Raw genomic sequence first — 57,671 nt, forward strand, 5'->3', positions numbered from 1 at the left:
GTATCAGCTGCAGATGAAAAATCAAAGATTAATACTCTAAAAAGCAATGAATCTATTGCAGGTATTCTTATTCTGCCGGAATTAAAAAACAATAATTTTGATGAATTGGAAACGGGAGCAAGATTGGTAGTCAACAGTAAAATAGGACTTGATACAAAGCAGAAAATCGTTTCCGATATCAGTAATGTTATTAAAAAAGAAAAAATAAAGCACCTAGGTATCCAGGAAGCACAACTGATTGACCTTGATAAAGGGTTTAGCCTTAAGACTATTAATGTTTCTGATAATAATAAGGAGGATTCTGATCTTGCTTTTGGGGTAAAAACCGGGCTTAGTATGATTTTGATGTATGTGACCTTTATGTTTATCATCATTTACGGGGTCCGAGTTATGCGAAGCGTATTAGAGGAAAAAAACAACCGCGTGGTGGAGATCATTATTTCTTCTGTTAAGCCTTTTGAACTGATGATGGGGAAAATCCTGGGGGTAACACTGGTTGCCCTTACTCAGTTTGTCATTTGGATTACGATGTCTGTAATCGGAGCTATAGTTTTGAATACAGGTTTTTCTCCAGTACCGAAAAATATTCCGGGTGGAAATGAGCAGATGGCAAGTAAACTTGATGTTTCACAACTGGCTACTCAAATCTCTCACAGCTTACTGGAAATGAATTTCCCGTTAATTATTTTTGTATTCATCATTTTTTTCCTTTTGGGATATATTTTCTACAGCTCGATCTATGCTGCAATAGGCTCCGCAGTAGACAATGAGACAGAAACCCAGCAATTCACTTTATTTGCCGTTTTACCGCTGATGCTGGGGATGTATGGAAGTTTCTCATTAATGAACAATCCTGACGGTCCGTTGGGCTTCTGGCTATCGATTATCCCGTTTACTTCACCGGTTGCCATGATTGCAAGAATTCCTTTCGGAGTGCCGGCATGGCAGATTGCCTTATCAATAGTGCTGTTACTGGGAACAACGATCTTCATGATTTTCCTGGCAGGAAAAATCTATCGTGTGGGTATTCTGATGTATGGGAATAAAGCTACCTTAAAAGAAATCTGGAAGTGGATTAAAGGCTAGTGAAATACCAGAAAAATAATTGGTTACAGACTAAAATATAAAAATCCCGGAAATTACTTTCCGGGATTTTTTATATTCTTAATAAATGATTTATTTGAATATGTAGCTTAAAGAAAGGGCTAATACCTGCTCTGATTTTTTCTTATCAGTACCTCCTCTTTCTTTTGCAAGACCAGGATAGGTATCAGAAAGACCTAAATCATATTTAAGAGCGACTTCAAGCTGTCTTTTATAACTGTATCCGACACCCAGTGCAAGTCCCCAGTTAAAGTTTTTTGCTTTACCGTTTACTCCTGATGGTTGTGTAGGATCAGTAACATCCGGATCATAATAAGGTCTTCCTACAGGAGCATCTTTTACGTTCTGGTTTACCAGAAAGTTAAATCTCGGACCAATTAATCCAAAGAATTCTGATGCAGCTTCTGAAAAGTATCCTTTAAAATAAAGAGGGACGCTTAGGTAGTTATTTGCATATACTGCATCATAACCATCTTTTCCTTTAGCATCTTTATCTTTACCCGTTTCTCCGGCACCGTAGTATAAAACTTCGGGTTGTATAAAGAACTGATTGCTTTTTCCTACGGGAATTAAAGCCAAAGCTCCACCTTGAAAAGCGTATCTTGGGCCTGAAGGATTATGGGCATTGGCTACTCTGGAGTAGTTCAAGCCTGCCGTAACCCCGAATCTTGTGCTTTTCCATTGAACTTGCGCAAATGACAAAGCAGAAAGAGTTAAGGCTGAGGCTAATAAAAGTTTTTTCATATGTTTTGTTTTATATTATCCTAGAACTTTCGCTACAGTAGCACCGATATCAGCAGGAGAATCAACAACGTTGATGCCGTTTTCTCTCATGATTTCCATTTTTGCCTGAGCTGTATCTTCTGCACCACCTACGATAGCACCAGCGTGTCCCATTGTTCTTCCTTTCGGAGCTGTTTGTCCAGCGATGAAACCAACAACCGGCTTAGTAGATCCGCTTGCTTTGTACCATCTTGCTGCTTCAGCTTCCAGACCTCCACCGATCTCACCGATCATTACAACCGCTTCAGTTTCCGGGTCATTGATGAATAATTCTAAAGCTTCTCTTGTGGTTGTACCAATGATTGGGTCACCACCGATACCGATTGCTGTAGAAATACCGTAACCTGCTCTTACTACCTGATCAGCTGCTTCGTAAGTAAGGGTTCCTGATTTTGAAACGATTCCAACTTTTCCTTTTTTGAAAACGAATCCAGGCATAATACCAATTTTAGCTTCTTCAGAAGTAATGATTCCAGGGCAGTTTGGTCCGATTAATCTGCAGTCTCTGTCAGCAATATAAGATTTTACTTTAACCATATCAGCTACAGGAATACCTTCAGTAATACATACAATTACTTTGATACCTGCTTCAGCAGCTTCCATAATAGCGTCTGCTGCGAATGCCGGTGGTACAAAGATGATACTTACGTTTGCTCCTGCTTTTTCAACGGCATCAGCTACTGTATTAAATACCGGTTTTCCTAAGTGCTCGCTTCCCCCTTTTCCAGGAGTAACACCACCTACTACGTTTGTTCCGTATTCAATCATCTGACCTGCATGGAAAGTACCTTCGTTTCCAGTAAATCCTTGTACAATTACTTTAGAATCTTTGTTTACTAAAATTGACATTTTATTGTTGTTTTAATTTATTTATTTTCAGTTTATACGTCAGACAAAAATAATGATTATTTGTCGTTAAAAAAATTTTTGAATCTGATTTTATTCATCATATTTTTTCAACAGATTGATCAAATCTTCATCCTTCAGTCTGTTATAATTTATATTTTCAATAAGCGGCTCCAGCTCCGGTTTATCCGCCATTAATTCTTTTAATTTCTTTCTGTTATTGACAAAAAGATTTAAAGGTTGTCTTATATCTCCTTTGAATAAAACGTCTGAAGTGAGGGTTGAACCATCATAACCGTGACGTCTATATGCCCTCACCCATTTTATTTTTTGACCGTCGTATAGAAGTTCAACCAAAGTTTTTGAGGATTCTGCCGGAAAATAAATGAAAGTTCTCGGTTTATTTTTAAGATCCGTAAATTCTATTTTTTGAATTTCAGAAGCGGGATATTTAATTGTTTTCCCATTTTCCAAGATTTTAATTTTCCTGTCTGCTACGGCTATCTCATCAATCAGATCACTCTCAAAAAGATTGGTTCTGAAAGGAATTTCAGCTTCTACAATTCTATTATCATTAAATAAAATTTTAGATTTGATATCTGATCTCTGTGCAAAACTTACGGCATAAATAAAAAGAAATAGTACTGTTAACTTCTTCATTACAAATTTCTCAGTTTTACTTCTTTTTTCAGATAAGTTTTGAAATCTTCAGCAAACATCCCGATGTAGGTGCCTTTTTCCAGGTCTCTGTTGACTCCTGTTTTTCCTAAAAGTACGGATCCTGCTTCTACTTTCTTACCGGAAGCAATACCGACCTGCCCCCATAATGTGACTTCGTCACCAATGATACAACATCCCGCAATTCCTACCTGTGAGGCAATAAGACATTTTTTTCCGATCACGGTATCGTGTCCGATCTGAATCTGGTTGTCCAGTACAGAACCTTCTCCGATTACTGTAGAATCAGTAACTCCTCTATCAATTGTACAGTTGTTTCCAATTTCAACATTATTCTCAATGACAACATTTCCTACGGAGATCAGACGGTCAAAGTTGCCATCCAGTTTTCTATAGTAAAAAGCATCGCCACCAAGCACAGTTCCGGACTGAATGATCACGTTGTCTCCTATTTCAGTTCTGTCACCGATGACAACATTAGGAAAGATCAGGCAGTTTTTTCCGATCTTCACATTATTTCCGATCACTGCAGAAGGGTGTATTTTTGTTCCGTCCCCGATTTCTGCATCATGAAGTTCTTCTGTGAAATTATATATTCTTGTAAAATGAGTATTGATCTTATTAAAATCTCTGAATGGGTCATCAGAGACAAGAAGAGCTTTTCCTTCAGGACATTCAACTTCTTTATCAATTAAAATAATGGTAGCTGCGGAATTTAATGCTTTGTCGTAATATTTAGGATGGTTGACAAAAACAATCTCTCCCGGTTTCACCATATGAATTTCGTTGGAGCCCAATACTTCAAAGTCTTCCGGACCAACAAATTTTGAGCCTATTAAATCAGCAATCGTTTTAAGCTTTTGCGGAGAATGGAATCTCATAACAATAGATTTTCTTATAAAACAAAATTCGGAATGCCAATGCAAACCGAATTTATGTAAATTGTATTATTCTTTTACTCTTTCTAAGTAGCTACCGTCTTCGGTGCTTACTTTAATTCTGTCACCAGGTTCAATAAATAAAGGAACCATCACTCTTGCTCCTGTTTCAACGATCGCATTTTTAAGAGCATTGGTTGCTGTATTTCCTTTCACTCCCGGATCAGCCTCGATTACATCAAGGTAAACTGATTGTGGAAGTTCAGCAGAAAGAGGAGTTTCATCAACTTCTTTCAGAATGATTGTTACTTCTTCCCCAGCTTTCATAAACTGAGAGTTCTCAATCATTTCTTTATTTAAATATAATTGAGAGAAGTCATCATTATTCATGAAGTGGAATCCGTTCTCGTCATCATAAAGATACTGGAACTTTCTTGTGATTACTTTTACTTCTTCAATTTTGTGTCCTGCAGAGAAAGTATTATCAATTACTTTACCGTTTGTTACAGATTTTAATTTAGTTCTTACGAAAGCTGGTCCTTTTCCAGGTTTTACGTGAAGGAACTCGATTACTTTAAAAATATCATTGCTGTACTCGATGCAAAGCCCTTTTCTGATATCGTTACTTGTTGCCATTAGTATATATTATCTTTTTTCTTAATTTTTTATTGGGCCATCAGCAGATTGCGTATTGCCATTCAGCCTGTGAGCAATTTTGTTGTTACTGGTTGCTTTCTTTGCTTGTTCCGTATCCTTTTACAATACCTCTTGGAGAGTTTTGAATAAATTGTAGAATTTCGTCTCTCTCAGCTGTTGGCAGCATTTCTTTTTCAATATGCGCCATTGCCTGAGAAACATTCATTTTCATTTGGAAAATCGTTCTGTAGATTTTTTGAATTTCAAAAATCTTTTCATTGGTAAATCCTCTTCTTCTTAATCCAACAGAATTGATTCCTGCATAAGACATTGGCTCTCTCGCTACTTTCACATAAGGCGGAATATCTTTTCTTACCAGAGTACCTCCGGAAATCATTACATGTTTCCCTATTTTACCAAATTGGTGAACAGCTGATAAACCTCCCATTACAGTATAGTCTCCAATCTCAACATGTCCTGCAATACCGCAGCCATTTACAATGATAACATGATCTCCAATCACGCAGTCATGTGCAATGTGTGAGGTTGCCATAATAAGACAGTTTGCTCCTATTTTGGTATGTCCTAAGGCTTTTGTACCTCTGTTTACCGTAACACATTCTCTGATGGTCGTATCATCACCGATAATTACCTGAGTATCTTCACCATCAAACTTCAGATCCTGAGGAATTGCAGAGATTACAGTACCGGGAAAAATCCTGCAGTTTTTTCCTATTCTTGCTCCATCCATGATGGTAACATTCGGACCGATCCAGGTTCCTTCTCCAATTTCTACGTCCCCAGCAATTGTAGTAAAAGGTTCTACAATTACATTTTTGCTGATTTTCGCGCGTTTATCTACGGCTGCTAATTGATGGATCATTTAATCAACTTTATTTTTTGCAACTTGAGCCATAAGCTCTGCTTCTACTGCCACTGTATCTCCTACATATCCATATCCTTGCATGTGAACGATACCTCTTCTGATAGGTTCTATCAATTCAATTTTGAAAATAAGAGTATCTCCGGGAATTACTTTTCTCTTGAATTTCACTTTATCAATTTTAATGAAATACGTAGAATAGTTTTCAGGATCCGGAACGCTTGCTAACACAAGAATACCTCCTGTCTGAGCTAACGCTTCTACCTGAAGAACTCCCGGCATCACAGGTTCTTTTGGAAAATGTCCAACGAAGAAGGGCTCATTCATGGTTACATTTTTCAATCCTACCACATGGGAGTCTGAAAGTTCAAGAACTTTATCGATCAATAAGAACGGTGGTCTGTGAGGCATAAGCTTCATAATTCCGTTAATATCGAATACCGGCTCTTTTGTAAGATCAAAATCCGGAACGTTTTTCTTTTTCTGCAATTTCCACTGACGGTTTAATTTTTTAGCAAACTGAGTATTCACATAGTGCCCCGGTTTGTTGGCAATAACTTTTCCTTTTATTTTCACTCCTGCTAAAGCCAGATCACCTATTACATCTAATAATTTGTGTCTTGCAGCTTCGTTCGGATAGTTTAGGTTCAGGTTGTCAAGAATTCCGTTGGGTCTGATAGAAACATTATCTTTACCAAAGGCTTTTTTCAGTTTTTCTGTAGTTTCAGGGGTAAGATCTTTATCTACATATACAATAGCATTAGAGATATCACCTCCTTTGATTAATCCGTGATCCAAGAGCATTTCCAATTCGTGCAGGAAGCTAAATGTTCTTGCCGAGGAAATTTCGTCTTTAAATTCGGAAATATTTTTAAGAGTGGCATTTTGGGTTCCTAACACTTTAGTCCCAAAATCAACCATTGTTGTTACTTCGTAAGTATCTGACGGGATAATGGTAATCTCCGAACCGGTAGCCGGATCACTGTAAGTAAGAACTTCTTTTACCACCAGATATTCTCTGGCTACATTTTGATCTACCACACCAACGCTTTCGATAGCTTCTACAAAGAATTTTGAAGATCCATCCAGAATCGGAGGTTCAGAAGCATCCATTTCTAAAACCGCGTTATCAATATCACAACCTACCAAAGCTGCTAAAAGATGTTCGCACGTGGTAATTTTCACCCCTAGTTTTTCTAATGTCGTTCCTCTTTCTGTCGCTACAACATAATTTACATCTGCCTCAACCTGAGGATGCCCCTCAAGGTCTGTTCTTACAAATACGAAACCTGTATTTTCTTTTGCAGGTTTAATGGTAAGTTTTACTTCTCTACCAGTATGAAGACCAATTCCAGAAAGAGTAACCTCTTCCTGAAGTGTTTTTTGCATATCACTCATTAGTATTATCTTTTGAGGTATTCTCAAGATTATTTATTCTGCTTACAATTTCAGTAAAGTTTCTGAAATGAACATAGTTTCTCAAATAGTCATTATAGCTGATCGCCGGTGAACCATACAGTGTTTCTTTATCATTTACACTGGAATTCACGCCACTCTGAGCCTGAATTTTCACCTGATTACCTATTTTGATATGTCCTACGATGCCTACCTGACCTCCAATCTGGTTCCAGTCTCCGATAACGGTTGAACCTGCGATGCCGGCTTGTGCCGCAATGACGTTATTCTGTCCTATTTTTACATTATGGGCAATCTGGATAAGATTATCGATTTTGGTTCCTTTTCCGATAATGGTAGAACCTATGGTTGCTCTGTCTATACTACAGTTGGAGCCGATTTCAACATCATCTTCAATAATGACATTCCCCAGTTGTGGTATTTTCTTAAATCCTTCTGCCGTTGGCTGAAAACCAAAACCATCACCACCTATGACGGTATTGGAGTGAATAACACAATTATCTCCTATGATGCAATAGTCGTAGATCCTGGCTCCGCTGTCTATTTTACAGTTTTTGCCGATTTTCACTCCTTTTCCTATATAAACGTGAGGATAGATCTGTGATCCGTCACCGATTTTAGCTTTCTCCGAAACGTAGGTAAACGCTCCGATGTAGGCTTTTTCACCTATCACGGCTGTATCATGAATAGAAGAACCGTTCTCGATGCCTTCTTTTCGTCCTTTCATTTCCTGATATAAATTCATCAGAATCTGAAAAGAAAGATACGCATCCTTTACAACGATTACGGTAGGGGTATAATTATTTTTAGCTAAAAGCTTTTCCGAGACGATAATTACGGAACATTTTGAGGTATCAAGATAATGTGAGAATCGATCTTGTGCTATAAAAGAAAGATGCCCTGATTCGCCATTTTCAATTGGTGAAACCCCAGTAATAAGTGCATTCTCGTCACCTATTATTTTTCCGTCGATAAAACTTGCAATTTGCGAAGCTGTAAATTCCATATTCTGCAAAGATAAGAAATTCTATAATTTGCAAACATTTTTTGATTTGAGATCGTGAATTTTAATATTCTTTAAGAATCTATGCGCGAAATATCTCTCGGAAACATAAGGATGTAGCGTGTGGTCTTATTGACCATTAAGCCTGATAAAAGCTGGTCTTCCGACTCATGCAGCTTCATTTTCTTACCGTTTTTCTGTAATAAATAGATGGGCTGTTTTTCTGTATCGTATGGTAAAAGTTTTCTTTTTATCTCATGAACAAGTTCAGCTGCGTTATCTATTCCGAAAAATTCATTTGTTTTCTTTATTTTTTCTTCAATGTTTTCTGCAGTAAACGGATGTGAAGAAATAATTGTTTTCGGCAAATTTCTCTGAATCACACATTTACACCAATAAGACAAAACAAAGTCTTCAGAATTCTGCCATTCTTTCATAGCCTGAATAACATCGTTATCATCAAGCTGCGTAAATCTTTGTACATCTTCGTCCGTAGCTGCACCCTTGTTTCGGTATAAAAAATATTTGAGATGATCTGTCGCCGGAAGCTCAACTCCCTGAGAGATCAGATACTTAGCCCGCTCAAGAATCTTAACCAAAAGAAACTCAGCCAAAGCAGAGGTCTTATGATAATAGACCTGCCAGTACATGAACATTCTGGCTGTCAGGAAATTTTCAATGGAATAAATTCCTTTGGCGTCAATCACCAGTTCTCCTTCTTCACACACATTCATCATAGAAACGATGCGCTGGGTATTAATATTCCCTTCGGAAACACCGGTAAAGAAACTGTCTCTTTTAAGATAATCAAGCCGATCCACATCCAACTGGGAAGAAATCAGCTGGTTGAAAAATTTCCTGTGGTATTTTCCCTGGAACATTTCAATAGCCATTGACAGCTGACCATCAAATTCATCATTAAGCTTATTCATCAATAGCAATGAAAGGTTTTCGTGATGCCAGTCGTCCATCAGCATACTTTCAAGTGCATGGGAAAAGGGACCATGACCAATATCATGCATTAAAATAGCCAGCATTGCCCCTTTTTCCTCTTCTTCGGATATTGTAACGCCCTTTTGCTTTAATGTTTCCAATGCTGTAAACATCAGGTGCATTGCTCCCAGGGCATGATGAAATCTGGTATGGGTAGCTCCGGGAAAAATCAGGTTCAGCAGCCCCGTCTGCCCGATTCTTCGCAGCCTCTGAAAATAAGGATGTTCAATGATATCAAATAAAATTTCGTGAGGTATTTTGATAAATCCGTGAACGGGATCGTTGATGATTTTTAGCTTGTTCTGCATTGAAAGGTCAATATTAGTAAACAAAGTTAGGAATTTTAAATTTGAAGGATGATTAAATTGATATTAAAAGGAGCGCAGTCAAAGAAAGAGCGCTGAAACATACTTCCTTCAACTTACAATGATCAATAATGGATCTTAACGACAGCTGATTTCCAGACATTAGCAATTATACTTTGCTCTCCCTTCGAGTGCCCTGCTTCCAATCTCTTTTGGTTGTTTCAATTATTCATCAAAAAACCCTTGTGGTTATTGCATTAATCACCTATCTTTGAGAAAACTCAATTCTTTTGATGAGAAAATATTCTCTTTTCATTTTTTTATTTTTTTGTCTTCATTTTTCCGCACAAGCAGTATCAGAAACCCAGAAACTGGAATCTCTATGCAGAATTTGGGGATTTCTGAAATATTATCATCCCAAAGTAGCTCAAGGGCGTTTTAACTGGGATCAGCAACTCTTCCAGAAAATAGATGAGCTTAAAAGCATTGATGATAAAAAAGAGCTGAATACTTTATATGCCGAGTGGATCGACAGTCTTGGAAAGATAGAAACCTGCTCAGAATGTTCAAAAAAAATGATAAAGTATATTTTCTCAAAAATTTCGATCTGAGCTGGATTGAAAATAACGACCTGTTCAGTAAAAATGTAACCAAAAAACTTCATTACATAGAAAACAACAGAAATCTCGGAGAGTCTCTTTATCTAGGGAAAGGCGGCCGAAAGATATATTTCAGAAATGAAAATTCATACGGTTCAAGATTCACATCTCAATCGATCAGCTTGCTGGAGCTGTTCCGGTATTGGAATTATGTAGAATATTTTTTCCCTTACAAATATGAAACCGACCAAAACTGGAATAGTGTTTTGACAGAGATGATTCCAAAGTTTCTTAATAGTGACAGTGATGAAACTTATCATTTGACATTGGCGGAACTGGTCACAAAAACTGACGACTCCCATGCCTATCTTTTTTCAAAAGAGATCAGTCTTAACCAATATGGTAACAGAAGGGTTCCTGTAGAATATTCGTATGCGGAAGGAAAATTGGTAGTTACAAAAATTAATTCCACTGCGTTTGAAGAGAAAACACCTTTACTTGTGGGAGATGTCATTTACGATGTTAATGGTAAAACAATTCCTCAATTGGTTAATAGTTTTGGGAAATATGTTCCGGCTTCGAATTCCTGGGGAAAAATAGAGAAAGTAAAAAGCCATTTCCTTTCAACCAACAGAGACTCCATTTCTATGAAAATTGAAAGGGGCGGTCACAATTTATCCATTACCTCCCGAACATATTTTGCAAAAGATATTATCCGTACCCAAAATAAAAGTCCCGAAAACTGGAAACTTTTAGAAAAGCAGATCGGCTATGTGAATATGGGAATTCTCAAAAAGGAGGACCTGGATATGATGTACAAAAACCTGCAATCGACCAGGGCTATTATCTTTGACCTCAGAAATTATCCCAACCAAACGATTGAACCTTTAAGCCAACTTATACTCCCGGAAATAGCGACTTACTATCTGTTCACATTTCCGGAAACCGATTACCCAGGAAAATTTTACAGCAGGAAAAATATTATTGGCCGAAGAAATAAGGAATACTACAAGGGTGATGTTGTCGTATTAGTCAACGAAAGTACACAAAGCCAGGCTGAGACCACAGCAATGATGCTAAGGCAACATCCGAAAGCTAAATTGATCGGGAGCAATACCTCGGGAGCAAATGGAGATGTCATCACTTTCAAAATTGCCGGCCTCGATACACGCTTTACGGGGCTTGGCGCGTACTATCCTGATGGCAGAGAAACACAAAGAATCGGGATTATTCCTGATATCATTGTGAAGCCTACTATACAAGGGATCCGGGAAGGAAAGGATGAAGTATTGGAAAGAGCTTTGCTCTATATAAAAACGAATAATTGACCGTAGCCAAAAATGAAATACCTAATCGCATTTTCATTTAACTATTATTTAACTTTTAAACATCCTAATTTGTGAGATTTTAAAAGGAATTGGTCAACATTTTGATAGAATAATCATGTAAAAAATAAATTATGTCAGAAAAGATATTATGGATCGATGATGAAATAGATTTACTTAAACCTCATATCGTATTTTTAGAAAAAAAGGGCTACAATGTAACTCCTGTTAATAATGTAAATGAGGCTTTGGAACTTATGGATTCAGAGAAATTTGCCTTAACATTAATTGATGAAAATATGCCTGGGATCTCCGGGCTTGAAGCTATTCCTATGATCAAGGAAAAAGACAATTCCTTAAAAATAGTTATGGTGACCAAAAGTGAAGAAGAACATATCATGGAAGAAGCCATAGGTTCCCAAATCGCTGATTACATCCTGAAACCGGTAAATCCTAACCAGATTTTACTTTCATTAAAGAAAAATCTTCAGCAGGATAATCTGGTAGAACAAAAAACTATCTTACAGTACCAGCAGGAGTTCAGAAACCTTTCTATGGAACTTTCTTATCTGAGAACGTATCAGGAATGGGCTGAGTATTATAAAAAGATCCTAAGCTGGGAGATTAAGTTTGATAAAGTAGCAGATAATGAGTTTGCCGACCTTTTACAATCGCAAAAGGAAGAAGCTAATATTCAGTTTGCCAAGTTTATTGAAAAAAACTACGCTGACTGGCTTACCGACTCAGATAAACCTCTTATGAGCCACACGCTTTTCAAGGAAAAAGTAAAACCGGAAGTTGAAAAAGAGAAGGTGCTTTTGCTGATGGTCGACAACCTCCGTTATGATCAATGGAAGGTAATCGAGCCGTTATTTACAAAATATTACAATAAAATATCTGAAGATTATTACTACAGTATTCTTCCTACCGCGACACAGTATGCAAGAAATTCTTTCTTTGCCGGTTTAATGCCCTCGGAAATCGAAAAACGTTTCCCTGATAAATGGTTCAATGATAATGAGGAGGGAAATAAAAATGAATATGAGCGTGATTTCCTGGAGGACCAAATGAAAAGAATCGGTCTTGGATCAAAATCCATGAAATATTTAAAGGTTTTGAATGCTGATTTTGAAAGAAAAATCTATGACGATTTCAACCAGCATAAAAACAATGACCTTCTGGTTATCGTCTACAACTTTATCGACATTTTATCCCACGCCAAAACAGATAATCATATCGTAGATCAGCTCATCCGTGATGATAAAACTTTCCGTTCTCTGACTTTTAACTGGTTTGAAAATTCTTCATTATTGAAAATCATCAAAACGGCAGCAGAAAACGGTTACAAGCTGGTTATTACTACCGATCACGGAACGGTATATGTGAAAAAGCCAAGCAAAGTGGTGGGTGACAGAGAGACCTCTACCAATATCAGATATAAAACCGGTAAAAGTCTGACCTATGACGACAGCGATGTATGGGCAATCACCAACCCTGAAAAACTCTTCCTTCCCAAAGGAAATTTAAGCTCGAAATATATTTTTGCCAAAAACAATATATTCCTGGCTTATCCTAAAAATTATAATCATTTTGTAAATTACTATAAAGAGACCTATCAACATGGTGGAATCTCACTGGAAGAATGTATCATTCCTATCAGTGTTTTAGAACCCAAGTAGTTTTTTCATAGTTTATTTAATTTTGGGTATAAAGCGGAAAAAATCGAATGATTTTTTCCGCCTTTTTATAACGGCCTCTATAATACGGTTTGCCAGATCCCCTACTCTTTTAGTATTTCTTAAACCTAGTTCTCTATCGTCCTTTCTTTTACCGGAAAATCAATCCGGCAATTTTCCCCCTCCACCATTAACTGAAAAAGAACTACCTAATGGAACGGCAATCCCATAAGCAGTACTGCTTATGGTAAAGGTAAGTTTACCATTGCCAACAGCCATTTAAGAATAGTTATTTTGACATCAACCGTATTGAAACCATACATTTTAATCCATTGATCAGAAGGACAATCGTAATAATAATTTCCACGGGCATTGATATCAATGGTCTGCCCCACCCTTTATATGTGGGGTGGGAGCAGCTTTCACAAAAACCATCTCTTCATCCTGATTCTGACCATACACTCCATTTTGGTAGGCATCATAGATTTACCATTATTTTAAGGCACTCATTTTGCATACTAGAAGACAACTTTAATAAATATAATTTTATGAAAAAACACATTTTTATTGCGACAGCATTTGCTGCCTTATTTTTAACCTCATGTAATAAAGAAAAGCAAGCAACAGATTCTGCTTCTACTCCTGTAGACAGTGTTGCTGCTAAGCCGTCAGATTCAGCAGCTGTTTCAGGAGCTCAGGATGAAATTGTAAAAAGTACTTCGAAAGACAGCAGTGGAAAAACATTGGATATGACTTTCAATAATACCAAAAATACAGCTACAGTAGTTTTCAATAATGAATCAATTGAACTGCAGGGACAAAAACCTGCATCAGGAATATGGTATAAAAATGATCATTATGAGCTGAGAGGTAAGGGTGAAGAAATAGAACTTACAAAAGACGGTAAAACAGTTTTTAAAAAATAAAATCACTTACTTAAACTATAAAAAGTCGGCTTTGAAATTCAAAACCGGCTTTTTTATTTCCGCCTCTTTTTTATAGTTCATATTTTTGTAAAAAATAAATCATGTTTATTATCTCGCTTACCTATAAGAGTTCTATTGAAAATATAGAAAAACTTATTCCCGAACATACTATTTTCCTCCACAAACATTATGACTCTGGACAGTTCATTGCCTCAGGAAGAAAAGAACCAAGAACAGGAGGGATCATTATTGCTAAAGCAGCCTCTAAAAAGGAGATTGAACAGATCATCACTGAAGATCCTTTTTATATTCAAGAGGTTGCAGATTATGCGATCACCGAATTTATTCCATCCAAATACGACGAAAATTTTAAAACATTTATAAAAGACTAATGAGATTAATTACATACAATGTTAATGGAATCAGGGCCGCATTTACAAAAGATTTTTTAGGCTGGTTAAAAACTGCTGATCCGGATATTATCTGCATCCAGGAAAGTAAAGCGGGAAATGACCAGATTGATATTGAAAGTCTTGAAAAATTAGGATACCACAGTTACTGGCATTCTGCCGTAAGAAAAGGCTACAGTGGAGTCGGTATAGCGTCAAAAATAAAGCCCAGGCATGTAGAGTATGGTTGCGGTATTGAAAGCTACGATAATGAAGGAAGAATCATTCGTGCTGATTTTGACGGATATTCTGTAATTTCTGTATATGTACCTTCTGCGTCCAATATAGAGCGGCTGGATTTTAAAATGCAATTCTGCCATGATTTCTTAGCGTATATTAAAAATTTAAAAAAGGAGATCCCTAACCTAATTATTTCGGGTGATTTTAATATATGTCACGAAGCAATCGATATTCACGATCCTGTTCGCTTAAAAAATGTTTCCGGGTTTCTTCCTATGGAAAGAGAGTGGATGACTAATTTCATCGATGAGTGCGAACTGATTGATGGTTTCAGGTTCTTTAATAATGAACCGGAAAATTATACCTGGTGGAGCTACCGTCAGAACTCAAGGGCTAAAAATAAGGGTTGGAGATTAGATTATACTTTTGCTTCTTATAATTTAAAGGAAAAGCTCAGCAGGGCGGTTATTTTGAAAGAAGCTGTTCATTCCGACCATTGTCCTTCTTTACTGGAATTGGATGTGTAAAATATCGTAATATACCATAACACAAAAGCCAGCTGGAATCAGCTGGCTTTTTTAATTTAAATCATAAAATTAATCGACAATTTCATATTCGACCGGAATTGTACCATGACTGATATCTCCGATCTCGTCGAACGCTGCTTTAGACATATCTAAAGATCTTGATGAATGGAAAGGCCCTCTGTCATTAATTCTTACTATTACCTCTTTTCCATTTTTAAGGTTGGTTACCTTAACGTTTGTTCCAAACGGAAGCGTTCTGTTTGCTGCAGTAAACTTTGAGTTATCAAAGATTTCTCCGCTAGCGGTTTTTCTACCGTTAAATTTATCGTGGTAGTACGATGCATAACTTGTTTTTTTCGCATCTAAGGCATTATTCGTGAAAGAATAAATACCCAGGGTTGAAATCATCATTATGATTACGAGAATGAATCTTTTCATCATGTTGAACTTTTATTGGTTTTGACGGAGCAAATGTATCAGGAATCTCCTTAACTCCCTATTTAATTTGTTAAAAAAAGTTAATAAAACCATAAATAAATGTTAACAACCCTTGTAACCCCCTATGGATAGGGATTTTAGACCACACTGTTAAAAAGTGTTAAAAAAACAGCTAAAAAGTTAACAGAATTAACTACTTTGCGCATAATTTAAAAAAATAAATTTTATAAAATATTAATAATCAATAGTTTACGTAAATTGATATTTTTCTAAAAAAGTTATGTTTTATTTTAATGCAAAAACCGGTCCTTTTTACCGCTGTTATTTTGCACTACAGACTATGAATGTAAACCACAATATAAACTTCATAAACTCCATGAACATTGAAAGACTGTTTTATCCCGTTCAATATAGTAGATCACATACTATATTAATAAATACAATACCGCCAGATTTTATTACCCAGTAATAAAAACAAAAAACCAATGAGAGGGAACTCATTGGTTTTTATATGTAATTAATTAAATTTATTATTTAAGGTATTCTAATACATAATCATATGTACCAGATGGATACACTACCGACATACTTGGAGAACCAGTAACTGCGTTACCTGCAGTAGTCGCAATAGTATAAGAATATAAACTTCTGTCATAAACCGTGTTGGTACCCGCTTTATAAATAGTGATGCCATACATAGCACTCATTCCTGCAGGTGCCGGAATATTTACAGCAGTAGAAGTACCACTAGCTGTGAAAGTTCCTTTGATTGCATATACCTGAGCATTATTTACCTGAGTATTTGTAATGGTTTCAGTAGGAAGGATATTCACTTTTCCAGCATTCGCATTACCACCAAGCGGTCTCCATACCCCTGGCTGTACTGAACTTGTAGTAGAACCTGTTGGGTTATAATAATAGTAGAATCCCGGAGTTACAGCAGTAGCAGTTGAAGATCTTTGTCCTGTGGTTAAAGTAGTACCTGTTGCATTGTTATAAACAACCATACCATCAAACCAAGTAGGGAAAGTACTTCCATCAGCAAGAGAAGTATCAAATTGGAAATTGACCAAGTCTACACTTGGCACAACAATTCCTTTTCCTACGTTTGCACCAGCACCAGCTTCTGTACTAAAAGCAGAACTAAGGTCGATTGCAACGTTAGAGTTATTAATAGCAGCATTTTGTGCTCCGTTATTAAGGCTTACCTGCGCATTTACTAGAGAACCAAAAGCAACAATAGCTAAAAAATTAAATATATTTTTCATCTTATTCTTAAGTTTTAAAAGGGTTATTTCTGAGGTGAAGACCAAGTAGTTCCTGTCCAAACGAATTCAATACCTCTGTTTTGGTTAACAATTAAGTTTCCTAATATGGTAGGAGGTGTATCTCCTGCTCCGTTAGTAAACGTTAATGCTGTTGCTGTTGTATTGTTATTAATTACTTTAATAATACGCCCGATATCTGCAGGAGTATTTGTAAGGGAAGGAAGTGTAATAGCAACACCCGTAGTAGCTCTGGTAACGATAACGTTATCTGTAGACTGAAGAGTATACGTAGGGTTGGTTACAATAGTAGCATTTCCTCTGATACCTTCGTATCTGGAAACACCTCCGCCTCCACCTACAGCTACCCAAACGGTATTGGGAGCATCATAGTAATAAAACCCAGTTGCGGTAACATTTGCTGTTTTTCCAGCTGCAGTACCGTCTAAGCGTCGTCACGAATGTAAGCGCACCATTTTGTGCAGTTACATAAGCGCCATCTTTAGCTGCTAATTGAGCTCTTGTTAAACGAGGGACTAGCAAGGCATCAGGTCTTGTATTATCTGTAGTATTCGCTACTACATCTAAAGTTGCGGCTGGTGTGGTCGTGTTAATCCCCACACGCCCCTGCTGAGCCTGGGAAAGTGCCGAAAGGCAAACCAGCATAGTTGCTGTTAATAAAAATTTTTTCATAAGTTTTTAAAGATTTTAATTACATTATTTTTCATCAATATTTTCACAAGGAAAAAACAAATCAATGAGTGATTAACATCATAAAGCTAATATAAATAAAAATATATTTGGATCAAATATAAGCTTCATTTTGGTAAATAACTTATTGAAAGCACATGATTTAAAAACATTGCTTAGTGCAAATTTAAGACATAATTTTCTAATTTGAATACTTTATGAAAGAAAATTAAATTTTCTTAACATCAGCAAGCATCAATTCATTGAAAACCAGCAATATAAAAAATACACCAGAAAATATTTAAGTTAATTTTGTTTAATAATTCTACTTATTTTATTCTTACAGCGATTTGCGTATGATTTGATTCATAGCACATTAGCTTTATATCAATTCGCCGTATAAGTCAAATTCTTCAGCTGATGTAATTTTAACTTCTGCAAACTCTCCTATAGAAATATAAGTATCTTCAGCTGAAACCAATACTGTATTATCTACATCCGGTGAATCGTACTCAGTTCGACCGATAAAATAATTTCCTTCTTTACGATCAAAAATACATCTGAATATTTTACCAATTTTCTCCTGATTTTTTTCCCAGGAAATCTGAGATTGTACTTCCATGATCTCTTCTACTCTTGCTTCTTTTACTTCCTGAGGGATATCGTCTTCCAAAACATAGGCTGTCGTATTTTCTTCATGTGAGTAGGTAAAACATCCCAGTCTGTCAAATTTTTGTTCTCTCACCCAGTCTTTCAGTTCCTGGAATCTTTCCTCTGTTTCTCCAGGATAGCCTACAATTAAAGTTGTTCTGATAGCCATATCAGGAACTTTTTCTCTGAATTTTCCCAGAAGGGCATCTGTCTTCTCGTGGGTGGTTCCTCTCTTCATTGATTTCAACAAATCGGAATTGATATGCTGAAGAGGGATGTCAATATAATTACAAACTTTAGGTTCTTCACGGATAATGTCCAGAACATCTTCAGGGAAACCGCTTGGGAAAGCATAGTGAAGACGGATCCATTCTACTCCATCTACTTTTACCAGTTCTTTTAATAAATCGCCTAATGCACGTTTTTTATAGATATCTAAACCATAGTAGGTAAGATCCTGAGCAATAAGAATCAATTCTTTTGTCCCTTTTTTAGCCAATTTTTGTGCTTCGGAGACCAGTTTTTCAATAGGTGTGGAAACGTGTCCTCCCCTCATCAGAGGGATCGCACAGAAAGAGCATGGTCTGTCACAACCTTCAGAGATTTTAAGGTAAGCGTAATGTTTCGGAGTGGTTGTCAGTCTCTCTCCTACGAGCTCGTGTTTATAGTCTGCCCCCAGGTGTTTTAAAAGAACAGGAAGATCTCTTGTACCAAAATATTGGTCTACATCCGGGATTTCTTTGATCAGATCCGGCTTATATCTTTCAGACAGACATCCTGTAACAAATACTTTTTCAACCTCACCTCTATTTTTTGCTTCTACATAATCAAGAATAGTGTTGATCGATTCTTCTTTAGCATTATCAATAAATCCACAGGTATTAATTACAACGATATCACCACGGTCTTCGTGAACCACTTCTTTGCCGTTGGCTTTCAGCTGGCTCATTAATACTTCTGAATCATAAACATTCTTGGAACATCCAAGAGTGACCACATTGATTTTCTTCTTCCCTACCGATTTTGTACGCATCTTTTTGATTTTGAGTCTGCAAAGATACAAAATATTGAAGAGTTAATAATTAAAAAATAAAAACCACCTTACAAAAGTGGTTTTCAGATATATATTTAAAAGTTTTTTTCTTTGAAGCGCGGGGCGTTCTTATCTTTCTCTGATAGTATGGCATCTTTTTCATCAACTTTCCAGTCGATTGCAAGGTCCGGGTCATTAAACTTTACACTACCTTCAGATTCTTTGTTATAAAAATTATCACATTTATAAGAAAATACTGCGTCGGTACTTAAAACAGAAAAGCCATGCCCAAATCCTCTCGGGATGTAAAGCTGCATTTTATTTTCTGCTGTAAGTTCTATACCGAACCACTTTCCGAATGTTGGCGAATCCTCACGAAGATCTACAGCCACATCCCAAACACTTCCTTCAAGGCATGATACCAGTTTTGCCTGGGCATGTTCTCCCTTTTGAAGATGCAACCCTCTTAGTATGCCGTACGAAGATTTGGAAATATTATCCTGTACAAAATGGCCGTTCATTCCGGTCAGCTCTTCAAATTTTTTCTCATTGAATTTTTCAAAGAAATAGCCTCTTTCATCTTCAAAGATGGTAGGTTCTATAATGTAACAATCTTTTAAGGGGGTTTCTTTTATTTTCATGTTAAAGTTTTGTTCTGTTTTATAATCCGTACTGCTTTTTCAGACTTACTTTTAAACCTACATACAGAATTCCTAACGGAATAAAAATAATCAGGACGATAGCCCACACCGGAAGATCGGAATATATCAGAAAGATATTCACAATTACCTGTATGATAGCATAAACACCACTAATCACCAAATGTGAGACTTTTTTTTCATTCGCGAAAAGCTGATATAAATGTCTTCTGTGTGCCTCAAAAATATTTTCTTTTAGGGATAGTCTTTCCATAATGGTCAGAACGACCTCCATTCCGTAGACAGAAAGTAATAATATATATTTATACTCACCGGTTTTCATGATGAGAAGGGTAATTAATCCTATGATCCAAAATCCGATTCCCATACTTCCTACGTCACCGGCAAAACATTTTGCTTTTTTTCTAAAATTAAAAAACAGAAAAACAAGTGATGCCAATATCGGATAATAAATAAAGTTTTGATCTGTGAATTCTACGATATCTTTATTGATATAAGCCAACGAGCCTAAAGTAATAAGACTGTATACTCCTGTCATCCCATTAATTCCATCCATAAAATTATAGGCATTCAGCGTTCCGATGATGATGACAAAAAGCATTGGCCATGCCCAGAAAGGCATAAGCTCAAAAGCTCCCGTAAAATATAAAAGAAGAATTACGGCTAATAAGTGCACGGAAAGTCTGATTTTGTTTGACAATGTTTTAACATCATCAATAAAACTAATCCCACAAATGGCTAACAATCCTAATCCAAAAGACCAGTAATTCTGAATGGCCTCATTATAATTGAATATACAAAAAATGATAAAAGCGATAGGAAAAATAATACCTCCCCCTCTCAGGGTGATCTGAGTATGGGCACTTCTGTGATTGGGTTTGTCGATAATATTGTATTTGTCAGCAATTCTGAAATAAATTAATATCGAAATAAATAATATAAGTGTTACAAGAAAATATTCCATTATTTTGTTTTAAAACTTTTTATAGTTTTCATCAATCCTTCATCTGCTGAAACCGGCAGCTTTGCAAGTCTTAGAGCTTTTTTAATTTTACTGTTAGAGACAGCATAACTTTCGGTAAGTTTTTTCAATCTCTCAGAGTTTAGCGGTAACTTGATTTTATCTCCCAATTTTGCAAGAGTTATAATTAATTCTTTGGAAATCTTCCATAATCTTGGTTTTCTACCGGATGCATTGCTTATAATTTCTATAAGTTTATTGGTAGAAATGAAATCATCATCTGCAAAATTATAAATTCCGGAACGAACATCTTTAGTTCTAAGAATTTGTACTATTAAAAAATTGAGATTCTCAATGCTTAAAAAAGACCTTTGATTTTCAAAAGCAGCAAGTGGCCAAGGAATTCCTTTTTCTACCACCTGGTACAATAAGTTCAAATTTCCTTTATTACCTGGACCATGAATCATACATGGCCGAATAATAAAAAGTCTTTTCCCTTCCGGAAGCTCTTTGGATAACAGGTACTGTTCGGCTAAAAGCTTGGATTTTCCGTAAGGAGTTTTCGGGTCCGGATGATGACTTTCATCTAAAATTCCATCCACTGTATCTGCAGTAGCTTTTACACTGCTGAAATAAAAAAAATCAGAGATATCTGAATCCAGAAACTCATTAAAAAGTTTTTTGGTAAGGTCGGTATTAATCTTAAAATATTCTTCATCAGCAGAAGTATTGGCAGTATCATGGGCTTTTCCCGCAAGATGAATTAAAGCATCACAATTTACGGGTAAGTTCCAGTCATTTCTTAAAGACAGCCCAGCAACATTATACTGATTATCCTCAAGATATTTAAGCAGGTTCTGCCCGACAAATCCGGATGCTCCGGTAATGACGATGTTCATTTTAGTAATTTAATTTTTCATGTATGATATCCCAAATCTTCCTTTCTTCAAAGTTTTGTCTTACAAATGTTCTTCCATTCCTTCCATGTTGCTTTTTCATATTAGGGTTTTCAATATATAACTCTATTTTATTTATAATATCTTCAGGTTCATTTTTTATAAAAAGTCCAGTGTGACCTTCAATAATAGATTCTGTACAGCCTGTAGCTTTAGTAATCAATACAGGAAGATTCATTGATGAGGCTTCTAAAGATACTGTAGGAAACCCTTCACGATAAGTAGGAAGTACAAATACATCCATTACATTAAAATAAGGAGCAGCATTTAATACAAATCCTGTGTTTATGATATTTGGGTCGTTCTCTATAATCTTCTTTGACTCTTCACTAATAGCATCTCTTTCTTCAATTGGGCCTACTAAAAGAAGTTTAAGATTCTTATGTTTCTTTTGAAGCACTCTCCAAGCATTTATAAGCTCATTTATCCCCTTATCTTTAACTAACCTTCCAACATACCCTATTACAAAATCTCCCTTATTAATTTTTAGTTCTTTACGAATATCTGTGATTAAAGTAACATCTTGTTGTTCTGGATTAAATTTATTTTCAGTATCAATACCGTTACATGTGCCTAGACCTAATATAATGTTCTTAGATGAAGCATTCAAATGATCGTCTTCACTAATCTTTTGCACAGAATGACTTACACAAACAACTTTTGTAGCTAGTGTTCCCGAAAGCCTATCAATATTTTTAAGAAGTAATTTCTTAAGCCCTTTACTTGTCTCATATATAATGCCATGTCGGAAGTATATCCTATCATTAACTCCAGCAAGAGAAGCTGCTATCATTGTTACCATCCCTCCTTTAGGAGTATGTCCTACAGCCGTGTCTATTTTATTTTTTTTAATGAATTTATAAATTTTATAAATTGCGACCAAATCTGTAAATGGACTGATGTTTCTGGTAACGTCAACTGAAAAGGGAGTGTATTCTAAGGAATCAGCTAATTGAAAAAACTCTTCTGAAGGAGTACATCCCAAATAATAATCATTGTTGGTTTTTGCACGTAAATATTTAAATTGTTTTCCAAAAAAATGATTGATTACAAAAGATATGGTTATAATGTGAAGAACTTTTTTATTTTGCATCAATAATAAGATTTAGTTTTTTTTCCCAGTCTTCCTTGTTGGTTGGATTTTGTACATTTCTTCCTGAGATCAGGAGCTGATCTTGGTGTATTTTTGATAAGAGAGTTGCTAGAAACATTTTCAAATTATTTACAATAATAAGCTTTTGTTTTAAAATGAAATGGCTTTTCAAATATTCATTACTTCTAAAGAGTTTATTTTTCTTAGTCAACCTACTTTTATAGGTCTTTAATTTAAATACTAAAGGATCTCTATAAAATAAGAGCGGTTCTTTTATAATGTCAAAATTACTAGATGGGAAACTTCTTATCCATAAATCAGCATCTTCAACCCCTGCAAGATCTTCTGAATACAAAAATTTTTTAAAAAACTCTATCCTACCAGCAACAGTAGGATGATTGAATAGTATCTTATTAAACAAATCCGTATACTCATTTAATAAAATAGCTTCTCGATATCCTATTATATGGTCTTCATCATCTAGTACAACAACTGAAGTACCTACAACATCTATCTTTTTATTATTTTCCAAAAATTTCACCTGTTTTTCAATACGATCAGGGAACATAATATCATCCGCATCCATTCTTACAAAGTACTTACCTTGTGCTAAATTAATTTGCTGATTAAGCCTAAAAGAGATACCTCTATTCATACCATCTGCAATTACCTTAATTCTACTATCCTTAAAAAATTCTATTATTTTAAGCGTTTTATCTGTACTTCCATCATCAGTAATGATCAATTCAAAATTTTGATATGTTTGATTTAATATTGACTGAATACTTTTGAAGATAAACTTTTCAGCGTTAAATACTGGAATTCCAATTGTTACTAAACTCATAAATTATTTTCAAATACAAAATTAATTATTTTACTCATCATTTCCTTTAACCTATAATATTGAATTGGTCCCTTTGGGAAACCATAACTTATTATATATATCCAAATTTGTATATTCTAATTTTTATATAAAAGATTCTCAGAATTATTTACTGTATTAAAAAAGGATTTGCTTTTTAATTGACTATCAATCTTAATATTCTTAAAATTAAGTTTTATTGCTTGCTTAGTTTCCGATTTCCAATAACTATCATTTTTATTATTGATCCATGTCGTATTAGATATATTAATAACGCCACTAGGATCAAAAATACTATTCTCTGTATTTAAAGATGTTAGCAGAGCATATGAAGACCTATTATCGGTATGATTATTAATATTTATTGAAACATTTTTAACTTTATCCTTTGACTTCTGATTTAAGGCATTCATATTTATTGCTATACCAGACAAAGCATTATTAAATGTATATACTTTATTTAAATTAACATTTTTTATAAAATCTTCTGGTAAGCTCGGTTCTACATCAATCCCACACTGCGGGTTTGTACCATTTACATTAGAAATAAGAATATTCTTAATAAAAACATCTTTAGCAGAAGTTATTGATATACCATTTCTCCTTACATTATCTATCCAGCCACCCTCTATTATCACATCTTCACTAAAACTTGCTGTTTCTGAACCTATAAAAATCCCATCACCCCATGTGTTTTTTACCATAGGATTGTAAATCCTAATTTTCCTTGAATTTTGTATTGATATTCCAGCATTCCATTCTCCCTTATGTAGTAATTTAGCATTTCTGTTACCAATTATATTGGGGTTATATAAGTTTACATTTTCTACATTTTCGATTTTTATGATATCATAGTGTCTGCCTTTTACTTCTCCGGTATAAATAATCTTAGAGTTCTTTGAAAAAAAAACATTTGTATTGGATGTTATAACCAGAGCGTTACTTATAAATATAGGATAGTCAGGAAGAATTACATTTTTATGTGAGTTAAAAAAGGTTTGTATCTCCTTTGTGTAATCTTTATTTATATTTTTATAATTGAGAGGAAGAATCCTCTCTAATTTGTCCCAATTACTCAAATTTACTTTTTGAAAAGGATATGGCTGCGTATACTCATTGATCACACGACTATCTGGTAACGAGTAGGTAAAATCAATTGTTTGGCAAGAAAAAAGAGTACTAAACAAAACAACCATTAATAATTTGTACTTCATAACTCATTTTTAAATGTTATTAAAAAATATAAATATTCCCACTAACCCCAAAATTATAAAACCAAAAGGTAAATTATTAACTTTTTTATTAAAATAAGGTACCATTAAGAAAGGAATTAAAATCCACGATATCACCCCCCATCTATCAGAATAAGGAATATGAAAAAATAAAAAGAATATACAACTTAAAAGAATATATGATTTTAAAATCACAAGATACATGGTATCATTAATATTATTCATTCGATTTTTCATATAAATGAAGACTAATAAAAAAAATGAATTAAAAACAACAAACTGTGGTTTAAATCCAATCATGTACAAACCATCATAACTACTCGCATCCAAATAGCTACTTCTTCTTTCGTCAACATTTGAAACAAGACCGCTATCAATTATTTTATTAAATCCGAGATCAAAATAAGACAAAATAATACTTAAAACATATAAGATATAAAAATATTTCAGAGTGATTTTTTTATTACTGTAGCTTATTAAAAATAGTAATATAATAGGTATAATACTTGTAAAGTGAAATAATATACTTAAAATAAAACATCCAACAACAGATATTGTATATTTTTGTTTATAAAAAAATAAAACAACCCCAAGAATAAAAAAGCCCAAAGATACTCCTTGCCTTATAATATTAGTACCTAATGTTTTATAAAAGAACAAACTAAAAAAAATAAATAATACAAATATGATATTAACTGAATAAATTTTTGAAAGATAATAGGCCGTTAAAAATATGGAAGCATTGAATATACATGCCATAAACATAAAAAAGTTAACGGGATCGTTATTTAAAAACAATTTAAGAGTTGAAAAAATAATTTTAATAAAGAAATCTGTGCCCCAATTTTCAAGATATTCAGAATTAATATATTGCCAACTATACATTCCAGTATCTGAACCTACATCTAAATCTCTAAAGCCAAATAATAACGAAAATAATACTACGTATAATAAGCATAGTTTTATAAAGTTATTTGATTGAAAATTATGTTTATCAAGCATATATGCTAGTATAAAAGCGATCAATCCACAGCTTCCATACAAGATATAGTATATATTATTAAAACTCTCCATTAAAAAAATAAAAAAATGTTGAAACCCTACACAATTCGGGAATTTATTTTAAGTATTCTCCCCTGGGCATTAATTTTTATGATTAATAAATTTATTTGTGCATCAGCCGTGGGGGAAAGCAACACTATAATGAATATATCTTTAAAACTATTATTAAGACCAATTTTAAATTATAGATTTATATAAGACAGATTGAGTTACTACCTTTACACGGTCTTATGTAATACAAATTTACATATAAATAGCAATGATATGTTACTAAAATAATCCTTTTAAAACAATTTCGTTTATATTCATGAATTGCTTCCACGAATACTGTTCCAAAGCAAGTTTTCTACAATTTAACTTTACTTGATCCAAATTATTATTTAAAAGATCTTCTACTGTTGCAGCTATAGTTTTAGGTTCCGTACTCGATATTCCTCCTACGTTTTGACCACAGTAAGTATCTTCAATCATATATTTTTCTTCATCATTATCCGCCAACATTATTACTGGAACTCCACAACTAAAAGCTTCTAAAGTAACTAAGCCTAAATTAGGCCCGCTGACTGTCTGTAAATAAATATCAAATAAAGGAATAACTTCGTTAACATTATCAATAAAAGGGCGTAACAAAACTTTATCTTTCAAATTATACTTGCCGATTAATTCAACTAATTTATCATACTCTTCCCCTTCCCCATAAATTACACCTATTACATTCTTATCTTCTAAAAATCTAAATGTTTCTATAAATAAGTGTACCCTCTTTTGAGGATGTAATCTACAACAGATACCGAGTATTTTTTTATCTTCCGGTAAATCTATATCAATTCTTTTTAGTTTAGTGTCAGGAGAAAATTTTTGTGTATCTACAGGCAGCCTATTTGTAAGCACTTTTTCTTTATTTGCTTTATTCTTATTAATTAATTGCTGAGATAAATAATCACTTAATCCAAAAAATTTATCGGTGCTTTTATTCGGCAACCCAGTTTTCCATAAAGCTTTTTCATTTTTCACCGCATTTTCATACACATGCATCGTAATATAGATGATCTTAAATTTATTATAAAATAACTTAATAATCCAAAATACTAATGCTGATGGCGGCATAGAACAATAAACCACATCTATCTTCTTATGTTTAATGTAATTGTATACCTTAAAAATCTGAGATAACATCGACAAAAATCCTTTTGATCCTTTATTTGTAGAGAATATTTCGCTAGCATTAGTATCCTGAAACCTTTCTAATATTTTTGTATCATCAGAAAATATTAGATAGCTCGTATTATATGATTGCTTTAATTTTTCATACAATTGTATAGAGAAGCTTTCTGCTCCTCCATAACATAAAGAATTGGTACATATTAGAATGTTCATTGTCAAATTTTATTTAATTTTTTAGAATATAGGGATATAGCACCCACTAAAATTATATACCAACTATAGGTATACAAAATCAGTGAAAATATAGCTCCTTTTAATTGCATAAAGTATGAAAAACCTATATAAACCAAAAGTGCATATATAAATAATGAAATTGAAAAAATAAGTGCCAGTTTATTTTTATTAATTACAGTAAAATAATAATTTACAGGAACTTGTAAAAAAAGAGGAACAACGGAAATTAAGGCCAATTTAAGAAACCCAATATAATCGTTATCAAAATTTTTAAATACAAATGCTATATAATCACTCAAAATAAATGAAATACCATAAAATAATATCCCGATAAAAAGGAAAACTATTGATTGTTTCTTTACCAGATTAAGATAGTCACGGTGTGAATTTTTGAATACAATTATTTGATTGTTGAGTATAAAACTACTCATGGCTGTAGCTAAAATTGAAAATATACCAATAATACTAATTATAATACTAAAAATACCATATTCATCAGCTGTACAATATTGCTTGATCACCAACACGTTGATTCTAGTACTTAATATATAAACAAACGTACTTAGTAAAAGGGGAAACATTCTATTTAAAAAGCTTTTTAAATATGCACTTTTCCAATGTATATACCTGCTTATTTTTTTTGCGAATAAACCATTGATAAATTCAATATTAACCAAAAAATACTGTTAGCAACAAATATATATCCAACAATATTTATAGAGGAAAATCCTACTAATTTCGCGACAATAAAAAGTAATAGTAATAAGCAGATATAATGGCTGCTTTTTATGATCGAAAATCCTTTAAATTTATTTTTAGAAAGCAGATAATAATAATGTGTTTCACTTAATGAATCTATAAGCCTTGCCAAAATCATTAAAAAAGAAAGGTAATTTATTCCCTTTATATAATATGAAAGAATAAGAATTACTGCAGTACATAAAAACAATACTATTCTTGCAAAAAAAACTGTAAGAAGATATTTATCACTTATAGCATCTGAAAAAGCAAAATCTCTTCTCAATACAGTCAATATCGCAGCGCCAAAGATAGCAGCAGCTGTCTGTCCTAATGTATTTGCATATGTAAATTCTCCAATATCAGCCAGACTTACATTGCGGGATAAGAAGATAAGGATAATAAAAACAGAAAAACCTGCAATATATTCTGGTAAAGAAATATAAATCAGGTTCAAAATAGATTTTAATTTTTGCACCATTTCAAATGGAATTATTTAGCAGGATTTCCCTTAACAATAATACCGGATATTAAATTTTTAACAACATTACTTCCTGCCCCCAGTAAAACTTGATCTCCAATACAGACCCCATTTCTAATTGTTGAACTTGCTCCTAAATAACAGTTTTCACCTATAACCACATCTCCACAAATCGTATTATTTGCTGCAACAAGGGTATAATCTCCTACCCTAGAGTCATGATGAATAACTGTATTAGGAAGAATACAGATATGATTTCCTATCTCAGCATTAGCTGTAGCTACCACTCCTGCCATTATAAGAACATTACTCCCAACCTTTACATTATTCCCAATAATAGCCTTGGGATGTATGAGTGTCGTAAATCTATTAATTTCAAGTTCAAGACTATCAATAATCTGTTTTCTTTTTTTAAAAGAAACGGGACTGCCATTGACAGCCAAAATCTTAGCACCTGGAAACTTTTGGAAAGCTTCTCTACTATATATTGTAATGCCATACTGTTCTGTTCCGATAATTGAAATATCATCGGAAATAAAACCTATACAACATTGATCATCAGAAAGACAATCTAATGCTTCAATGCCAGTCCCGCTATAAGGAAATATTAATATTTCTTCTTTAGTTTTCAATAGACTTAAAGTATTCTGCTGTTCTCAAGATACCTTCTTCAAGATCTACCTTAGCTTCAAAACCTAAAATCTCTCTAGTTTTTGTCACGCTTGGAATTCTCATTTCAATATCTGCACTTAACGCTTCTTTAAACATAATTTTACTGCTACTCTTCAATACTCGGCAAACAGATTCAGCCAATCCAAGAGTAGTGATTACAGTTCTCTGGTTACCAAGGTTGAAACTTTCCCCGATTGCTTTAGGATCTTCGATACATCTAATCAGACAGTCTACGAAATCATCAACAAAGCACCAGGCTCTGATTGCTGTACCATCTCCATAAATATAGATATCTTCATTTTTAAGAGCCTTTTTTATAAAAATTTGTAATGCACCTTCTCCTGTTTGTCCAGGTCCATACACATTGAAAGGTCTTACAGTTACTACAGGAAGTTCGTGTTGCTTATAGTATGCATGAGCTAAGTGCTCTCCTGCAAGTTTACTAACCGCATATACCCATCTTGCTTCCCCTACACTTCCTGCAACTGCAGTATCTTCTTCTCTACTTTTGAAGGCGTGACTACCGAAAATTTCGGAAGTACTGAAATCTATAAATCTGTCTTTTACTCCGTTTACTTTTGCAGCTTCTAAAGCATTGGCAGTTCCGATCATGTTTACGCTCATTGTTCTTACAGGATCTTTGATTACGGTATCAATACCCGCAATACCTGCAGCATGGACTACGATATCAGCATCTTTCATACTTTCAGTCAAAAATGGTAAATCAAGTACATCACCTTTGATGATTGTTAAATTTGCGTGGTTAGCAACATCACTTGAGCTCAAAGTATCTCTGTGGAAGTTATCATAAACAACAATTTTATTGTTTTCTACGTAATGCTTAATCAGAGTATTTGCAATAAATCCCGCCCCGCCGGTAATAAAAATCGTTTTGTTAGTTATCATTTGAAATAATTTATTTTAGAATTAGTTATATTGTATTTATTATTTGTGATATCTTATAGACTGTATCTTCTGTAAGCTTTTCATACAATGGTACAGCGACTCCCTTGGAATATGCTTTATAAGCATTAGGAAAGTTTGCTTTATAGTCCAAATTATATTTATTTGCATAGTACTTCATTGCAGGAATACATTGTGCACCATAGTTAGCACCAATTTTATTATTTCTTAAAAAACCAAGTACTTCACTTTGTTGTAAGCTGTCATCAATTAATACATGGAATGTCTGCCATGTATGATTTCTGTCTACTGGAACTACAGGTAATATAATTTTTGGATTTTTAATTTCTGACAAATATATATCTGCAAGATTTTGCTTAAGCTTCAGGATATTATTAAGTCTCTGGATTTGACTATGAGCTAATGCCGCCTGAAAATCAGTCATTCTATAGTTATAACCGGCCTCTACAAACTCCATTCTGCCATCCTGCATTTCAATACCATGGTTTCTAAGGATTTTTACTTTTGTATCATAATCAACATTATTTGTTGTCAGAACTCCTCCTTCTCCACTGGTAACACTTTTACGCGGATGTAATGAGAATGAACCAAAATCTCCAAATGTTCCAACTTTTTTATTATTCTGAGTCGCTCCCAAAGCACAAGCAGCATCTTCAATAACATATAGATTGTATTCTTTAGCAATATTCATTACAGCTTCTATATCGCAGGCCAAACCAAATTCATGAACAGGAATAATAGCTTTAGTATTATGAGTAATAGCCTTCTTTATTTTATTAACATCAATATTAAATGTATTATTATCAATATCTACAAAAATACATTTAGCGCCTACCAGCTCTACCACATTGGCTGTAGCGACGTAACTGAATGCGGGTATAATCACTTCGTCACCTGGACCGATCCCCAAAGTGATCAGGGCAAGATGTAAGGTAGAAGTACCATTACTTAAGGCAGAAGAACGTGCTGCTCCAAGATAATCAGAGAAAAAGTTTTCTAATAAACCTACATTCTCTCCCTGAACCAACATCCCTGATTTTAAAACATTAACAACATTGTTGATATCTGCATCATTAATATCAGGACTTGCCAACGGAACAAAATTTGATAACATAATTAGTTTTTTAATTGATAAATTCTTTCTATAATATCCACTACCTTCAAGCCTTCCAGCGCATTGGTAGTTATTGTATTTCTTCCTTTTAACACATCTACAACATTTTCAATAATATAGTGGTGATTAGCTGCAGAACCTTTATATGCCCCGTAATCATTACCTGGATTTGTAGGTGGTAATTGAGGCATTATATAATCTTTTATAATACAAACTTCTACTTTATCCATATACTGGCCACCGATTTTTACGGCTCCATGTTCAGCAATAATAGTCATAGAACTTTCAAGATTCTGGTTCCACACTGAAGTTGAGTAATTTAAAGACCCCATTCCTCCGTTCACAAAATCAAAACTTACAAATCCTGAATCATCAAAATCGGTAAGATTTTCATGATTGAAATCTGCAAATTTTGCTTGGATATTGGTGATATCCCCAAATAACCAGTACATAATGTCAATAAAATGTGAAAATTGCGTAAACAATGTTCCTCCATCCAGATCTTTTTTACCATGCCAAGATTCAGGTTTGTAATATCTGTCATCACGATTCCAGTAACAATTAAGCTGAACCATGTATATTTCACCAAGCTTTCCGCTTTCTACCATTTCTTTGATCCATGCTGAAGGCGGAGAGTAGCGGTTTTGCATTACGGCAAATACTTGCCTATGCTTGTGAAGAGCCTGGAAAATAAGCTTTTCAGCATCTTGTTTATTAAGAGCCATTGGTTTCTCCACAACAACGTGCTTTCCGGAGTCAATTACTTTGTAAGCCTGCTCAAAATGGAATCCATTCGGAGAAGCTATATTTACAACATCTGCTTCTATCCCGGAGTTTAAAAAATCTTCCAGTGATGAGAAAAACGGAACATCATAGCTTTCTATTCCTAAAACAGATTTATCTTTTACATCAATTAATGCTACTAACTCACATTCAGAATTTCTTGACACCATTTCTGCGTGTCTTTTTCCGATATGTCCACATCCTACAACTGCAAATTTTATTTTATTTTCCATATTTTATTTTAATTTTCGATTTTTCCAAATAGTTTCCAGGTTGTCCCAGTACTTACCCATCCAATAAAGCCGCCAGGAATAGGATTAGAATTAATAATTATTGTTCCTTTCTTATAATTCCCTGGTGAACTTGGAGGAGCTATCTTACTAAAATACATATCCTGATTTCCAAGTTGCGGGCTATTAAATAACTGTGAATTATTTGGCAGGGCAATCTCAGTATTTCCTGCTTTGTTTTTTAAAATATTTTCACCAAAGTATCTGAAGTTTTGAGAGTTTACATTGGCAATAATTCTTATGCTATTATATTCAGAATTAAGAAAAGAATTATTTCTTATTTCCCAGGTTTCCAATTCTCCACTTTCAATAGCCAAATTATGTGTTGATGATTTCTTTGCAACGTTGCCAACTACATATCTGTTTGATCCATTTATTAAAAACATATTTGACTTTTTGTCGTCTGTGGTATTTCCTTTCTTTCCGGAGTCATTTATATAATTATTGACATATAGAATTTCTTCTCCAGTCCCTTGGTCATATATTCCGTTTTCTTGGCTATCAGTAATTACATTATTATTGATAGTTGTAAATTTCACGTTATCAATATAAATCCCTACCAAATTTTGGTTGATAATATTATTCCCTACTGTACCATATTTAGCACATCGTACGTTTATACCATTGGCATTAACACCTGAAACATTATTTCCTGTTATTGATACATTCTGGGCGTAGATTCTGGGCGGATTTTCAGGGTAAGAGTTTAATACCAATATCCCATCAGCTTTTGCATTGGAAACAGAATTATTACTGATTGTAATATTTTTTGAATTTACATATGTGACATTGATTTCAGATTCAGTTCTATCATAATTCTGAACCTTAATTCCCGTATGCATTATATCACTAATAATATTATCTGATATCAATAAATCTGAAACACCTGAATCTGCGTATATTCCGTGTTCGTAAAGTGTTCTAGAAATAAAATTAGATCTTATTATAACCTTAGTACTTCCTAAAATCACAAAAATACCTTGACTAGTATTGCTAATTGTGTTATCCAGAATTTTAATATTGTTGCCCCCTATTGTAATTGCAGTATTGTCTCTTGGCTCAATATCATTAATTGAGGTATTCGGAGGTAACCAGTTATCCCAACTGTCAAATCCAAAGCAAACATTACTTGCAAATAAAAAGTTATCTACATCATTCGCCATTAAAGGAGAATACATAAAATTTTTAAAATTATTATCTCTTATTACTGTATTTCTAGCATAATCGCATTTAATAGCTTTAGCTTCGGAATTAGACTTTAATAATTTATTATATCTTTCATTTTGGCAGCCTATAAAAGTAAATCCTGTAATAGAAATATTTTTCTTTGCCAAACCAGCATCAGCAACCGAAAAATCAAAGATTGATTTTTGCAAAGCTTTTTGAATAATTGTTGCTCCTTGTGCTACTAATTGATGGTGATCGTTTAATTTTAAAGAGTCCGATACAAGAAATGTTTTATCACTGCTTCCAAAATATATGTCTTTTGCAGTATTTAAAGCAGCCTGAATTCCTGAAGTGTCGTCATGAACACCGTCTCCAAATACATTGGGAAAATTCATTATATCTTGCATGTCAATAAAATTTAAATTTTCGAAACTTTATTATTATCTATTTTGTATTTTTCTCCACTTTCACTGCAAACAGCCACTCCTTCTTCATTAAATTCAAGGCGTTGCCCATACTCACTCATCCAGCCTAAGTGTCTTGCAGGATTTCCTACCACTAAAGCATAATCAGGAACTTCCTTTGTAACAACGGCACCAGCTCCTATGAAAGCAAACTGTCCGATATTATGTCCGCAAACAATGGTTGCATTGGCACCAATAGAAGCTCCTTTCCCTACATGTGTTTTAAGATACTCATTCTTTCTGTTGACTGCACTTCTAGGGTTGATTACATTGGTAAAAACCATTGAAGGCCCCAGAAAAACGTCATCATCACATGTAACCCCTTCATAGATGGAAACATTATTTTGCACCTTAACATTCTTTCCTAAAACCACTTTAGGTGAGATGACAACATTTTGTCCAATATTGCATTGTTCTCCCAAAATACATCCAGGCATAAGATGTGAAAAGTGCCAAATTTTAGTCCCATTACCTATCTGACATCCATCGTCTATAACAGCTGTTTCGTGTGCAAAGAAATCCGACATAATATTCTGTTTAATGATTAGTTAAAAAAGTTTTTAATTTCAGATACAATGAAATCTGAAGCTTCCTTATCAAATTCCGTATGAATAGGAAGTGAAATGACTTCCGAGCAAAGTTTCTCAGTAACCGGTAGGGTAAAACCTTCTGTCACATATTGTTGAAAAGCTTCTTGCTTGTATAATGGAAGCGGATAATAAATCATACTTGGTATGTTCTTTTCACCAAGAAATTTTTGCAATTCGTCTCTTTTTCCATTTTTTACTTTGAGAGTATACTGGTGAAATACATGAGTAGAGTTTTTTGCTCTAGCAGGAATTTCAATATCGGAGATACCGGCAAGATTTTCGTCATAATAGGTTGCCATCTTATTTCTTGATGTTGAATATTCGTCAAGATACTTCAGTTTAACTTTTAGAACAGCAGCCTGTATTGTATCCAATCTTGAATTACAACCTAATACTTTGTGATAATATTTCTTTTCCTGCCCATGATTTGCTATCATTCTTATTTTTAGAGCAAGATCATCATCATTCGTCATCAAAGCACCTCCATCACCATAGCAACCTAAGTTTTTTGAGGGAAAAAATGATGTACAACCAATATGTCCTATAGTACCTGTTTTTTTAACTGTTCTATCTGAAAAAGTATAATCAGAACCTATAGCCTGCGCATTATCTTCTATTACAAATAAATTATGTTTTTGTGCAAATGCAAGAATCTTTTCCATATCGGCACTTTGCCCATATAAATGGACAGGTACGATAGCTTTAGTATTTGGTGTAATATATTTCTCCAAACCTTCAAGCTCAATATCAAAAGTATTTTCATTGACATCTACCATAATAGGCTTTAAGCCCAAAAGTCCCATTACTTCAGCAGTAGCAACATAAGTAAAAGCAGGGCAAATAATTTCATCCCCTGGTTTTAAGTCTAGGGCCATCATTGCGATCTGTAAGGCATCGGTACCGTTAGCACACGGAATAACATGTTTTACGCCTAAATATTTCTCAAACTCCTGTTGAAATTCCTTTACTGCGGGACCATTAATAAATGCGGTATTGTCTAAACAATTCTGAATACCTGCATTTACTTCTTCTTTTATCTTTTCGTATTGATTTTTTAAATCAACCATTTGGATTTTCATATGCTATTTAATCTTTAAGTGTTTCTTGAAAATAAGCCATTTTATATAAGTTCGCTTATCGTGTTTCCTATGGAAAGACACGAAGTGGCAGCAGGGCTTGGTGCATTTCTTACATGAATGATATTTCCGTTTTTCACAATATCAAAGTCATCAATCAATCCTCCATTCCTGTCACACGCCTGAGCTCGCACTCCTGAACCACCGGGAACAAGGTCGCTTTCCTGAATTTCCGGCATTAATTTTTGCAGTGCTTTTGTAAAAGCGGATTTTGAAAGAGAACGGTGTACCTCTCCCATTCCTGTTTTACCATATTTGGCAACAATTTTTCTAAAACCTGGCCACATAAGCGTTTGCATGGTTTCATTAAAATCAAAATCAAAAAATTTATATCCTTCTTTTTTAAAAGCTAACACAGCATTAGGACCTGCTTCTATATTTCCATCAATCATTCTTGTAAAATGAACTCCTAAGAACGGGAAATTAGGATCAGGTACAGGGTAAATAAGATGTTTTACCAAATGCTTTTTCTCATCCTTAATTTTATAGTATTCGCCTCTAAAAGGAATAATGATGACATCATTCTCCTGATTGGTCATTTTTGTAACCTTATCTGAATAAAGTCCGGCACATGAAACCAATTTAGAAGTCTTAAATTCAGCAGTAGCGGTTTGAACTATAATCTCATTACCTTTGGTAACAATATTTTTTACTTCCTGATTAAATCTGACTTCCCCCCAGTTCTTCAAAAAGTTCTTTTATTTTTTGAGCAACACCGGGATAGTCTATAATACCTGTTTGAGGAACTTTAATAGCTCTCACCCCTTCACAATGAGGTTCTATTTCACGAAACTCTTCTCTTGAAAGGTATTGTAAATTTTCAAGACCATTTTCTACTCCTCGTTTATAAATATTATCCAGAAGAGGTAATTCTTCCTGTGAAGTTGCTACTATTATCTTTCCGCAGAGGTCATATTTAATACCGTACTTTTCTGCAAAATTGATAACAGAGTTGTAGCCTTCAATACAGTTTTTTGCTTTTAAGCTTCCTGGTTTATAATAGATACCACTGTGAATCACTCCGCTGTTATGTCCGGATTGATGCAGTGAAACATTATTTTCTTTTTCTAAAATAAGAATCTTAGAACCCGGGTTTTTCAGTTTAGTTTGGTATGCAGTTGCCAATCCCACTAAACCTGCCCCGATGATTATGACATCATAATTCATTGGTGATTATAATCTTGCGTCTACTAAATTTCTATCTAAACAAGCCTTAGTATCAAAAATCACAGCATTTTCTCTTTTTAATTCTGCAAGATCCATTTGAAGGAATTCATTATGAGACACTGCAATAATAATAGAGTCATATTTTTTACCTTCCTTAAGAACGTCAAGAATATCAATGCCATATTCATGTTTTACTTCTTCTTTACTTGCCCATGGGTCATAAATATCTACATTTACTCCATAATCAATAAGTTCTTTGTAAATATCTACTACTTTCGTGTTTCTTACATCCGGACAGTTTTCTTTAAAAGTAACTCCTAAGATAAGAGCCTCTGAATTTTTGATAACTCCTCCTTTTGCAATTAAAAGCTTAACTACTTTGGACGCAACAAACTTGGCAATTGAATCATTTACCCTACGTCCTGAAAGAATTACATCTGGATGATATCCTAACTGTTCAGCTTTGTGAGCAAGATAATAAGGGTCAACTGAAATACAGTGTCCTCCAACCAATCCTGGTTTATATTTAAGGAAATTATATTTTGTTCCTGCGGCTTCTAATACATCATTGGTATCAATACCAATTCTGTCGAAGATCAGTGCCAGCTCATTCACAAAAGATATATTTACATCTCTCTGCGCATTTTCTATAGCTTTGGATGCCTCTGCTACTTTAATACTTGATGCTTTATGTGTTCCGGCAGTAATAATTTTTTTATACAATTGATCTACTTCTTCGGCAATTTCATCTGTAGAACCAGAAGTTACTTTCTTAACACTTGTAAGTGTATTTACTTTATCACCCGGGTTAATTCTTTCCGGAGAATAACCTACAAAAAAGTCTTTATTAAATACCAGACCTGAATGTTTTTCAAGGATTGGAACACATTCTTCTTCTGTACAACCAGGGAAAACAGTAGACTCATAGATAATTATATCCCCTTTTTTAATAATCTCTCCCAACATTTTTGATGCGGAAATCAATGGTTTCAGATCAGGAGCATTATATTTATCAATAGGCGTCGGAACAGTAACTATGAAAATATTAGCTTCAGCTATATCAGCCAAAGTACTGGTAGCCATATATCCTATACCTCCAGTAGAGTCTTTGAAATTTTTTAACCCGTCATTAAGTTTTTCAATTTCAGCTTCAAGAGTAATATCGACTCCCTGATTAAGCTGAGCAACTCTTTCTGCATTAATATCAAATCCTAAAACCGGATAGTGAACAGCAAATTCTAAAGATAAAGGCAGCCCTACATAACCTTGCCCTATAACAGCTATTTTATATGTTTTCATCATTAGCTAAATTTATTTTTAATTTTTTCCAACCAGGTTTCATCACTCTGATTATTGTATCCGTAACCATATTTATTACTGTATCCAAGATTTTCTCTACTAACATCATTTAGAACAAACCCAACATTTCTAATTTTTTTCTGATCAATATTACCATTAGCAAATTCCAGCAATGCTTTTTCAGTATATTTAGATCTTGACACGTATATAGTAATATCAGCAAGATCAGCAATAAGGAACGTATCGGTAACTAATAATAGTGGAGCCGTATCCAGAATAATATAATCATACTTTTCTTTTAACTCATTAAGTAAGTTTTCGTAGCGTCCGTTGGAAAGGAGCTCAGTAGGATTTGGAGGTATCATTCCTGAATAAATAACATCTAAATGAGGATTAAAAGATGATACATGTATAATATCTTCTAATTTTGTTTGGGGACTGTAAAGATATTCTGTAAGCCCAGTGAGTCCTTTTCTAGAAGGATTATATCTTTGAAGCTGTGGATTTCTGATATCTGAACCTATGATGATGGCTTTTTTCTTTGGATTAGCTAATGTTAAGGCTAGATTTACAGATGCAAAAGTCTTCCCTTCACCTTTCACAGTTGAAGTTACAAATACCACTTTGCTTTTCTTATCCTTAGGAAGCATAAAATTCATATTGGTGATAAGAATTCTGAATGCTTCTGCCATGGGATTAATATCATTCATTCTAACAATATCAGGATCTCCCTTTTCAAGACTTGGTAGCTCTGCAATGACAGGAGCATGTACCAATTTTTCAAGATCATGTTTAGTGACAACTTTATTATTAAGAAGCTGGGAAAGATAAATAATAATAAACGGTACCAGAACCCCCATTACCAAAGCTACCATAAGAATAACACCTCTCTTTGGAGATACAGGAGCTGGAGAAGGATAAGCAGCATCAACTACTTTTGCTTTCGGTGCCACAATTGATTGCGCTATTGCTGTTTCTTCTCTTTTTTGAAGCAGTAGAAGGTATAAATTTTCCTTGATCTGTTGTTGTCTTTCAATACTTCTGAACATTTTTTCAATGGAAGGAAGTTTCGAAATTTTACCGGTAACCTTATTTTGTTCTCCCAAGTACTCATTTCTTGCTAGTGACAACCCAACCTGATTTCTTTGAAGACTTTGCATAATAGAATTACGCATCGAGTTGATTTGTTTCGTAACATCTACCACAGCAGGGTTTTCAGGTGTTGCAGATTCAAGAAGTCTGTTTCTTTGCAACACTAACTGATTATAAGCAGAGATTCCAGCAACAGATTCCGGATTATTCAGACCAACATTAGCAGGAAGAACCTGATATTGCCCTTGTTTACTTACATATCCGATTAAAGCATTGGTAAGTTCTAACTGAGCATCAACCTCCAATTGTTTAGCTCTTGCTGCAGCAGAGCTTTCTAAATTGATTTTAGCTTCAGTTTCAATATCCGTAATATTATTTTTCGATTTAAAATTTTCTTTCTGATTTTCTACATCTCCAAGTTCTCCGGATAACCTTTTAATTCTGTCTTCAATAAAATCAAGAGTCTTTTTAGATTCCGAGTTTTTATCTGAAATAGCATCATTATTGTATGCCATTACTAATGTATTCAAAACATCCTTAGCCTTAGATATCTGAGGATATTTCAATCCTAATTTTACTACTGTAGCATCTTTAGTTGCAAGGATAACATCTAATGCAGATTGAAGGCTATTCACCTTAGCATCTGTAGTGGAAATCTGAAGTTCAAGTTTTTTTACATCTACCCCTTTAATCTCCGTAGAATTAAATTTTGGATTTTTTGTAATAATAATATTAGCAAACGGCAAACTGATTGTCTTTCCATAAGATGTCACAATATCTTTTTGAAGGATATCTGAACTTATGGTCAATTTTTCTCCATCAGTTACTAAGTTTATATTATTAGTAGGAAATTTATTATCTTTTTCTGAAATTATACGAACCTCAATAGGTGAAGTTTCTTTGTATAGTTCAATGCTTGTAACTCTACCCTTTGCAATAATGTTAGTTTGAAGGTTTTGGTTAACAACAACCTCACGCATCATTTTTTTAGACTTAAGGATTTCTATTTCATTTGCAATACTGTTAGTCTTCAGTCCGCCAAGCCCTGAAAGGTCAGGTAAAATCCCTAAATCATTCCCCATCCCTACCGGAGACGCAGAGTTTTTAGCGTCTTTAATAAGTATAGTAGATTGTACGTCATATACAGGTACCATAAATTTTAATGAGATATAGCCTATTACCAAAGCTACTAGTGCACTTACTAAAAACCATGGCCATCTTCGTACAAATGGTTGTATGATCTCATTGATGTTAATACTGTCTGAATTATTTTCTTCTGAAAATTGTGAAGTTTGCTGATTATCCATCAATTTTTTTATTTCTTAAATAAACTTACTACTACTGCTATTGCTGTAACGGCAATAGACACACCGGTTAAAATAAGGCCTGTATTTGGATTTTGTTTGGACATAACATCCTTTGTATTATTGGATGATATAATAATGGCATCACCTTGTTTTAAATTATAATACGGTGAGTTGATGAGATTTGCATCCTGTAGGTTTACTCGTCCGTGTGTAACTGTACCATTTTCCGTTCTGATGACAAGAACGTCTTCCCTTTTCCCATAAGGCGTAAGATCTCCGGCAAGGCCTAAAGCATTAAGTATGGTTCCTTGTCCGTTTGCAATTGTATAATCACCTTGTCGGTTCACCTCTCCAAGTATTGTCACTTTAAAATTAGCAATCCTCACATTAACGGTTGGATTAATTACATATTGAGTCATTTTTTGTCTTAACTCATTTTTAAACTCTACCAAAGTTTTGTTTAAGGTACTTAATTTCCCCAATACCGGAAAATCGATATCTCCATTGCTATCTACAATATAAGTAGGTCCGGAAAGAATAGTAGCCCCTTGATTTGGCATATTACTACCTGCAAGAGTGTTAGTCTGGATAAGTTCAGAAGATGAATAGTTTTGATTGAACGGTTTCACAACGTCCATATCTTTTGCTGTAATCAAAATAATAAGCTGATCTCCCGTTTGTATTGTAGACTTAGAATTTTTCTCTGATGCCTCTATAGCCACTTTCTCTATATTCTGCATATAGTTCAAGTCATTTGGCCTGGATTGGTTAACCTTACAGGAAACCAGCGTCAATGCCAGAAATATTGCTAATATTTTTCCCTTCATATTTTTAAAATTGTACAAATATACATTTATATTTTTCTATTTATCCAATGCCTCGTAGATAGAATTATTACTCCTAAATTCGGGCACAATCATTTTTAGAAGCTTGACAACTTCTACCTTGTCTCTTCGTAAAGAGGCTTTCGTAATTTGCTTGGTCAGCAAATCAATTTCATCAAATCCTATAGTTGGATCTTTAGATACCATAATTTTTTCATTATGAGTAGGAAGCGTTTTGGCATTATCACTTAAAAGCTCCTCATAAAGCTTTTCTCCAGGTCTTAAACCTGTATAAATTATCTTGATATCAATATTGGGTTCAAATCCTGAAAGCTTAATCATTCTTTTCGCCAGATCAAGAATTTTAACTGGCTCACCCATGTCAAACACAAAAATTTCTCCGCCCTGTCCCATCGTACCGGCCTGTAGAACCAGTTCACAAGCTTCAGGAATGGTCATGAAATATCTGACAATATCAGGATGGGTAATCGTTACGGGACCACCTGCTTCGATCTGTTTTTTAAAATGAGGAATCACAGAACCGTTTGATCCTAAAACATTTCCAAATCTTGTGGTGATAAATTTAGTAGTATTACCTTCCAGATTCTGGAGAGATTGTACAAAAAGTTCAGCGGCTCGTTTTGAAGCTCCCATTACGTTCGTAGGGTTTACTGCTTTATCAGTGGAAACCATGACAAAACGATTCACCTTATATTTACTTGATAACCTTGCAATAATTTTAGATCCTAAAATATTAACAAAAATAGCCTCATGCGGATTTTCTTCTACTAACGGAACATGTTTATAGGCAGCTGCATGATAGACCATTGAGAAATTATATTGCTGGAACAATGATTCCATTCTGTGCTGATTAGAAACGTCTCCTAAAACAAATTTAAAAGCTATATTAGGAAACTTCTCTCTCATTTCAAGTTCAATCTCATACAGTGGCGTTTCGGCCTGATCAAGCACAACAATTAATGAAGGATTAACTAAAGCAACTTGTCTTACGATTTCGCTTCCTATAGATCCTGCTCCTCCGGTTACCAGTACGTTTCTTTCAAAATGTCTGCTTTTAATTTTTTCGTTTTGGATCTTGATAGGTTTTCTGTTCAGTAAATCTTCAATTTGAAGATTCTTGATGGAGCCGCCTAAATCACTGTCTCTAAGCTTTTGTACAGATGGTGCTTTGAAAACATTTAAATCTTTTTCAAGGAACAAGTTTACCCATGAATTCATTTCTTCTCTGGCCATCATTTCCTTAACGACCAACACCCCGTCAATGATCAGATCCTCTTTTGTATTTTCTTCAATTTTTTGTTTCTCGTAGATAGGCTTACCTAGCAAAGAAGCTCTTTTGGAATCTGTTCTTTGGGTTAAGAAACCAACCACCTGATACGGCAGACTTGGATTATCCAAAATAGCTCTGGCAATTGCAATAGATTGCTCATCAATACCAAGTACCAAGATTCTTTTCTTCAGAGCGCTTCTCCTGTATTCTCTCACCACATGAAAAAATTCCTTAACATAAAGCCTGAAAAGAAATAACCCCATAAAAGAAATAACAAAATACAGCACCAAATAGGGAGTCAGTATAAACTTACTTCCAGTAGTCCAGAAATAGAATATGTTTATTGTTCCAATGGCAAGCATTGTACAAAGACATGATACAAATAATTTAAAAAGATCTATAAATGTTGAATGGCGAATGATGCCTGCATAGGTCTTAAAAAAATACATAAAGACAGTATTTACGATTACGATAAAAGCAAAAACAATACTTTTATCTTCATGGTAAATAAACTCCCTTTGCGTAATTTTCTCTATGATATACGTTGAAAGGAATAGCGAAATTACCAGAATGATAATATCTATAATTAGGATTATCCACCTGGGTAGATATCTTACATCTGAGAGATTGACAACATTATCTCCTCCAAATATTTTTTTCCTGAAAGAATTATACATTGTCTTTATTTGTGTTCATATGTTATTATTACGGTACAATCTCAGTTACCAATTTAAAATACTGTAAAGCATTGCTACAAAATTAAAATAAAATATCGTCTATGCTTCAGATTTTAAAAAAATAAATCTAGCTCCTGAAATTTATTAAAATGTTCATTATTTTATCTTTGTCACGATCAGTCAAATTTGTGCCTGACGGTAAACATAAACCCTTGTCAAAAATTATACCACAAACATTACTTCCAAAGAATTTATACTCTTTAAAAAGTGCTTGCAAGTGCATGGGTCTCCACAAATACCTGGTTTCTATATTATTTTGAGAAAACTTTCTTTTTAAATTTTCTTTTGTTATTTCTATATTATTTCCTTCAATGGTGATTGTATTTAACCAATAATTAGAAAAATAACCATCCACAGGTTCCTCAAAAAGATTTACTTCCTCAATATTTTTAAAAATATTTTTATAAAATTCGTGATTTTCTCTTCTTTTAAAAATTCTTTCTTCCAAAACCTCAAGCTGCCCCCTGCCGATTCCTGCAGATATATTATTCATCCTATAGTTATATCCTACTTCGGAATGGCTGTAATAGTCTCTGTTTTCTTTGGCCTGGGTGGCAAAATAGATCGCCCTATTCTTACTTTCCTTATTCCGAGATATCAGGATCCCACCGCCTGAAGTGGTGATAATTTTATTTCCATTAAAGCTGACGACTGAAAGATCCCCAAAAGTTCCACAGGGTTTATTTTTATACTTACTTCCCAAGGCTTCTGCACTGTCTTCAATGACCGGAATATCATATTTCCTTGATAATTCAAGGATTTCATCTACCATAAACGGCATTCCGTATAAAGAAACGGTAATGATTGCTTTGGGTTTTTTACCTTGCTTCAAGCAGTATTTAATAGCATCCTCTACGGCGTTTGGACACAGGTTCCAGGTAGTAGACTCACTGTCTACAAAAACAGGTATCGCTTTTTGATAAAGTATAGGATTTGCGGAAGCAACAAAAGTAAAGGACTGGCATATGACGAAATCACCTTCTCCCACATCCAGCAATCTTAATGCAAGGTGTATTGCTGCTGTACCGGAAGACAACGCCGTTACGAATGAATTATTTCCCAGTGAATTTTCCAATATTTTTTCAAATTCATCGATATTTGATCCATACTGAGAAATCCAGTTGGTATCAAAAGCATCCTGTATATATTTCAATTCGTTTCCTCCCATGTGCGGAGGTGACAACCAGATCTTATTTTCTTCCAAGTCTTTTGTGTTGTTATTAATTTTCAGCCAAAAATATCAATTATTTTCTCATATTCAAAACCTCTGCTCATGAGATATTTTATGGTTTTAGATTTTCTTTGATATTCGGGTATCCCTTTTTGCTTTGAAAAGTAGTCTTCGTAGATTCTTGAAATTGTTTTTATATAGTCATCTTCATAAATTTCATCAAAGCACTTATTCATCAGTCTTTCAGAAATTTGCTTCTGTTTAAGATGCATTCTGATCTTATTTTTACCCCAATGATTGATATAAAATTTTCCTCTGATATAGCTACGGGTAAAACGCTCTTCGTTGAGATAATTTTCTTTCAAAAGAAATAAAATAATTTCTTCTTTTGCTTCATCAATAAGCAAAAATTCTCTCATTTTCTGTTCTACTTCTGCATGACAGCGATCCTGATATACGCAATAGCTGACCAGTTTTTGCTTAATTTCATCAAAAGTAAAAGATTTTTTCTCCATGTGTATAAAAAAAGAATGAGCAAGCGCTCATTCTTTATATGTTATAATACTCTCAATTAATAGTTGAATAAAGCCTTCCCTTCCATCAGTTCGTTTACTTTCTTTCTTACGGAAGCAAGAACTTCTTCGTTTTTGATATTGTCAACAACTTCAGAAATAAGTCCTGCAATAGTATCCATATCATTTTCTTTAAGGCCTCTGGTAGTAATGGCAGCTGTTCCTAATCTGATACCTGATGTAGTGAATGGTGATTTATCATCAAAAGGAACCATGTTTTTGTTACATGTAATATCGGCAAGAACTAATGCTTTTTCAGTTTCTTTACCGTTTACTCCTTTATTTCTAAGATCTACCAACATAAGGTGATTATCAGTTCCTCCACTTACAATATCAAATCCTCTGTCGATCATTGCTTTTGATAAGGCCTGAGCATTAGCTTTCACTTGTTTTGCATAGGTTTCAAACTGTCCATCAAGAGCTTCTCCGAAAGCAACTGCTTTACCGGCGATCACGTGCTCCAGCGGACCTCCCTGTATTCCCGGGAATACAGCTCCGTCCAATACCTGGCTCATCATTTTAATTTCTCCTTTGGGAGTCTTATGACCGTATGTATTTTCGAAATCTTTCCCCATCATAATCATTCCTCCTCTTGGACCTCTTAATGTTTTATGAGTGGTCGTAGTTACTACGTGGCAATGTTCAAACGGAGAATTCAGTAATCCTTTGGCTACAAGACCTGCAGGGTGTGCAATATCAGCCCAAAGTGTCGCACCTATTTCGTCTGCAATCTCTCTGTATTTAGTATAATCAAGATCTCTTGAATAAGCAGAGAAACCTGCAATCATCATTTTTGGTCTTTCTCTTAGAGCTACTTCTCTCATTTGATTGTAATCGATAAGGCCTGTTTCTCTTTCTACTCCGTAAGAAACGACCTCGTATTGAATTCCTGAGAAGTTCACGGCAGAACCATGAGTAAGGTGCCCTCCCATTGAAAGGTCCATCCCCATAATTTTATCACCTGGTTTCAAAACTGCAAGATAAATGGCTGCATTGGCCTGAGAACCTGAGTGTGGCTGTACATTTACATAATCTACACCGAAAAGCTCTTTTGCTCTGTTGATCGCAAGAGTTTCAACCTCATCTACTACTTCACATCCTCCGTAATATCTCTTTCCGGGATATCCTTCAGCATATTTATTGGTCAGTACACTTCCCATTGCTTTCATCACATTTTCAGAAACAAAATTTTCTGATGCGATAAGCTCTAATCCATGAGTTTGTCTTTGTCTTTCTTTTTCAATCAGGTCGAAAATAATATCCATTTTACTTTTAGTTTTTGAAATTTTTCACTCCAAATGTACGGATTTTTCGTCGAGATTTCAGTATCAAAAAAATGATTTTTGAACGCGAGATATGGAAAAACAATAGGTTAAATTATGACTTCAGGTCTTCATAATCATATCAGATTCATGGTTTAAAAAGCTTCATCAGCGAGCTCTTTATTGGCTACAGCGCCCGCAAAATTTCCTTGAGCAACGGCATTAGCAACCGATCTCATCATCGTTACATTATCACCACAGGCAAAGACTCCGGGAATACTTGTTTTCTGCATAAAATCAACTTTTACAAATCCCTGTTCTGTCATTTCGCAGCCAAGATCTTCAGAAATATTGATATTTTGTTGGAAAGGAATTTTAGCATATAAAGCTTTTAGCGGAAGAAAAGTTCCGTCTTTAAAGACAACCTTTTGAATATATCCGTCTGTATGTTCAATCTTATCAATTTCATTTTCATTCAGGCTGATAGTATTTTGTTTTAATTTTTCAATCTGTTCATTTGTTAAAACAGAATTTCCATTCGTCAGCAAGGTCAGGTCTTTTGTCATGTTAAAAACCAGTTTTGAAAAGTCAAAAGCCATATCTCCGTCAGACAGAATTCCCGTGGTCTCATTTTTCACTTCATAACCGTGGCAATAAGGACAATGGAGTACAGAAATTCCCCAGCACTCTGCAAACCCCGGAATCTCAGGCATGATGTCTTTTACTCCTGAAGCCAAAATCAGTTTTTTAGCGTAAAAAAAATCATGGGTATCGGTTTCTACTTTAAAACCTTCGGGAGTCTTTTTTGTCTTAATGACAGTTCCCGGATAAAATTTCACTGTATTATATTTTTCTACCTGTTCTCTGGCCAGCCCCGCAATTTCTTTCGGAGGCCTTCCGTCGTGAGTGATAAAATTGTGTGAATGGGGAGTCTGCCTGTTGCAGGGTTTTCCGCTATCAATGATTGCAACATTTCTCAATGATCTTCCTAAAGCCATCCCTGCAGATAACCCTGCATAGCTGCCTCCAATGATAATAACGTCAAAATTTTTATTTTCCATTGTAATTGGTTCTAAAGCAATAATAACTGTTTGCCATGACAAAGATAAATCAAAAAACAGTTAACGCAATAAAGTTGCATTAAATATTTTTATATATTTATAATTATTATACACCTGATCCGTGGAAAGGAAAATTCTATGCATTAAAGAGGCTATGATTCATCCTTGAAAAGGGCAATCGTATAATCCAGTAGTTTTATTCCTCCTGTATCACCATGACCCGGGATGATAATTTTCACATCAGGATAATGTTTTTTTATCTTGGCCACGGTAGCTGACCAGTCTTTTACATTAGCATCTCCTAAGTAGCCTTTGCCTGCTCCTATTTCTTTGATCAAACAACCTCCAAACATAATCCGTTCATCAGGAAAGTAGGCTACTACATTATCTTTTGTATGGCCTTCACCGAAATATTTCACAAAAACATTCGTACTCCCGACTTTTAATGTCAGATCATTGTCAAAACTATGCTGTGGAATATTTGCATTATTCTTTTGAGCAAGACCGATTGTTTTCTTACTGGCATAGGAAGGGATCTTATTTTTATCAAATTCTTTAAGACCGCCCAAGCAGTCATTGTGAAAATGAGTAGCAACGACAGCATTAACACCTGCATTCAGATTATTTTTAATCCAGGAAATAAGGTCTGCTGAACTTTTGTCATCAGAAGGAGTATCTAATATTACGGTTTCATCTCCCTGCTTTACAACCATTCCGTTGCAGGGTACCCGGCCAAAAGAGTCTGTATTCAGGTAAGAAATATGCTGGTACACATGATCGGACAACTGAATAACGGTGAGGTTATCGGTTTTAAAGACTACCTTAGGCACATGTGAAGATTTCTTGGTATTGCAATTCAAAAAAAATAAAAACAGGGAAAGTAATAGTATTTGGGATACGGACTTCATATCAATTCTTTAACGATGTAACTAATTTAAAGATTCTTATCCGTTACCTCTTGCCAAAAAAAGTTAATTATCTGTTAAGATACGCTTTAACCTCATCTATTTCATCTGATACTCTTTTGTTGATGTCTATTTTCGCTCCTTTAAACCCGAAAATAATGGCACCGTTTTCTCTTGCAAACGGATTGGTAACTGAACCAACCACTACACTGTTTTCGAAATAAGGACTTGTTTCCCTGAGCTCATTTTTAGACTCGGAATAATCTTTAACCCTGATGACATTATTATATTTTTTACTTAAATCAAACCAATTGATATAATCTGCATTGAATGACACAGCCCTGATTCCCAATTTCGAATAATAATTGATGGCACCGGCCTGGCCGTAATTGTCACATAAAACCAATGTATTTCCTGATTTTGACAAATAAGAGTACTCGCTATCTACTTTCTGTGCCAGCTCCTTCCATCCCTGCATATCAGCAAAATCCTGAGGTAAGGAATGATCTTTTCCGTCTTCCCATCGAAGCAAACCTATCTCTTTGTACCATTTCGGGTGACCTGCAATATATTCAGGACTGTTATTGGGGAATGCAAAGAAATATAAGGGAAGAAACATAAGTATGGGAAATATAATACATACAGGTTTACAGACTTTTTCCATCCTTTACCGAACCAATAATCAAGATAAACACTCCCAAAAGCAATATACACGGGATAAAGCCCTATCGCATAATAATCTTTTGCTTTGAAAAACATAAATAATCCTATTGTAAAGACATATCCCCAGAAAAAGAACAGGATTTTTTCAAAAGGCCGATAAAACAACAGGGCATACCAACCGGCAATAACAGCAAAAACAACCCCTATAAAAAACAGCATCTGAGCTTTTAAAAAATCAAATCTGTTCACATTAACCAACTGCCGTTCTGAAAGTTCTTTCATATGGTGTATGACAGGAAACCGATAATGATATTGCCAGAGAAGATTGGGCAACACAATGATGAATGTTAAAAGTAACGCTCCATATACATGTTTGTTGATGAAAATTTTCCTTTGACGGGTGAATAAAAGGGCCGGAATAAAACCCAACGCAAGAAAAGCAATATTGTATTTATTTAAAACCCCGAGGCCAAAAACAAATCCTCCCCAATAGAGCCATTTTACTTTTTCCGAATTGATATATTGGATCAGAATGTAGAAAAACAAGGTCCATAGAAGCACTTCTAATGAATTAGGCTGGAAAAGCATATTTAAACGGAGAAGTATTGATAATAGCAGTCCTAAAGAGGCTAAAACCTGAGCAAACAGGCTTCCCTTTAATTCTTCAATGATCTTCCAGACTACAACGATCGTTAAGGCTCCGAATAAAGCCTGAAAAATTTAACCCAAAACACAGAACCTCCCAACATCCTGATCATCCAGGCCTGCCATGAGGTAACGGGTGGAACAGACAAATATCCCCATGCAAGGTGATATCCCTGATCGAGATGCAGATATTCATCGCGCTGCAATTCATATTCCGGAGTAATGAGTGAATACTGAAGAATAAACTTTGCAATAATAAAAAGAAGGAGGACCACATAACTTTTCTTCATGGTTTAAAGTTTGGAATTAAAATTAAGACATTTTACCTTTCTTTTTATTACATCACAAAAAATCCCGGAGACAGGTCTCCGGGATTCAACAGTTTAAAAATGTATAGTGTTAGTTTATTATTTTTTCTTTGCTTTTTCTTTTAGTTCTTCTTTATCTTTATCAGACGGGTTCCATACTTTCACTTCAGAATCTTTGGTTATTTCTGAGCCAGGAAGAATCTGAACATTGATCCCATCGCTGGCACCCAGTTTCAAGTATACTTTTTTAAATTTTCCGTCTTTTTGCTTTACCTCTGCAAAAGGAACATCTTTCCCCTGTTTCTTTTCATACTGAACGAGGGACTCATCCAACAGCAGAGCATTTTTTTGTGAGCTTAATACAATTTCACCATTCGCAGAGAACCCTGCTCTGATATATTCATTATTAGGATTTTCCACATTCCCTTCTACCGGGAATTTGATGGTTCCTGCATTATCTTTTCCTTTAGGAGCGATCATGGTAAGTTTTCCCGGAAATGTTTTATTCTGTAAGGCACCGATCACAATGTTCATTTCCATTCCCTGGCTTAATTTGCCGGCTTGTGCCTCATCAATTTCTCCTTTAAAGATTAAAGAATTTAAGTCTGCTACTGAACAGATCGTTGTTCCGGCATTGAAATTATTTGCTTCAATCACCTGGCTTCCCAATTTTACAGGAACTTCAAGAACGGTTCCTGATGCCTTGGAACGAATCTGTGTAGTGGCAAGACCTTGCCCCTGAAGTTCCGGAGTTGCTCCTGTTTTTGCAATCTGCAATCTTTTTTGAGCGGTATTCAATTGTTGCTGAGCATTTTTAAGGGTCTGCTGCTGAGAAAACAATTGTTGCTGTGAGTTTAGATAATCCTGCTTAGAAACTACCCCTTGCTTGTAAAGTCTGTCCTGCATATCATATTGCTTCTGCATATTTCCAACATTCAATTTGGCATTACTTATTTGAAGCTGTGCATTCTGAACTTCCTGCTGAGCAGCGTTTACTTCAGAAATACTGGGAACAATTCTAACAGTAGCAATCAACTGTCCTATCTCCACTTTATCTCCTTCTTTCACTAAAATTTTATCGATAATCCCGGTAATATTCGGTTTGATTTCAATTTCCTCTTTCGGAACAATTTTTCCTGTAGCCATTACCTTATCATCCATATTCTGAATCGTAGGTTTACGGGTCAGGAAAGCTTCTCCCTCCTGAGAGTTCGATTTAATAAGATAGCCAATCCCTGAGAACAATGCCACTGCAAATAAAAGCCCCAACACTATATAAATGGCTTTTTTCCAAGTGAATTTCTTTTTCATATGTATAGTTGTATAGTTTATTTTTTTATATAAAGTTTAAAAGCTAAAAACAATTTTTTATCGAATGATGTGATCAATTTTATTTTCAAATGAATTACTCTGTTCTTAAGGCTTCAATAGGTCTGATCTTTACGGCTCTCTGTGCAGGGATCATTCCGATTATTAATCCTAAAACAACCATCACACCCATGGCTGCAAATACGTTCCCATAATTCACGGTCGGATTATAGAATGGAAATGCGTCCTGGCCCTGCGTCAATGCATTTAAAATCATCAATACAAAAATCCCGAACATAAAGCCCAACAATCCTGAAGAAAGTGTGATCACGACACTTTCCAGCAAGATCTGGTTTCTTACTTCCGAAGGTTTGGCTCCCAGTGCACGCCGGATTCCTATTTCTTTTGTTCTTTCTTTCACTGTAATAAGAAGGATATTGGAAATTGCGATTACGCCTGCGAGAATCGTCAGTGTTCCCACGATAATGGTCAACAGCTGCATTCCGGTAAGGAAACCTGTCAGTTTTTTAAATTCTTTTCCTAAGTTGAAACTCCCGAAAGCATTGGTATCTTCAGGGGAAATTTTATTTTTAGATTTTAATACCTGCTTTACATCCTGTTCTACGGAATTCACATTTGCATTAGGCTTGCTCACGATCGAAAATAAATCAATCTGCTCTCCGGCATTATACATTTTCGTATAGGTAGACAATGGAATAAATGCAGTCTGATCATTTTCAAAACCACCTCCTTTTTTCACTCTGAAAACTCCGATTACATTAAAGAAAATGCCTTTGATATTGACAGATTTACCGATAGGATTTTCTTTCTTCTTGGAGTCAAAAAAGTTTTTATAAATTTCTTCTCCGATGACAACTACATTTTTATTTCCTGAAACATCAGCATCATTGATGTAGCGCCCGAAAATGAGTTTCTTTTCTGATATTTTATTTCCTACGGCATAATCTCCGGTCAGGGAATACGTTCCGTTTTTACCGTTTCTTGACATCGCTTCACCGGGAGTTCCTGTAAAACTTCCTCTTGCATTTTGTGGTGATATGTAATCTATAGCGGTGACCTTTCTTTTCAGCATATCCATGTCAGAAAGCTGCAAATGCACTTCCCTGCCCTTGGGAAATCCTTCGTACGGAATGGAGGTTTTCTGTGCCCAAAGGAAGATTGAGTTGGTAGCAAATCCTGAAAACAGTTTATCGAAACCGTTTTCCATTCCTTTTGCCGCTCCGAGAAGGCTTACATACAAAAACATTCCCCATCCCACACCGATCATGGTAAGAAATGTACGGAGTTTATTATTCCTCAATGAATAATAAATCTCCTGCCAAGTATCTTTTTTAAATATGATATTCACCTTTCTGAATTATAGATTATACATTCTGTTTGTCTATTCATTATTCCGTTCTCAATGCCTCAATCGGTTTAATTCTTGAAGCTCTGTAGGCAGGAACAAATCCTGCGATGAGTCCTGAGAAAATCAATGCAATAAATGCCATAAACACAGTTCCCCATCCTACACCAGGATTTTTAATAAAAAATTCTTCAAGACTATCTCCAAGTAAATTCAATGTTAAAATCCCGACACCGACTCCTACAAATCCTGAAATAACTGTAATGACAACACTCTCCTGGACAATCAAAGCAACGATGCCTCTCGGTTTGGCTCCGATCGCCTTTCTCACACCAATTTCTTTGGTTCTCTCCTTTACGATATACACCATGATATTACTGATCCCGATAATTCCGGCCAATAATGTCCCGAGACCGATAAATCCTACAATCGCGGTAAGAACAGCCATAAACGTAAAGGTATCATTCATATTTTTGGCATTATTCCATACACGAACTCCGTTTTCATCATCAGGGGAAACATTTTTTCTAGATTTTAATTTATCCTGCAGCTCATCACCATATTTGATGGCCTGATCGGGAGTCAATTTATCATTATATGTGATATAGGCTATATTTACCGTATCAGAGCCTTTTTTCATCTGTTGTAAAGTGGTAATCGGCACTGTAATATGTCTTTCGTCCCTGTCTCCACCGTCATCTGAAAAAACTCCGATCACCTTGTACATTGTTCCGTTAATATCCAGCTCTTTTCCAATCGGGCTTCCGTTTTTAATCAAATCCCGCTGCACCATTCTTCCAATGACCGCAACATTCAATTTTCTTGTCAAATCCATGGAGGTCAGGTAGCGGCCGTCAATAACTTTTCTGTTTTCAATAACCTGCTCACCCGGTTCAGCACCATTGATCTGATAAAGGCCACTCTCCTTTCCGTATTTCACCATTAAATTGGCGCTGTATCTGGGGCTGGAGGGACCTGCTTTTTTCTTATCGGCATTCACTAAAAAATCATAGTCTGCATTATTCATGGTAACATTACGATCAGACTGCAGACCTTTATAGGCTAAGGTCGCTTTTCCTGTAGAAATAATAATAAGGTTTTTGGCATCACCGGCGAAACCTTCGGAGAAAGCATTTTGAAGTCCTTTTCCTATTCCGAAAAGCACAATAAAAATAAACAACCCCAAAGCCACCGTAAACCCGGAAAGTACCGTTCGAAGTACATTACTCCGAATAGAACTGAATATTTCCTGCCAACGATCTAGGTCAAACATTTTAGTTGATATTAAAAGATTGAAAAATTTAAAGACTAAAAAACTGTATCATTAAATTTTCAAATTATTCTATTTTCAAATTCTCAAATTCCTTTATAAAACAATCTGCTTAATAAACTCATCACTTTCGATGATCCCGTCTTTCAGCACTACATTCCTTTTGGTCTGCGCTGCCACATCAGGTTCGTGAGTTACAACGATAATTGTTTTTCCTTCATTGTTAATATCCTGAAGAAGCTTCATGATATCGTGAGTCGTTTTGGAATCCAATGCTCCCGTAGGCTCATCTGCCAATACGACTTTTGGATTGGTAATCAAGGCTCTGGCAATAGCAACTCTTTGCTTTTGTCCCCCTGACAGTTCACTCGGAAGGTGGTTCGCCCATTGTGCAAGGCCTACTTTTTCCAGATATTCCATCGCCTTCTGATTACGTTCTTTTCTGGGTACGTTCTGGTAGTATAAAGGAAGTGCTACATTTTCCAGAGCGGTTTTATAATTGATCAGATTAAAGGATTGAAAAATAAATCCCAGGAACCGGCTTCTGTATTCTGCTGCTTTTACTTCAGACAAATGCTCAATGGGAACTCCGTCCAATTCATAAGTTCCTGAATCTTTTTCATCCAGAATCCCAATAATATTAAGAAGTGTAGATTTTCCCGAACCGGAACTTCCCATAATAGAAACAAACTCGCCTTCTGAAATGTTCAGATTAATCCCTTTAAGGACGTGAAGTTTGCTTTTTCCCGTATCGTATGATTTATGTAAATCCTGAATTACTAACATTAAGTGATCTATGTTTTATACCCAATAAGTAGATGATATTTTCAAATTGTTACAAGAATAAAAATTTATTCAAATATTTTTTTGTTTAATACATTAATCCTTTATTACAAGCTATTTATTGAATTTTGTTTAACTGTAACTTTAGTTTTCTATCTATTTCTCCACTCCATCCCTCTTCAGGCTATTATTCGTGGCTGTTTCATGTAAATGTGGAAAACTTTTACGGCTAAAAGTCAACTGATTAGTATTTACCTCTTTCAAAATCAGTTCTTTTTTTTCGAACTTTGTATTTAGATTCTGATCAGAAACACAAACTTAAAATGTGAATAACCAATATTCACAACCATCACAAAAACAAAAGGTTACACATTTTACGAACGTTATCCACAGAGATCTGAATTATTTAATTATAAAGATATTTTAATATGGGAATTTTTGATAAGAGAGTAAGTTATAAGCCATTTGAATACCCGGAGGTGCTGCAATTTGTAGAAGCAATCAACAAATCATTCTGGGTACATTCGGAAGTGGACTTTACTGCAGATGTACAAGATTTTCATTCGCAGTTGGAACCGCATGAGAAGAACGCTGTGAAAAATGCGCTGTTGGCCATTGCACAGATCGAGGTGTCTGTAAAGACATTCTGGGGAAATTTATATAACCACCTTCCAAAACCGGAATTTAATGGATTAGGATCTACCTTTGCAGAATGCGAGTTCCGTCATTCTGAAGCATATTCCCGTTTATTAGAGGTATTGGGATATAATGACGAGTTCCTTAACGTCATTGAAATTCCTGCCGTAAAAGGCAGAATCGAGTTTCTTGGAAATGCCTTAAAACATGCCAATTCAGCAACTCCCAAAGAATATGTTTCTGCACTGTTACTTTTCAGTATCCTGGTAGAAAACGTTTCTCTTTTCTCTCAATTTGCCATTATTCTTTCTTTCACAAGATTTAAAGGATTCATGAAAAATGTTTCCAATATCATCGCATGGACTTCTGTAGATGAGCAGATTCACGCCAATGCAGGAATCTACCTGATCAATAAAATCCGTGAAGAACAACCTGATCTTTTAACAGACAGCGATATTGAAGATATCTACACGCTGGTAGATGAATCTATCGCAAGAGAAGGTGACATCCTTAGCTGGATCTTTGAATTGGGTGAAATCGACAATGTATCTAAAGAAGACCTGTTGAACTTCATGAAGTACCGTGTAGACGACAGTTTAAAGAAAATCAATATGAAAACAAGATACAACATCACTCCTGAGCAATACAGACCAATGGTATGGTTCGAGGAAGAAGTATTCGCAAATTCATTGGATGATTTCTTTGCCAAAAGACCTGTAGATTATACGAAACACGATAAGAGTATCACTGCAAACGATTTATTCTAAGAGAAAAGGCGCGAGCGAAGCGAGCGTCGAAACATATAGTATTAGCGTTTTGTCGTTCTGAACAAATAAAGGAATCATACAGCATTCTTCATTTCTCAAAATGACATGTTTAAATAAAAATAAACACAAAAATGATTAATGTAATCGTAACCTATACGGTAAAACCTGAATTTGTTCCAGCTAATAAAGCTAATATTCAAAAGTTTCTGGATGATTTTAAAAACCTGGATCAATCAACCTTTGAATATAAAGTATATACAAAAGAAGACGGCGTTACATTTTTGCACTATTCAAACTACATCAATGAAGAAGTTCAGCATGAAGTTTTGAATAAACCATCTTTTAAGGAGTTTCAAAGATTAAGAGATGAAAGTGGGCTCAATGGTTCCCACAAAGTAGAAATTTTACAATCAATAATATAAAAAAACAAAATTCCGGAGTGATGATCCCATTCCGGAATTCGAAAATATAACATCTATGGAAGAGCAAAATTCAAATATATGGTGGCTCAACGAGGAGTCTGAGCAAATGCTGAACAGAGGGTACCTGTTGAAAGGGGAAACGGTAGACGGGGCTATCGACAGAATTACCACTGCAGCTGCAAAAAGACTGTACAAACCTGAGCTTCAACCGGCTTTTAAAGAAATGATCACTAAGGGATGGATCAGTTTCTCATCTCCCGTATGGGCTAATATGGGAACGCAAAGAGGTCTTCCTATCTCATGTTTTAACACCCACATTCCTGACAGTATTGAAGGTATTACTCACAAAATGGGTGAAGTAATTATGCAGACAAAAATTGGTGGAGGAACTTCAGGATATTTCGGAGAATTAAGAAACAGAGGTACTGCAGTTACTGACAATGGAAAATCTTCGGGAGCCGTATCGTTTATGAAGCTTTTTGATACCGCAATGGATGTTGTATCTCAGGGAGGCGTAAGAAGAGGTGCTTTTGCTGCTTATTTAGATATTGACCACGGAGATATTGAAGAATTCTTATCCATCAAAGATATCGGAAGCCCTATTCAGAACCTGTTTACAGGGGTATGTGTTCCGGATTACTGGATGCAGGACATGATCGACGGTGATATGGAAAAACGTAAAGTTTGGGCAAGAGTTTTAGAAAGCCGCCAGCAAAAAGGTCTTCCATATATTTTCTTTACAGATAACGTTAACAGAAATAAGCCACAGGTTTATAAAGATTTAGGAATGACGGTGAATGCAAGTAACCTTTGTTCAGAAATTATGCTTCCATCCACTATGGAAGAATCTTTCATCTGCTGCCTTTCGTCAATGAACCTTGAGTTGTATGACGAGTGGAAAGATACAGATGCTGTAAAATTAGCTGTGTATTTCCTTGACGCTGTTTTA

The 57,671-nt window shown here is 34.9% G+C and carries 54 protein-coding genes and 2 pseudogenes (2 of these 56 running past the window's edge); 11 read left to right on the top strand and 45 right to left on the bottom strand.

Annotated elements, in window-relative coordinates; genetic code table 11:
• On the top strand, positions 1–1,086 hold the 3' portion of the coding sequence (locus H3Z85_02625) for an ABC transporter permease (GenBank protein ID QPQ52402.1). 225 nt of this gene lie to the left of the window's left edge; the window shows 1,086 of its 1,311 coding nt (coding positions 226–1,311); the start codon falls outside the window, past its left edge; it ends in the stop codon at positions 1,084–1,086.
• 90 nt (positions 1,087–1,176) lie between these two features.
• Here H3Z85_02625 and H3Z85_02630 read toward each other — a convergent pair whose 3' ends face one another.
• The 9 genes from H3Z85_02630 to H3Z85_02670 form a co-directional block, all read right to left on the bottom strand.
• Positions 1,177–1,848, bottom strand: a complete 672-nt coding sequence (locus H3Z85_02630; GenBank protein QPQ52403.1) for a PorT family protein — start codon at positions 1,846–1,848, stop codon at positions 1,177–1,179.
• Positions 1,849–1,863: 15 nt separating this feature from the next.
• Positions 1,864–2,736, bottom strand: coding sequence for a succinate--CoA ligase subunit alpha (gene sucD, locus H3Z85_02635; GenBank protein ID QPQ52404.1), 873 nt, complete (start codon positions 2,734–2,736; stop codon positions 1,864–1,866).
• A 90-nt stretch (positions 2,737–2,826) separates the two neighbouring features.
• Positions 2,827–3,393 (bottom strand): hypothetical protein, encoded by a 567-nt coding sequence (locus H3Z85_02640; protein ID QPQ52405.1) that lies wholly within the window; start codon positions 3,391–3,393, stop codon positions 2,827–2,829.
• A complete protein-coding gene (locus tag H3Z85_02645) occupies positions 3,393–4,292 on the bottom strand; it encodes a UDP-3-O-(3-hydroxymyristoyl)glucosamine N-acyltransferase (protein QPQ52406.1) in 900 nt (299 codons plus the stop codon). Before H3Z85_02645 ends, H3Z85_02640 begins: the two co-directional genes overlap by 1 nt.
• Before the next feature lie 66 nt (positions 4,293–4,358).
• A complete protein-coding gene (gene efp, locus H3Z85_02650; protein QPQ52407.1) occupies positions 4,359–4,925 on the bottom strand; it encodes an elongation factor P in 567 nt (188 codons plus the stop codon).
• Positions 4,926–5,010: 85 nt separating this feature from the next.
• Positions 5,011–5,808: an acyl-ACP--UDP-N-acetylglucosamine O-acyltransferase gene (gene lpxA / locus H3Z85_02655; GenBank protein QPQ52408.1), complete on the bottom strand. Its 798-nt coding sequence runs from the start codon at positions 5,806–5,808 to the stop codon at positions 5,011–5,013.
• Entirely contained in the window at positions 5,809–7,206 is a 1,398-nt protein-coding gene (locus H3Z85_02660) for a bifunctional UDP-3-O-[3-hydroxymyristoyl] N-acetylglucosamine deacetylase/3-hydroxyacyl-ACP dehydratase (GenBank protein QPQ52409.1), read from the bottom strand.
• On the bottom strand, positions 7,199–8,230 hold the full coding sequence (lpxD, locus tag H3Z85_02665; GenBank protein ID QPQ52410.1) for a UDP-3-O-(3-hydroxymyristoyl)glucosamine N-acyltransferase: 1,032 nt from the start codon (positions 8,228–8,230) through the stop codon (positions 7,199–7,201). The genes H3Z85_02660 and lpxD overlap by 8 nt, the downstream gene beginning before the upstream one ends.
• Positions 8,231–8,301: 71 nt before the next feature.
• The gene (locus H3Z85_02670) at positions 8,302–9,528 is read right to left on the bottom strand and encodes an HD domain-containing protein (protein ID QPQ53828.1); all 1,227 of its coding nucleotides are present in this window, start codon (positions 9,526–9,528) and stop codon (positions 8,302–8,304) included.
• A 290-nt stretch (positions 9,529–9,818) separates the two neighbouring features.
• On the opposite strand from H3Z85_02670, the gene H3Z85_02675 reads away from it, so the two are divergent.
• From H3Z85_02675 to xth, 6 genes are all read left to right on the top strand, one after another.
• Positions 9,819–10,136: a hypothetical protein gene (locus H3Z85_02675; protein QPQ52411.1), complete on the top strand. Its 318-nt coding sequence runs from the start codon at positions 9,819–9,821 to the stop codon at positions 10,134–10,136.
• Complete coding sequence (locus H3Z85_02680; GenBank protein ID QPQ52412.1) at positions 10,088–11,452, top strand: peptidase S41; 1,365 nt, start codon at positions 10,088–10,090, stop codon at positions 11,450–11,452. The genes H3Z85_02675 and H3Z85_02680 overlap by 49 nt, the downstream gene beginning before the upstream one ends.
• Before the next feature lie 131 nt (positions 11,453–11,583).
• A complete protein-coding gene (locus H3Z85_02685; GenBank protein ID QPQ52413.1) occupies positions 11,584–13,128 on the top strand; it encodes a PglZ domain-containing protein in 1,545 nt (514 codons plus the stop codon).
• 545 nt (positions 13,129–13,673) lie between these two features.
• On the top strand, positions 13,674–14,051 hold the full coding sequence (locus tag H3Z85_02690) for an MliC family protein (GenBank protein QPQ52414.1): 378 nt from the start codon (positions 13,674–13,676) through the stop codon (positions 14,049–14,051).
• A gap of 101 nt (positions 14,052–14,152) precedes the next feature.
• A complete protein-coding gene (locus tag H3Z85_02695) occupies positions 14,153–14,443 on the top strand; it encodes a GTP cyclohydrolase (protein QPQ52415.1) in 291 nt (96 codons plus the stop codon).
• Positions 14,443–15,207 carry an exodeoxyribonuclease III gene (xth, locus tag H3Z85_02700; protein QPQ52416.1) on the top strand — a complete coding sequence of 255 codons (765 nt, stop codon included), beginning with the start codon at positions 14,443–14,445 and terminating at the stop codon, positions 15,205–15,207. The genes H3Z85_02695 and xth overlap by 1 nt, the downstream gene beginning before the upstream one ends.
• Positions 15,208–15,276: 69 nt before the next feature.
• Here the strand turns inward: xth and H3Z85_02705 are convergent, their stop codons facing one another.
• Both H3Z85_02705 and H3Z85_02710 read right to left on the bottom strand, forming a co-directional pair.
• Positions 15,277–15,648 (bottom strand): septal ring lytic transglycosylase RlpA family protein, encoded by a 372-nt coding sequence (locus H3Z85_02705; protein ID QPQ52417.1) that lies wholly within the window; start codon positions 15,646–15,648, stop codon positions 15,277–15,279.
• 527 nt (positions 15,649–16,175) lie between these two features.
• Positions 16,176–16,913, bottom strand: a complete 738-nt coding sequence (locus H3Z85_02710; protein QPQ52418.1) for a hypothetical protein — start codon at positions 16,911–16,913, stop codon at positions 16,176–16,178.
• A 105-nt stretch (positions 16,914–17,018) separates the two neighbouring features.
• Here H3Z85_02710 and H3Z85_02715 point away from each other — a divergent pair, with 105 nt between their 5' ends.
• Positions 17,019–17,192, top strand: coding sequence for a hypothetical protein (locus tag H3Z85_02715; protein ID QPQ52419.1), 174 nt, complete (start codon positions 17,019–17,021; stop codon positions 17,190–17,192).
• Between the two features lie 105 nt (positions 17,193–17,297).
• Here H3Z85_02715 and H3Z85_02720 read toward each other — a convergent pair whose 3' ends face one another.
• The 34 genes and pseudogenes from H3Z85_02720 to H3Z85_02885 form a co-directional block, all read right to left on the bottom strand.
• Positions 17,298–17,603: a hypothetical protein gene (locus tag H3Z85_02720; protein ID QPQ52420.1), complete on the bottom strand. Its 306-nt coding sequence runs from the start codon at positions 17,601–17,603 to the stop codon at positions 17,298–17,300.
• Positions 17,604–17,982: 379 nt separating this feature from the next.
• Positions 17,983–19,284 (bottom strand): 30S ribosomal protein S12 methylthiotransferase RimO, encoded by a 1,302-nt coding sequence (rimO, locus tag H3Z85_02725; protein QPQ52421.1) that lies wholly within the window; start codon positions 19,282–19,284, stop codon positions 17,983–17,985.
• A gap of 95 nt (positions 19,285–19,379) precedes the next feature.
• Entirely contained in the window at positions 19,380–19,925 is a 546-nt protein-coding gene (gene rfbC, locus H3Z85_02730; protein ID QPQ52422.1) for a dTDP-4-dehydrorhamnose 3,5-epimerase, read from the bottom strand.
• Between the two features lie 19 nt (positions 19,926–19,944).
• On the bottom strand, positions 19,945–20,907 hold the full coding sequence (locus H3Z85_02735; GenBank protein QPQ52423.1) for a glycosyltransferase family 4 protein: 963 nt from the start codon (positions 20,905–20,907) through the stop codon (positions 19,945–19,947).
• Entirely contained in the window at positions 20,907–21,803 is an 897-nt protein-coding gene (locus H3Z85_02740; protein QPQ52424.1) for an NAD-dependent epimerase/dehydratase family protein, read from the bottom strand. The genes H3Z85_02735 and H3Z85_02740 overlap by 1 nt, the downstream gene beginning before the upstream one ends.
• 1 nt (position 21,804) lies before the next feature.
• Positions 21,805–22,953 (bottom strand): glycosyltransferase, encoded by a 1,149-nt coding sequence (locus H3Z85_02745; GenBank protein ID QPQ52425.1) that lies wholly within the window; start codon positions 22,951–22,953, stop codon positions 21,805–21,807.
• Entirely contained in the window at positions 22,943–23,797 is an 855-nt protein-coding gene (locus H3Z85_02750) for a glycosyltransferase (GenBank protein QPQ52426.1), read from the bottom strand. The genes H3Z85_02745 and H3Z85_02750 overlap by 11 nt, the downstream gene beginning before the upstream one ends.
• Positions 23,798–23,913: 116 nt before the next feature.
• The gene (locus tag H3Z85_02755) at positions 23,914–25,029 is read right to left on the bottom strand and encodes a right-handed parallel beta-helix repeat-containing protein (GenBank protein ID QPQ52427.1); all 1,116 of its coding nucleotides are present in this window, start codon (positions 25,027–25,029) and stop codon (positions 23,914–23,916) included.
• A 9-nt stretch (positions 25,030–25,038) separates the two neighbouring features.
• Positions 25,039–26,049: an EpsG family protein gene (locus H3Z85_02760; protein ID QPQ52428.1), complete on the bottom strand. Its 1,011-nt coding sequence runs from the start codon at positions 26,047–26,049 to the stop codon at positions 25,039–25,041.
• Positions 26,050–26,379: 330 nt separating this feature from the next.
• Positions 26,380–27,486, bottom strand: a complete 1,107-nt coding sequence (locus tag H3Z85_02765; protein QPQ52429.1) for a glycosyltransferase — start codon at positions 27,484–27,486, stop codon at positions 26,380–26,382.
• 2 nt (positions 27,487–27,488) lie between these two features.
• On the bottom strand, positions 27,489–28,088 hold the full coding sequence (locus H3Z85_02770; GenBank protein ID QPQ52430.1) for a hypothetical protein: 600 nt from the start codon (positions 28,086–28,088) through the stop codon (positions 27,489–27,491).
• A gap of 50 nt (positions 28,089–28,138) precedes the next feature.
• Entirely contained in the window at positions 28,139–28,726 is a 588-nt protein-coding gene (locus tag H3Z85_02775; GenBank protein ID QPQ52431.1) for a hypothetical protein, read from the bottom strand.
• 11 nt (positions 28,727–28,737) lie between these two features.
• Positions 28,738–29,358: an acetyltransferase gene (locus H3Z85_02780; protein ID QPQ52432.1), complete on the bottom strand. Its 621-nt coding sequence runs from the start codon at positions 29,356–29,358 to the stop codon at positions 28,738–28,740.
• A complete protein-coding gene (locus H3Z85_02785; GenBank protein QPQ52433.1) occupies positions 29,348–30,304 on the bottom strand; it encodes an NAD-dependent epimerase/dehydratase family protein in 957 nt (318 codons plus the stop codon). Before H3Z85_02785 ends, H3Z85_02780 begins: the two co-directional genes overlap by 11 nt.
• A 25-nt stretch (positions 30,305–30,329) precedes the next feature.
• Complete coding sequence (locus H3Z85_02790) at positions 30,330–31,436, bottom strand: DegT/DnrJ/EryC1/StrS family aminotransferase (GenBank protein QPQ52434.1); 1,107 nt, start codon at positions 31,434–31,436, stop codon at positions 30,330–30,332.
• 2 nt (positions 31,437–31,438) lie between these two features.
• A complete protein-coding gene (locus H3Z85_02795) occupies positions 31,439–32,452 on the bottom strand; it encodes a Gfo/Idh/MocA family oxidoreductase (protein ID QPQ52435.1) in 1,014 nt (337 codons plus the stop codon).
• An 8-nt stretch (positions 32,453–32,460) separates the two neighbouring features.
• Complete coding sequence (locus H3Z85_02800; protein ID QPQ52436.1) at positions 32,461–34,083, bottom strand: right-handed parallel beta-helix repeat-containing protein; 1,623 nt, start codon at positions 34,081–34,083, stop codon at positions 32,461–32,463.
• A gap of 11 nt (positions 34,084–34,094) precedes the next feature.
• Complete coding sequence (locus tag H3Z85_02805) at positions 34,095–34,667, bottom strand: N-acetyltransferase (GenBank protein QPQ52437.1); 573 nt, start codon at positions 34,665–34,667, stop codon at positions 34,095–34,097.
• A gap of 17 nt (positions 34,668–34,684) precedes the next feature.
• Positions 34,685–35,809, bottom strand: a complete 1,125-nt coding sequence (locus H3Z85_02810) for a DegT/DnrJ/EryC1/StrS family aminotransferase (protein QPQ52438.1) — start codon at positions 35,807–35,809, stop codon at positions 34,685–34,687.
• A 41-nt stretch (positions 35,810–35,850) separates the two neighbouring features.
• Positions 35,851–37,033: pseudogene (gene lhgO / locus H3Z85_02815) on the bottom strand (L-2-hydroxyglutarate oxidase).
• Positions 37,034–37,039: 6 nt separating this feature from the next.
• Entirely contained in the window at positions 37,040–38,335 is a 1,296-nt protein-coding gene (locus tag H3Z85_02820) for a nucleotide sugar dehydrogenase (GenBank protein QPQ52439.1), read from the bottom strand.
• On the bottom strand, positions 38,335–40,731 hold the full coding sequence (locus tag H3Z85_02825; protein ID QPQ52440.1) for a polysaccharide biosynthesis tyrosine autokinase: 2,397 nt from the start codon (positions 40,729–40,731) through the stop codon (positions 38,335–38,337). Before H3Z85_02825 ends, H3Z85_02820 begins: the two co-directional genes overlap by 1 nt.
• 8 nt (positions 40,732–40,739) lie before the next feature.
• The gene (locus H3Z85_02830; GenBank protein ID QPQ52441.1) at positions 40,740–41,558 is read right to left on the bottom strand and encodes a polysaccharide biosynthesis/export family protein; all 819 of its coding nucleotides are present in this window, start codon (positions 41,556–41,558) and stop codon (positions 40,740–40,742) included.
• Between the two features lie 36 nt (positions 41,559–41,594).
• Positions 41,595–43,523 (bottom strand): polysaccharide biosynthesis protein, encoded by a 1,929-nt coding sequence (locus H3Z85_02835; protein ID QPQ52442.1) that lies wholly within the window; start codon positions 43,521–43,523, stop codon positions 41,595–41,597.
• Between the two features lie 127 nt (positions 43,524–43,650).
• Complete coding sequence (locus H3Z85_02840; protein QPQ53829.1) at positions 43,651–44,751, bottom strand: DegT/DnrJ/EryC1/StrS family aminotransferase; 1,101 nt, start codon at positions 44,749–44,751, stop codon at positions 43,651–43,653.
• Positions 44,752–44,810: 59 nt separating this feature from the next.
• A complete protein-coding gene (locus tag H3Z85_02845; protein QPQ52443.1) occupies positions 44,811–45,269 on the bottom strand; it encodes a RecX family transcriptional regulator in 459 nt (152 codons plus the stop codon).
• Positions 45,270–45,325: 56 nt separating this feature from the next.
• Positions 45,326–46,591 (bottom strand): serine hydroxymethyltransferase, encoded by a 1,266-nt coding sequence (locus tag H3Z85_02850; GenBank protein QPQ52444.1) that lies wholly within the window; start codon positions 46,589–46,591, stop codon positions 45,326–45,328.
• Between the two features lie 152 nt (positions 46,592–46,743).
• Entirely contained in the window at positions 46,744–47,649 is a 906-nt protein-coding gene (locus H3Z85_02855; protein QPQ52445.1) for an NAD(P)/FAD-dependent oxidoreductase, read from the bottom strand.
• A 152-nt stretch (positions 47,650–47,801) separates the two neighbouring features.
• A complete protein-coding gene (gene bla / locus H3Z85_02860; GenBank protein ID QPQ52446.1) occupies positions 47,802–48,557 on the bottom strand; it encodes a subclass B1 metallo-beta-lactamase in 756 nt (251 codons plus the stop codon).
• Positions 48,558–48,624: 67 nt separating this feature from the next.
• Positions 48,625–50,152 (bottom strand): annotated as a pseudogene (locus tag H3Z85_02865) (glycosyltransferase family 39 protein).
• 117 nt (positions 50,153–50,269) lie between these two features.
• Complete coding sequence (locus H3Z85_02870; GenBank protein ID QPQ52447.1) at positions 50,270–51,481, bottom strand: efflux RND transporter periplasmic adaptor subunit; 1,212 nt, start codon at positions 51,479–51,481, stop codon at positions 50,270–50,272.
• Between the two features lie 94 nt (positions 51,482–51,575).
• Positions 51,576–52,847 (bottom strand): ABC transporter permease, encoded by a 1,272-nt coding sequence (locus tag H3Z85_02875; GenBank protein ID QPQ52448.1) that lies wholly within the window; start codon positions 52,845–52,847, stop codon positions 51,576–51,578.
• Between the two features lie 40 nt (positions 52,848–52,887).
• Positions 52,888–54,117 (bottom strand): ABC transporter permease, encoded by a 1,230-nt coding sequence (locus tag H3Z85_02880; protein ID QPQ52449.1) that lies wholly within the window; start codon positions 54,115–54,117, stop codon positions 52,888–52,890.
• Between the two features lie 93 nt (positions 54,118–54,210).
• On the bottom strand, positions 54,211–54,900 hold the full coding sequence (locus H3Z85_02885) for an ABC transporter ATP-binding protein (protein QPQ52450.1): 690 nt from the start codon (positions 54,898–54,900) through the stop codon (positions 54,211–54,213).
• A 425-nt stretch (positions 54,901–55,325) separates the two neighbouring features.
• Between H3Z85_02885 and H3Z85_02890 the strand changes: the two genes are divergently transcribed.
• The 3 genes from H3Z85_02890 to H3Z85_02900 all read left to right on the top strand — a co-directional run.
• Positions 55,326–56,300: a ribonucleotide-diphosphate reductase subunit beta gene (locus H3Z85_02890; GenBank protein QPQ52451.1), complete on the top strand. Its 975-nt coding sequence runs from the start codon at positions 55,326–55,328 to the stop codon at positions 56,298–56,300.
• Positions 56,301–56,431: 131 nt separating this feature from the next.
• Entirely contained in the window at positions 56,432–56,722 is a 291-nt protein-coding gene (locus tag H3Z85_02895; protein QPQ52452.1) for a hypothetical protein, read from the top strand.
• A 55-nt stretch (positions 56,723–56,777) separates the two neighbouring features.
• Positions 56,778–57,671: the 5' portion of a ribonucleoside-diphosphate reductase subunit alpha gene (locus H3Z85_02900; GenBank protein ID QPQ52453.1), read on the top strand. 765 nt of this gene lie beyond the right edge of the window; 894 of the gene's 1,659 nt are visible here — the first part of the coding sequence; its start codon is at positions 56,778–56,780; its stop codon lies off the right edge, out of view.

Origin of the sequence: Chryseobacterium indologenes, assembly GCA_016025055.1 — a bacterium.
GTDB classification, from domain to species: domain Bacteria; phylum Bacteroidota; class Bacteroidia; order Flavobacteriales; family Weeksellaceae; genus Chryseobacterium; species Chryseobacterium indologenes.

Bases quoted from the DNA above. Each gene is read 5' to 3' on its own strand.
- bla (QPQ52446.1), bottom strand. From the start codon at position 48,557: ATGAAGTCCGTATCCCAAATACTATTACTTTCCCTGTTTTTATTTTTT.
- H3Z85_02835 (QPQ52442.1), bottom strand. From the start codon at position 43,523: ATGTATAATTCTTTCAGGAAAAAAATATTTGGAGGAGATAATGTTGTC.
- H3Z85_02645 (QPQ52406.1), bottom strand. From the start codon at position 4,292: ATGAGATTCCATTCTCCGCAAAAGCTTAAAACGATTGCTGATTTAATA.
- H3Z85_02760 (QPQ52428.1), bottom strand. From the start codon at position 26,049: ATGCTTGATAAACATAATTTTCAATCAAATAACTTTATAAAACTATGC.
- H3Z85_02775 (QPQ52431.1), bottom strand. From the start codon at position 28,726: ATGGTGCAAAAATTAAAATCTATTTTGAACCTGATTTATATTTCTTTA.
- H3Z85_02795 (QPQ52435.1), bottom strand. From the start codon at position 32,452: ATGGAAAATAAAATAAAATTTGCAGTTGTAGGATGTGGACATATCGGA.
- H3Z85_02680 (QPQ52412.1), top strand. From the start codon at position 10,088: ATGTTCAAAAAAAATGATAAAGTATATTTTCTCAAAAATTTCGATCTG.
- H3Z85_02740 (QPQ52424.1), bottom strand. From the start codon at position 21,803: ATGAACATCGTCATTACCGGAGCATCCGGATTTGTCGGGCAGAACCTG.
- xth (QPQ52416.1), top strand. From the start codon at position 14,443: ATGAGATTAATTACATACAATGTTAATGGAATCAGGGCCGCATTTACA.
- H3Z85_02805 (QPQ52437.1), bottom strand. From the start codon at position 34,667: ATGTCGGATTTCTTTGCACACGAAACAGCTGTTATAGACGATGGATGT.
- H3Z85_02840 (QPQ53829.1), bottom strand. From the start codon at position 44,751: ATGGGAGGAAACGAATTGAAATATATACAGGATGCTTTTGATACCAAC.
- H3Z85_02885 (QPQ52450.1), bottom strand. From the start codon at position 54,900: ATGTTAGTAATTCAGGATTTACATAAATCATACGATACGGGAAAAAGC.
- rfbC (QPQ52422.1), bottom strand. From the start codon at position 19,925: ATGAAAATAAAAGAAACCCCCTTAAAAGATTGTTACATTATAGAACCT.
- rimO (QPQ52421.1), bottom strand. From the start codon at position 19,284: ATGCGTACAAAATCGGTAGGGAAGAAGAAAATCAATGTGGTCACTCTT.
- H3Z85_02710 (QPQ52418.1), bottom strand. From the start codon at position 16,913: ATGAAAAATATATTTAATTTTTTAGCTATTGTTGCTTTTGGTTCTCTA.
- H3Z85_02630 (QPQ52403.1), bottom strand. From the start codon at position 1,848: ATGAAAAAACTTTTATTAGCCTCAGCCTTAACTCTTTCTGCTTTGTCA.
- H3Z85_02820 (QPQ52439.1), bottom strand. From the start codon at position 38,335: ATGATGAAAACATATAAAATAGCTGTTATAGGGCAAGGTTATGTAGGG.
- H3Z85_02890 (QPQ52451.1), top strand. From the start codon at position 55,326: ATGGGAATTTTTGATAAGAGAGTAAGTTATAAGCCATTTGAATACCCG.
- H3Z85_02800 (QPQ52436.1), bottom strand. From the start codon at position 34,083: ATGCAAGATATAATGAATTTTCCCAATGTATTTGGAGACGGTGTTCAT.
- lpxD (QPQ52410.1), bottom strand. From the start codon at position 8,230: ATGGAATTTACAGCTTCGCAAATTGCAAGTTTTATCGACGGAAAAATA.
- sucD (QPQ52404.1), bottom strand. From the start codon at position 2,736: ATGTCAATTTTAGTAAACAAAGATTCTAAAGTAATTGTACAAGGATTT.
- H3Z85_02850 (QPQ52444.1), bottom strand. From the start codon at position 46,591: ATGGATATTATTTTCGACCTGATTGAAAAAGAAAGACAAAGACAAACT.
- H3Z85_02855 (QPQ52445.1), bottom strand. From the start codon at position 47,649: ATGGAAAATAAAAATTTTGACGTTATTATCATTGGAGGCAGCTATGCA.
- H3Z85_02660 (QPQ52409.1), bottom strand. From the start codon at position 7,206: ATGAGTGATATGCAAAAAACACTTCAGGAAGAGGTTACTCTTTCTGGA.
- H3Z85_02690 (QPQ52414.1), top strand. From the start codon at position 13,674: ATGAAAAAACACATTTTTATTGCGACAGCATTTGCTGCCTTATTTTTA.
- H3Z85_02735 (QPQ52423.1), bottom strand. From the start codon at position 20,907: ATGGAATATTTTCTTGTAACACTTATATTATTTATTTCGATATTAATT.
- lpxA (QPQ52408.1), bottom strand. From the start codon at position 5,808: ATGATCCATCAATTAGCAGCCGTAGATAAACGCGCGAAAATCAGCAAA.
- efp (QPQ52407.1), bottom strand. From the start codon at position 4,925: ATGGCAACAAGTAACGATATCAGAAAAGGGCTTTGCATCGAGTACAGC.
- H3Z85_02685 (QPQ52413.1), top strand. From the start codon at position 11,584: ATGTCAGAAAAGATATTATGGATCGATGATGAAATAGATTTACTTAAA.
- H3Z85_02675 (QPQ52411.1), top strand. From the start codon at position 9,819: ATGAGAAAATATTCTCTTTTCATTTTTTTATTTTTTTGTCTTCATTTT.
- H3Z85_02765 (QPQ52429.1), bottom strand. From the start codon at position 27,486: ATGAACATTCTAATATGTACCAATTCTTTATGTTATGGAGGAGCAGAA.
- H3Z85_02715 (QPQ52419.1), top strand. From the start codon at position 17,019: ATGGTAGGAGGTGTATCTCCTGCTCCGTTAGTAAACGTTAATGCTGTT.
- H3Z85_02750 (QPQ52426.1), bottom strand. From the start codon at position 23,797: ATGAGTTTAGTAACAATTGGAATTCCAGTATTTAACGCTGAAAAGTTT.
- H3Z85_02810 (QPQ52438.1), bottom strand. From the start codon at position 35,809: ATGAAAATCCAAATGGTTGATTTAAAAAATCAATACGAAAAGATAAAA.
- H3Z85_02640 (QPQ52405.1), bottom strand. From the start codon at position 3,393: ATGAAGAAGTTAACAGTACTATTTCTTTTTATTTATGCCGTAAGTTTT.
- H3Z85_02670 (QPQ53828.1), bottom strand. From the start codon at position 9,528: ATGCAGAACAAGCTAAAAATCATCAACGATCCCGTTCACGGATTTATC.
- H3Z85_02825 (QPQ52440.1), bottom strand. From the start codon at position 40,731: ATGGATAATCAGCAAACTTCACAATTTTCAGAAGAAAATAATTCAGAC.
- H3Z85_02790 (QPQ52434.1), bottom strand. From the start codon at position 31,436: ATGTTATCAAATTTTGTTCCGTTGGCAAGTCCTGATATTAATGATGCA.
- H3Z85_02770 (QPQ52430.1), bottom strand. From the start codon at position 28,088: ATGTTTCCCCTTTTACTAAGTACGTTTGTTTATATATTAAGTACTAGA.
- H3Z85_02830 (QPQ52441.1), bottom strand. From the start codon at position 41,558: ATGAAGGGAAAAATATTAGCAATATTTCTGGCATTGACGCTGGTTTCC.
- H3Z85_02880 (QPQ52449.1), bottom strand. From the start codon at position 54,117: ATGTTTGACCTAGATCGTTGGCAGGAAATATTCAGTTCTATTCGGAGT.
- H3Z85_02870 (QPQ52447.1), bottom strand. From the start codon at position 51,481: ATGAAAAAGAAATTCACTTGGAAAAAAGCCATTTATATAGTGTTGGGG.
- H3Z85_02845 (QPQ52443.1), bottom strand. From the start codon at position 45,269: ATGGAGAAAAAATCTTTTACTTTTGATGAAATTAAGCAAAAACTGGTC.
- H3Z85_02895 (QPQ52452.1), top strand. From the start codon at position 56,432: ATGATTAATGTAATCGTAACCTATACGGTAAAACCTGAATTTGTTCCA.
- H3Z85_02785 (QPQ52433.1), bottom strand. From the start codon at position 30,304: ATGATAACTAACAAAACGATTTTTATTACCGGCGGGGCGGGATTTATT.
- H3Z85_02705 (QPQ52417.1), bottom strand. From the start codon at position 15,648: ATGATGAAAAGATTCATTCTCGTAATCATAATGATGATTTCAACCCTG.
- H3Z85_02720 (QPQ52420.1), bottom strand. From the start codon at position 17,603: ATGAAAAAATTTTTATTAACAGCAACTATGCTGGTTTGCCTTTCGGCA.
- H3Z85_02755 (QPQ52427.1), bottom strand. From the start codon at position 25,029: ATGAAGTACAAATTATTAATGGTTGTTTTGTTTAGTACTCTTTTTTCT.
- H3Z85_02695 (QPQ52415.1), top strand. From the start codon at position 14,153: ATGTTTATTATCTCGCTTACCTATAAGAGTTCTATTGAAAATATAGAA.
- H3Z85_02745 (QPQ52425.1), bottom strand. From the start codon at position 22,953: ATGCAAAATAAAAAAGTTCTTCACATTATAACCATATCTTTTGTAATC.